Raw genomic sequence first — 57,671 nt, 5'->3', positions numbered from 1 at the left:
ACGCCGGAGGCGGTACGCGCCGTCCAGCGTCTGCGGTCGGCCAACGCGGGCGTGGCCCTGACCCTGCGCACCCTGGACGACGTGCCCCGCCCCCTGCGCGGGCCGCTGCTGGGCGCCACCGGCTGCCGTATGGCCTTCGCCGGGCTGACCCCCTGGGACGGCCAGGACTTCGCGGAGGTCTGGGGCAAGGAGTGGACCGAGGCGCGGGACGTCACCGACCGCCAGATCATCGCCGAGACCCCGGCGGGCAAGGCGCTGCACGTCGTACGGCAGGTCATCACCGGCAAGGCGCCCACGGCCCGCGCGGTCACCGTCCGCCAGGTCGAGCGCGAGCGCTGGTCGGCCTCCGAGCTGGCCCACGGTGTGCCGGCGGGCCACGCGGTCCTCTCCCTGACGACCGTCAAGGGCGAGCACGCGCCGCCGCTGCTGGTGGACCTCAGAGGCGGCGCCGGCCGGGCTTGAACAGGGAGGTACACGCGACCGTACAGTGAGGCAGAATCGACAGAGGTCGTTCGTACGAGACGGCCAAAGGCCCGCTGCCCCCTGTGCACGTCTTCACGTGTTCCCGACCCAAGAGAAGATCTGACGGCCCGATGCCACCGACGCTCGCCTCGCTCGTCCACCATTCCGCGCTCAAACTGACCGTGCGCGCGGGCGAGGACCGCCTCGACGTGCCCGTGCGCTGGGCCCATGTCAGCGAACTCGCCGACCCGGTGCCGTACATGGAGGGCGGGGAACTGCTCCTGATCACCGCCCTGAAGCTGGACGCGGATGATCCGCAGGCGATGCGCCGGTATGTGAAACGCCTGGTGGGGGCAGGTGTGGTGGGTCTCGGCTTCGCCGTCGGGGTCAATTACGACGAGATCCCCAAGGCCCTGGTCGACGCGGCCGAGCAGGAGGACCTGCCACTCCTCGAGGTCCCGCGCCGCACCCCCTTCCTCGCCATCAGCAAGGCCGTCTCCGCGGCGATCGCGGCCGACCAGTACCGGGCGGTGACGGCGGGCTTCGCCGCCCAGCGCGAACTGACCAGGCAGGCTTTGAACGCCGGGCCGGAGGGCCTGCTCGCCGCACTCGCCGCGCAGGTCAACGGGTGGGCGGCGCTGTACGACGCCTCGGGCGCGGTCGTCGCCACGGCACCGGAGTGGGCGGGGCGCCGGGCGGCCCGGCTGACGGCCGAGGTGGAACGGCTGCGGGAGCGCCCGGCGCCGGCCTCCTCGGTGGTGGGCGGCCCGGACAACGAGGACCGGGTGGAGCTGCACTCGCTGGGCACCGGCCGCAGGTCCCGGGCGGCCCTGGCGGTCGGCACCGCGGCCGCCCCGGGCACCGCCGAGCGGTACGCCGTCCACTCGGCCATCGCCCTGCTCACCCTGACGACGGAACGCTCGCGGTCGCTGCACGCGGCCGAGCAGCGGGTGGGCGCGGCGGTGCTGCGCATGCTGCTCGCCGGGCAGCCGGACCACGCCCGGGGGGTCGCCGGGGACCTGTACGGCGGACTTCTCGACGCACCCTTCCGGATGATCGTCGCCGATGCGGGCGCCGAGCCGCTCGCCGGTCTCGCGGAGGCGGTCGAGTCGGCCGCGGCGCGTGCGGGGGAGGCGGTGCTGGTGGTGCCGGAGGGGGAGCGGCTGGTGGTGCTGGCCGCGGACGGGGGCGCGGCGGTGGGCGCGTGCGTGGACCACGCGGCGGCGCGCGAGGCCGCGCGGGCGGAGCAGGACGCCGCCGAGGAGGACGACCTGGTCGTGGGCATGTCCGCCCCGTCCGGCCCGATCGGCGCGGCCGCCGCCTACAAACAGGCCGAACAGGCACTGTCGGTGGCCCGGCGGCGCGGCCGGGTGCTGGTCGAGCACGAGCAACTGGCCGCCGGTTCGGTGCTCCCGCTGCTGGCCGACGACGCGGTGAAGGCGTTCGCGGACGGCCTGCTGCGGGCGCTGTACGAGCACGACGCCACGGGACGCGGCGACCTGGTGGCCTCGCTGCGGGCCTGGCTGTCCCGGCACGGCCAGTGGGACGCGGCCGCCGCCGACCTGGGCGTCCACCGGCATACGCTGAGGTACCGGATGCGCAGGGTCGAGGAGATCCTGGGCCGTTCCCTGGACGACCCGGACGCCAGGATGGAGCTGTGGCTGGCCCTGAAGGCGAGCTCGGCGGACTGACCGCCGCCGGAGAACCGGGAGGACTCCCGAGAACTCGGGGGAGAAGGCCGATGCGCCCCTGACAAAGAGGCGCACCCCCGCTCGCCACCACTACACCCCGGACAAGCGCCGCTGCTCCCTCCCGCGCCTACGGTGGACCTCGGAAGCCAAGAAATCCCCACACGCGGAAGGGCCGGGACTCTCATGACCGCCACCCACGCCTTCTGGCTCGCCGGCCGTCAGGTCACCGGCGAGGACACCTTCGACGTCACCAGCCCCTGGGACGGGCGCCTCGTCGGCAAGGTCGGCGTGCCGACCGACGCGCAGGTCGAGGAAGCCGTCGCCGCCGCGTACGCCGTACGGGACGAGTTCGCCGCCACCCCGGCCCACATACGCGCCGCCGCCCTCGACCACGTCAGCCGGCGCCTCGCCGAGCGCACCGAGGAGATAGCCCAGCTGATCTCCGCCGAGAACGGCAAGCCGATCAAGTGGGCGCGCGGCGAGGTCGGCCGTGCCGTCTCCGTGTTCCGGTTCGCCGCCGAGGAGGCCCGCCGCTTCAACAGCGGCGAGGCCCAGCGGCTCGACACCGACCTCGGCGGCCAGGGCCGGCTCGCGCTGACCCGCCGCTTCCCGAAGGGCGTCGTCCTCGGCATCGCGCCCTTCAACTTCCCGCTCAACCTCTGCGCCCACAAGATCGCCCCGGCCATCGCCGCCGGCGCGCCGATCCTCCTCAAGCCGGCGCCCGCCACCCCGCTGTCCGGCCTGATCATCGGCGACCTGCTCGCCGAGACCGAGGGCCTCCCGGCCGGCTCCTGGTCGATCCTCCCGGTCGCCAACGACAAGATGGCCGCCCTCGTCCAGGACGAGCGCCTCCCGGTCATCTCGTTCACCGGTTCCGAGAAGGTCGGCTACTCGATCATGGACTCGGTGCCCCGCAAGCACTGCACCCTGGAGCTGGGCGGCAACGGCGCGGCCGTCGTCCTCGGCGACTACGCGAGCGACGCCGACCTCGACTGGGCCGCCACCCGCATCGCGACCTTCTCCAACTACCAGGGCGGCCAGTCCTGCATCTCCGTGCAGCGGGTCATCGCCGACGCGTCCGTCTACGACCGGCTGCTCCCGCGCATCGTCGCCGCCGTCGAGGCCCAGGTCACGGGTGACCCCGCCGACGCCAAGACCGACGTCGGCCCGCTGGTCAGCGAGGCCGCCGCGGAGCGCGTCGAGGCATGGGTGAAGGAGGCCGTGGAGGCCGGCGCCACCCTGGTCACCGGCGGTGACCGCGACGGCGCCAGCTTCGCGCCGACCGTCCTCACCGAGGTCCCGGCCGACACCACGATCTCCTGCGAGGAGGTCTTCGGACCCGTCCTCACCGTGCAGAAGGTGTATGGCGAGGACGAGGCCTTCGCCGCCGCCAACGACTCCAAGTACGGCCTCCAGGCGGGCGTCTTCACCCACGACCTGCAGACCGCCTTCCGCGCCCACCGCGCTCTTGAGGTCGGCGGGGTGGTCATCGGTGACGTCCCCTCCTACCGCGCCGACCAGATGCCGTACGGCGGCGCCAAGCAGTCCGGCGTCGGCCGTGAGGGCGTCAAGTTCGCGATGGACGACTACACCTACGAGCGGGTCCTGGTCCTCACCGGCCTCGCCCTCTGACCTGCCAGGACAGCTCACCACGGCCGGAGCCCGCTGTGCGGGGGCTCCGGCCGTTGTGTTGCGCATGGGGTGTGACCTGGGCAGGACATCCGCGCGGGTGAGCACGCCCGGCCGGTGGTGTGTGCCACGAGCGGCCGGGGTACTCGGGTGCACCCACCGTGCGGGGCGCCCCGCAGGAACCCAGGCCGTCACGGCCCGACGGGTGCGGGGCACCCAGCGTCCCACACCCCTCCTGCGAGGCCTCCCATGAGCCGTCTCTTCTCGCCGCTCACCCTCCGCGGCACGACCTTCCCAAACCGGTCCTGGGTGGCTCCCATGTGCCAGTACAGCTCGGTCGACGGCTATCCGCAGGACTGGCATCTGGTCCATCTCGGCTCCCTGGCACGCGGCGGGTCCGGCCTGGTCATGCAGGAGGCCACGGCAGTGGAACCCGAGGGCCGGATCACCCCTTCCGACGCCGGCATCTGGGACGACGGGCAGGCCGCCGCGTACAAGCGGATTACCGACTTCGTCCACGGGCAGGGTGCCATTGCCGGCATCCAGATCTCCCATGCCGGCCGCAAGGCGTCGACGGCACCGCCCTGGGAGGGTGACGTGTACGTCGAACCGGAGGCCGGAGGATGGCAGACGGTCGCACCGTCACCGCTGCCGTTCGGCGACTGGCCGGCCCCGCGGGAACTGGGCGCGGACGACATCCGCGCTCTGGTCCGGGCCTTCGGCGAGGCCGCCGCGCGGGCGCTGTCCGCCGGCTTCGAGGTCCTGGAGATCCACGCCGCGCACGGCTATCTGCTGCACCAGTTCCTGTCACCGTTGTCCAACCACCGCAGCGACGAGTACGGAGGCGATCTCGACGGGCGCAGCCGTTTCCTGGTCCAGGTCACCGACGCCGTACGGGCGCAGTGGCCCGAGGACCGCCCGCTGTTCGTACGCTTCTCGGCCACGGACTGGGCCGACGGCGGCTGGACCCCGGAGGAGACGGTCGAGCTGTCGCGGCACCTGGTGGCCCACGGCGTCGATCTGGTGGACGTCACCAGCGGCGGGCTCGTCCACAACGCCCGAATCGAAGTGGAGCCCGGCTACCAGGTGCCCTTCGCCCGAACCGTCCGCGAGGGCGCGGCCCTGCCCGTCTCCGCGGTCGGCCTGATCACCGCACCGGAGCAGGCCGACCAGATCCTCGTGGACCGTTCGGCCGACGCGATCATGCTCGCACGCGAACTGCTGCGCAACCCGACATGGCCGCTCCGCGCGGCCCGCGTGCTCGGTGACGACGTCCCGTGGCCGAAGCAGTACCAGCGTGGCCGCCCACGTCATCGCTGAGGCCGTCGTCGTCGCCCGAGCAGCCGGGAATTCGGCACAAGACAATGAGGTTTCCTCCGATATGAGCGATCAATGCAACAATGCCGCTTTCCCCGTGCCTCAGGGCGAGTCGATGCGGGCGCTGCTCGCGGCCGACCGTGTCGCCACGCTTCAGCAGATATCCGCCCTTGGCCGTGAGTTCGAAGGGATCGTCGAGGCGAACGCACTGGTGGCCATTGACGACGAGCACGACCCGGAGGGGGCGAGCACGGCCTTCGAGCGGGCGCACGTCACCGCTCTGCTGTCCCAGTCGCGCGAGCATCTGAACGATCTCGATCGCGCCCTGGAACGGCTGGAGAGAGGCGACTACGGGCGCTGCGAGCAATGCGGTGAGCCGATCCCGACGGAGCGCCTCGAAGTTCGCCCGGCGGCGAAAACCTGCGTGCGCTGCGCGTCCGTAGCTCGTTGAAGGGTGCACAGTTGAGGGCGCGACATGTCGTCCTGCCCCAACTCGGCGTGCGGGTGGATGCCGAGTCCCTCCGCCGGTTGCGTCCAGGGAAGAGGTGTACGGGTTCGACCTGACGGTCACTTCATGGGCCCCGTGCCTAGTTCCAGCCGCCAAAGAAGTCGCTGCTGAGCTGCGCGGAGCAGATGTTGTATCCGCCGGCCGCATGCCCCTTCTTCGTCTGTCCATCCACGGTCACCGAGCAGTGGATGTCGCCGCCGCCCTGGAGCTGCGCGGTGACGTCGAAGTACATGGCGTCGTCCGAAAGTTTCAGCGTCTTCGTCATCGGCAGGCCGCGGCCCTGCAAGTTGTCGGTGTCGCTGCCGTAAGTGATGTCCACGCCGGCCGGCGCGGACCCCCACACCTTGAACACGACCTGGCCGGCGGGAGCGTCCACCGTGTCGTCGGCGGCCTTCTTCGGCCTGGCCTTGGCCGGCTTGGCCTTCGCGGTCTTCGTAACGGTCACCGTCGGGGCGGGCTCGGCCTCAGCCTTCGCGGTCTCGGTGACGGTGGCCTGCGGCGCGGGCTTGGCGTCAGCGGTCGTCTTCTGGTCGCTGCCGGAGGAGCCGATGCCGACTCCGATGAAAAACCAACGCTCCGGGTTGGCGCGAGTTCATCATGTTCTGAACTCGGCCGTGGCCTGAGAAGCCCACACGCCGGCGCCCCCGTCCTTGCCGTCTTGGGGCGGGGAGTGGGGGTGCCTTTGTCGCGTCTACGGGCAGGTCTCGCCGAACTTCACCGCGGTGACCGACACCGGCTGCCCGCTGAGCACGGTGCCCGCCTTCGGGGACTGGGTGCACACCTGCCAGTTGGACTCGACGAGCACCCAACGGTCGTCAGGAGAGGCGTCCTTCACGGTGAACGACGTGCTCGGGTCGAGGGCGGCGCGGGCAGCCTTCACCGACTTCCCCTTGAAGTCGGGCAACTTCCCGCCTGCCGTGGACGGCGGCTTCTCATCCTTCGCCGGGCAGGTCTCCTCCAGCTTCACCGCCCCGAAGTCCAGGGTGGTGTCCGTGGTCGCGATCTTGCCTACAGCAATGTTCTGGGAGCAGACCTTCCAGTTCCGGTCGAAGGCCTGCATCCGGTCGCGGCCGAGCGCGTCGTGCGACTTGAGGGCGTAGAAGCCGTCCTTCTGGGCGGTGTCCTGTGCCGACTGGAGGCCCATGCCGACGAAGTTCCGCACCGCCTTGCCGGCGACTTTGGTGTCCTTGGCGTCGTCGGCGGGGCTGCTGGTCGTCTTGGGTGGTGCGGTCGGTGCGGTCGGTGCGGTCGGTGCGGTCGTGGCAGCGGGGCTCTTCCCCGCGTTGCTGTCGGCGGCCGGGTCGCAGGCGGTGACGCTGATGGCTGCCACGCACAGCAGGGCAGCACTGATCATGCGGGATTGCATAGTTTCCCCCGAGTAGTACCTGTTCAGGCCGACACGGTAGACCAGACGTAAAGGAAACGTGAAGCCGTGTCACCCGGTCGTGACACGAACGAGCTACCGTCCCAGCCGCCTCGGCGCCGGCAAGTGACGGGGAACCGTCACACCCTGGAGTGGCCGCGGCCCGGGGCCAAGGCTGCCGTTGGCAACGCCATCACCATCGCCGACGGCGGCTATCCGGGAACGGGGCTGATCGTCCCGCACCGTCGGCCCAAAGGCCGCCGCCCTCTTGTCAATCGGAGCCATTTTCAATGACGTTCGGTCGTGACGCCCGATCGTCGTCCCCTCGAAGGGGCCCGGCACCCATGCCTTCCGGTGCCGGGCCCCTTCCCGGTGCCGGCCGCTCCGGACCCTCAACCGGAGAAGCCGACGTGCGCGAGCCGCAGCGGGCCGCGCAGTCTGAGGTGGACGTCGTGCACACCCTCGGCGACGATGCCGGCGGTGAGCGAGGCGTACGCGTAGGGACCCGGCGTCGGCTCGGCGAGCGTCAGCGCCGCCGACGGCGGGCCGCCGTCCAGGGAGAGTTCCAGTGAGCCGGCGCCCGACACCCGTGCGGTCACCTCCGTCACCCCCCGGCCGAAGTCGCACTTCCGGTAGACGAGTTCACCGGGCCCGTCGCCCTTCGGCGTGACCGCGTCGCCCGCCGTCCTCGTACGGTCCACGATCGCGATCCCCGACTGCTCGTCGAAGTCGGCGGCATCCAGGCCGCGTTCGGAGGTGGCATCACGCGGTGCCGCCTGCTCGCCGTCCAGGACCACCGTCGTACGCAGCCGGATGTCCTCGCTGGACGCGCCGACCAGGAGGTCGTACGGCCCCTGCTCCAGGCGCCGCCGGTTCCGCGCCACGTCCCAGAACGCGAAGGCGGAGAGCGGGACTTCGAAGGTCAGACCGGCCCGCTCGCCGGGGGCGAGGGTGATCCTGCGGTGGGCCAGGAGTTCGCGGCGCGGGCGCACCGACGACGGCTCGACCGCCCGGGAGTAGAGCTGCGCCACCTCGTCCGCCGTCACGTCACCGGTGTTGGTGACCGTGAACGACACGTGGAGCGTCCCCGCCGCCGCCTCGGCGACCAGGCCGGCGTAGGAGAAGGACGCGTACGACAGGCCGTGGCCGAACGGGAAGAGCGGGGTGCCCTCGAAGTAGAGGTACGTCTGCCGGGCGCCCAGCACGTCGTAGTCGAGCAGGTCGGGGAGGTCGGCGTCGGCGGCGTACCAGGTCTGCGGAAGACGGCCGGCGGGGGAGACGTCACCGGCCAGGACACGGGCGAGCGCGGAACCGGCCGCCTGGCCGCCGTGCGCCGTCCACAGGACGGCGGGGAGGCGGGCCACGTCCACCGCGTAGGGGTAGGCCGAGGTCAGGGCCAGGACCGTCCGCGGGTTCGCGGACCGGGCCGCGCGCAGCAGGCGCTCCTGGTGCGGGGGCAGCGCCAGGGTCGTACGGTCCTCGGTCTCGCGGCCGTTGATGTGCGGGTCGTTGCCCGCGACGACCAGGACCGCGTCGGCCGCCGCGGCCGCCCTGGCGACGGCCTCCGTGCCCCGCTCGACGATGATCAACTCGAAGATCGACGCGTTCTCGGCGGCAACCTTCACGCCGTCGGCGGCGACAGAGACGTGGCGACCCGTGCCGAGATGTCGGAGGAGGTGACCGTTCTCGTGGGGTTCCAGGCGGAACGTCTCCTGGACGACCCAGCCGCCGGGCTGGTCGGCGGAGGCACGGACCCGGCCGTCGTCGGCGACCGAGAGATAGCGGCCGTCGGGGGCGCGGAGCGTGAGCACGCCTTCGCCCCAGTCGACGAGGGCGAGTTCGGTACCCGTCGGGTCGGTGGTCAGCGGGGGCAGGTCGGTACGGCCCGCCAGCAGCGCCGGATCCAGGGCGCCCGTCGCGCCGCGCGTCTCGTCGGCGGCCGCGGGGGCGGGCGGTATGTGCAGGAAGGTGCCGTCCGCGAGCCTCAGCCGGACCCGGTCCACGCCCTCCGCGAACTCCACCCGCTCCGCGCCGAACCGTTCGTACAGGCCCTCCAGCGGGGTGGAGCGGTGCAGCAGCGAGCCGCTGTACCAGTCGAGCTTGCACTCGTCGGCGAGCAGGCCGACCACCGCGATCCGGGTGTCGGGCGCGAGCGGCAGCAGGTCGTCGTCGTTCTTGAGGAGGACCACCGCCTGTTCCGCGGCCTCCTGGGCCAGCGCGCGGTGGGCCGGCGTGTCGAAGTCGGACGTGTGCGCGTACGGGTCGTCGTGCGGGTCGAACTCGCCGAGGCGGAAGCGGACCGAGAGCTGGCGGCGCACGGCCGTGTCGATGTCGGCCTCGGTCAACAGGCCCTGCTCCAAGGCCCCGTTGATGCGCGCGACGATCCGCGAACCGTCCGTGCCGTGGTCGGTGAAGCTGTCGACGCCGGCGAGCAGGGCGGCTGCCGTGGCTTCCTCGTGGGTGTCGAAGTAGTGCTCGTGGTCGACCAGGTTGCTGGGCGCGCCGGCGTCCGAGCAGACCAGCAGATCCTCCTCCGTCCAGGTCCGCAACCGCTCGCGCAGATACGGGGAGACGTGGTTGGGGCGGCCGTTGACCAGGTTGTACGCGGGCATCACCCCGGCCACCGCGCCCGCCCGCACGGTCTCCTCGAAGGCGCGCAGGTCGTACTCGTGCAGCACCCGCGGGCGGACCGAGGAGGAGGAAGTGGCGCGGTCCGTCTCGTTGTTGTGGGCGAGCCAGTGCTTGAGGACGGGCGCGGTGCGCCAGTACACCGGGTGGTCGCCGCGCAGGCCGCGGGTGTAGGCGGTGGCGATGGCGGAGGTGAGCTTCGGGTCCTCGGAGTAGCCCTCCTCGTTGCGGCCCCAGAGCGGGTGGCGCAGCAGATTCACCGTCGGCGCCCAGACGTTGAGGCCCACGCGGTCGTCGCGGGCGCGCATCGCCCGGACCTCCTTGGACACCGCCTCCCCGACCCGTCGTACGAGATCGGTGTTCCAGGTCGCGCCGAGGCCGACCGCCTGCGGGAACACCGTCGCCGGGCCCATCCAGGCGACCCCGTGCAGGGCCTCCTGGCCGGTGCGGAAGGCGGCGATGTCCAGGCGTTCCACGGCGGGCGCGAACTGGTGCAGGAAGGAGACCTTCTCGTCCAGGGTGAGCCGCGCCAGCAGGTCGTCGATGCGCTTCGCGAACGGCAGGTGCGGATCGCGGAAAGGCGGCGTAGGCGGCGTTTGAGCGGTCACGTGCGGTTCCCCTTGCGATGGAGCGACGAGGAGCTTTCGAAGCGCTTCGATGCTCATTCGACGCACCGCCGGGTGTCAAGAGACGCTCACCGAAAATTCAAGCGGCACATACGGAGAGGTGAGCCCCCGCACCTCGGAGGAATCTTGGGAGCGACCCTTGTGCGCCCCCGGGTGTTCACTTAACCTCGCAGCAACATCGAAGCGCTTCGACTAGCCGATTCGCCGGTCCGCCCCAGGGACGCACGACGGTGGTCGACCGTGGTCGGGGGATCGCTTCGGCTCAGCCAGTTCCACTCGAGACACCGCAGCCGACGGCCACCGCCGGGTGTCCTGGTGCGCCATGAAGGGTTGACGCAATGACGCCGAACGCCACTTCCGCCCCCTCCGGGCCGAGCCGGAGAAGTTTCCTCGCCTCCACGGCCGTCGCCACCGCAGCGGTGGCGGGCGGGATGCCGCTGCTCGCCGCCTGCGGAGCGTCGGACAGCGGTTCGGGAGGCGGCTCCTCCTCGGGCAAGGACACGAAGAAGCTACTGCCGTCCTACGTCGCCAACAACGTGGTGGCCCCGGACATCCCGGCGAAGAACGGCTCGGCGATCGGTTTCACCGGCAAGCTCGACCTGGCGACCCTGAAGACCTCGGTGCCCAAGAAGCTCGGCAAGGGGGGCAAGGTCACCATCATGTCCCCGTTCTGGGGCTCCCCGCCGAAGGACGACAACGCCTACTACCAGGCGATGAACGACCTGATCGGCGTCGACGTCCAGTGGCAGAACCAGGACGGCAACACCTACGACCAGAAGCTCGGCGCGGTCCTCGCCTCCAGCGACGTACCGGACGTGGTCGTCGTCCCGAACTGGAACATGGGCGGCAAGATACCCACCGCCATCATCAGCAAGTTCGCCGACCTCGGGCCGTATCTGTCGGGTGACAAGGTCAAGGACTACCCGAACCTCGCCGCCATCCCGACCGACGCCTGGCGGCGCTGCATCTTCGGCGGCAAGCTGCGCGGACTGCCGATGCCGTCCTCCTACGTCACCAACATCGTGCCCCTCTACCGCAAGGACGTCTTCGACAAGGAGGGCTACGAGGTCCCGCGCTCGGCCGACGAGTTCCTCTCCCTGGCCAAGGAGATCACCAACGCCAAGGCCAAGCGCTGGGCCTGCATGGACATGAAGTGGACCGCCTGGCAGATGTTCAGCGTCCTCTCCGGCAGCGAGAAGCCGCTCGGCTGGAACCTGGTGGACGGCAAGCTGATCAACCGCATCGAGACGGACGAGTACCTCGAAGCCCTGGAGTGGACCCGCAAGCTCTTCGCCGCCGGTGTCGTGCATCCCGACGCCAAGCTGGGCAAGAACGCCCCCGACCCGGGCCCCAAGTTCGCGGCCGGCGAATTCCTGATCTACGCCCAGGACATCAGCCAGTGGTGGAGCCGCACCGCCGAACAGGCCACCCAGAACCCGGACTACAAGATCTGGGGCATGGACGTCTACGCCCACGACGGCGGCGACCCGCAGGTCTGGGCCGAACAGCCGGCCGGCATCTTCGCCTTCATCAACAAGAAGGCCTCGGAGTCCGTCATCCACGACGTGCTGGCCGTCGCCAACGTCACCGCCGCGCCGTACGGCACCAAGGAGTACATGGCCACCAACTACGGCGTCGAGGGCACCCACTACACCGTCAAGAACGGTGTGCCCACCAAGACCACCCAGGGCAACAACGAGGTCCTCAACGCCTACGTGATGGTCGCCAGCCCCGCCGCCACCATCGCCCACCCCGACTTCCCCGACGTCGCGAAGGCACAGGTCGAGTGGCAGCAGCGGATGGGCTCCTTCACCAGGAAGTCCAGCTTCTTCGGCCAGATGATCACCGAGCCGTCCCGGTACACCAACCTCATGAACGACTTCGAGACGTTGGAGGACGACATCACCCGCGGCCGCAAGAAGATCAGCGACATGCAGCAGGCCGTCTCCGACTGGAAGAGCAAGGGCGGCGACCAGCTGCGCGACTGGTACCAGAAGCTGCTCGACGACACCGGTTCTTCGGCGAGCTGACCAGGCACTGAGGCAAGGAGAACGGCCGTGTCCCACAGCACGGTGCCTCGCAGCAGAGCCGAGGCAGACGACGACAGGGCGGGGAGGACTCCGGTGGCGTCCGACGGCACCACCGGAACCGGGAAGAAGGAGAAGACCGGGAAACCGGGCCTGCGCCTCAGATTCAGACGCGACCGCGCGCTGATCCTGATGACGCTGCCGGCGGTCCTGCTGATCCTGGTCTTCAACTACCTGCCGATCCTCGGCAACATCGTCGCCTTCCAGGACTACGACCCGTACGTCAGCGACAACGGCATCGTCTCCATGCTGCACAGCCCCTGGGTGGGCTTCGAGAACTTCCAGCGGATCTTCGCCGACTCGGCGTTCTGGGACGCGGTGAAGAACACGCTGGTGCTGTTCTCCCTGCAACTCGTGCTGTTCTTCCCGATCCCGATCGCGCTCGCCCTGCTCATCAACAGCGTGGTCCGGCCCCGGGTACGGGCGATCTCCCAGGCGGTCCTGTACCTCCCGCACTTCTTCTCCTGGGTGCTGGTCATCTCCGTCTTCCAGCAGATCTTCGGCGGCGCGGGCGTGCTGTCGCAGCTGCTGAGACAGCACGGCTACGACGGCCTCGACATCATGACCGACCCGTCGACCTTCAAGTTCCTGGTCACGGCGGAGGGCGTCTGGAAGGACGCGGGCTGGGGGATCATCGTCTTCCTGGCCGCGCTCGCCTCCGTGAGCCCCGACCTCTACGAGGCGGCGGCGATGGACGGGGCGGGCCGCTGGCGCCGCATCTGGCATGTCACGCTTCCCGCCCTGCGGCCGGTGATCGCCCTGCTGCTGGTGCTGCGCGTGGGCGACGCCCTGACGGTCGGCTTCGAACAGATCCTCCTCCAACGCGACGCGGTCGGCCCGGGAGCCGCCGAAGTCCTCGACACCTTCGTCTGGTGGAACGGCGTCCGCAACCAGGACTTCGGCTACGCGGCCGCCGCCGGTCTGATCAAGGGCGTGGTCAGCCTCGGCCTGGTCCTCGCCGCGAACAAAGTGGCCCATCTCATGGGCGAGCAGGGGGTGTACAAGAAGTGACCGTCATCGACGAGCCACCCGTACGGGAACCCTCCCGGTGGGCCGCGCCACCCCGTCCGGCATGGGAGGAGGAGCCCGGCCGGGCAGGCGCGGCCGGCAAGGGGCTCGTGCTCGCCCTCGCCTGCCTGGGCATCCTCTTCCCCTTGTGGATCATCATCGTGACCAGCCTCTCCTCGCGGAAGACGATCGACGAGGCCGGCGGACTGGTGATGGTGCCCAAGGGCATCACCTTCATCGCCTACAAAGAGCTGCTGAGCGGCGGCCAGGTCACCCGGGCCACCGTCATCAGCGTCCTGATCACCGTCGTCGGCACGCTGTTCTCGATGGCCGTGTCGGTGCTGTGCGCGTACGGCCTCTCGCGCATCGGCTCCCTGGGCCACCGCTGGTTCCTGATGCTGCTGCTCGCGACGATGTTCTTCAGCGCGGGCCTGATCCCGACGTACCTCCTGGTCCAGTCCCTCGGCCTCACCGACAGCTATCTCGCCCTGATCCTGCCGAGCGCGGTGAGCGTCTTCAACATCCTCGTCCTGCGCGGCTTCTTCATGGGCATCTCGCAGGAGCTGATCGACAGCGCGCACATCGACGGCGCCGGCGACTTCCGGATCCTGTGGCAGATCGTCATGCCGCTGTCGCGTGCGGTGCTCGCCGTGATCACCCTCTTCTACGCGGTCGGGTACTGGAGCGCGTGGTTCAACGCGTCCCTGTACCTCAACGACCAGGAGAAGATGCCGCTGCAGAACGTCATGATCCAGCTGGTCCAGAAGCAGGAAGCCCCGGTGGGGCTGGGACAGGCGATCAAGACGGGTCAGCTGTCGGGGCTGGCGGTGCAGATGGCGGTGATGGTGCTGGCACTGCTGCCGGTGGCGGTGCTTTCGCCTTTCGTCCAGAAGCACTTCAAGAAGGGCATGCTGACGGGGGCGGTGAAGGGGTAGCCGACGGCGCCTTCTGCGGGGGTGGCCGACGGCGCCTTCTGTGGGGGGTGGCCGTGGAGCGTCGGGGACTGCGGGTGATGCGTGGCCGGTCGCGCAGTTCCCCGCGCCCCTGAAGCGGCGCTTCGCCCGCCGTCTCTCCAGCCGTGCCTCCCCCAGAGCCCGATAGGCCTGGGGGGACCCCAGGCGGCACGGGTGGGCGCAGCGGCACCCGGAAAGCGCCGGTAAGCGACACCCCCCACCCCCACTCAGGATCGCCCACCCAACCCACACCGAAGGTTCCCCATGCCCACCCTGAGCCGCAGAACCGTACTCGCCGCCACCGCCACCGCCACCGCCCTCACCACTCTCCCCACCCTCAGCGCCGACGCCCTCGCGGCCGAGCCCCGGCCGCAGGCGTACCGCTGGCGCAACGCGGTCATCGGAGGCACCGGATTCGTCACCGGTGTCCTGTTCCACCCCACCACCCCCGGCCTCGCCTACGCCCGTACCGACATCGGCGGCGCCTACCGCTGGGACACCCGCACCGCCCGCTGGACCCCTCTCACCGACCACCTCGGCTGGGACGACTGGAACCTCCTCGGTGTCGAGGCCCTCGCGGTCGACCCCGCCCACCCCGACCGGCTCTACCTCGCCCTCGGCACCTACGCCCAGTCCTGGGCCGGCAACGGCGCGATCCTCCGCTCCGACGACCGCGGCGCCACCTGGTCCCGTACCGACCTCACCGTCAAACTCGGCGCCAACGAGGACGGCCGGGGGATGGGCGAGCGCCTCCTCGTCGACCCGCGGGACAGCGACACCCTCTGGCTGGGGACGAGGCACGACGGACTGCTCAAGTCCGCCGACCGCGGCGCCACCTGGGCGGCGGCCACCGGCTTCCCCGCCACCCCCTCCGTCTCCGGCCAGGGCGTCTGCCTTCTCGTCGCCGTCGGCCGTGCCGTCTACGCCGGCTGGGCGGACGGTGACGGCGGCGCGACCGCCGTCACCCTGTACCGCACCACCGACGGGACCACCTGGGAGGCCGTCCCCGGGCAGCCCACCGGCACCTCCGCCAAGATCCCGGTGCGCGCCGCGTACGACCGGCACGCGCGCGAGCTGTACGTGACCTACGCCGACGCCCCCGGTCCCAACGGCCAGGCCGACGGCAGTGTGCACAAACTGTCGACCACCACCGGCCGCTGGACCGAGGTCACCCCCGTCCACCCCGGCGGCAGCGACACCTTCGGCTACGGCGGGGTCGCCGTCGACGCCCGTCGGCCCGGTACCGTCGTCGTCTCGACGAACAACCGGTGGGCGGCCGTGGACACCCTCTACCGGACCACCGACGGCGGCCGTACCTGGACGTCCCTGAAGGACACCGCCGTCTTCGACGTCTCGGAGACCCCATTCCTCAAGTGGGGCGGTGACCGGCCCAAGTTCGGGTGGTGGATCCAGGCCGTGGCCATGGATCCGTACGACTCGTCGCACCTCGTCTACGGCACCGGTGCGACCCTCTACGGCACCCGCGACCTCGTCCACTGGTCGCCGTGGATCCGCGGCCTGGAGGAGACGTCCGTACTGCAGCTGGTGTCGCCCCCGGTCGGGGAGGCGCACCTGCTGAGCGGCTCGGGGGACATCGGCGTCCTGTACCACGAGCGGCTCACCGCGTCGCCGTCCCGCGGTATGGCCACGAACCCCGTGTTCGGGTCGGCGACGGGACTCGCGCAGGCCGCGGGCAGGCCGGCGTACGTGGTCCGCACCGGCTGGGGCGACAACGGCAACGGCGCCTTCTCGGACGACGGGGGCCGGACCTGGGCGCCCTTCGCCGCCCAGCCCTCCCTCGCCCACGACGCACCGGGGCCGATCGCCGCCAACGCCGACGGCAGCGCGCTGCTGTGGTCCTTCGTGCACTGGGACGGGACGAAGTACCCCGCCCACCGCTCGGACGACAACGGCGCCACCTGGACCGAGATCCCCTCCTTCCCGAAGGGCGCCACGCCGGTCGCCGACCCGGCCGACCCGACGCTCTTCTACGCATACGACACCGACACAGGAACGCTACAAGCCAGCACTGACAGTGGCCGGACGTTCACGGCGCGTGCCACGGGGCTGCCCGCCGGGGACAGCCAGTTCCAACTGGTCGCGGCCCCCGGCAGATCCGGCGACCTGTGGCTGAGCGTGAAGTGGAACGGGTTGTACCGGTCCACCGACGGGGGTGTGACCTTCACCAAGGTGGCCAGTTGCCGGGCCGCCTACACCCTCGGCTTCGGCAAGGCCGCCGACGGCGCCGGCTACCCGGCGGTCTACCTCGTCGGTTCCACGGAGTCCAGCACGGCCGTCCACCGCTCCGACGACGAGGCCGGGACCTGGGTCCGCATCAACGACGACCGGCACCAGTGGGGCTGGACCGGACAGGCGATCACCGGCGACCCGCGCGTGTACGGCCGGGTCTACCTCGCCACCAACGGGCGTGGCATCCAGTACGGGGAGCCGCTTCGATGACCGGCGAACGGAACCGACCGAGCCTCGCCGACGCCACCCGCGGCCGCATCCTCTTCGGCGGCGACTACAACCCCGAGCAGTGGCCCGAGGAGACCTGGCCGGAGGACGTCCGGCTGATGACGGCGGCCGGCGTCAACTCCGTGACCATGGGCGTCTTCTCCTGGGCGAAGCTCGAACCCCGGCCGGGGGAGCGCGACTTCGGCTGGCTGGACCGGCTCATGGACCTGATGCACGACAACGGCATCGGAGTCGTCCTCGCCACCCCGACCTCCGCGCCGCCGCCGTGGCTGGGCCGGCTGCACCCGGACACCCTGCCCCGGGACGCCGACGGCCGTACCGAGTGGTGGGGCGGCCGCCAGCACTTCTCGCACTCCAGCGCCACCTACCGCCGCTACGCGGCCGCCATCACCGAGGACCTCGCCGCCCGCTACGGCGGCCACCCCGCCCTCACCCTGTGGCACATCAACAACGAGTACTGCACCTTCGACTACGGCGACGAGGCGGCCGCCGCCTTCCGCCGCTGGCTGCGCGAGCGCTACGGCACCCTGGACGCCCTCAACTCGGCCTGGGGCACGGCCTTCTGGAGCCAGGGATACGACACCTGGGACGGCATCCTGCCGCCGCGCCACGCCCATTACATGAAGAACCCCACCCAGGTGCTGGACTTCCGCCGGTTCACCTCCGACATGCTCCTGGAGTGTTACGCGGCCGAACGGGACATCGTCGCCCGGCACACCCCGCACATCCCGGTGACCACCAACTTCATGCCGCTGTGGATCGGCCAGGATGCCTGGCGCTGGGCGGCCGAGGAGGACGTCGTCTCCGTCGACCTCTACCCCGACCCGCGGGATCCACTGGGCGCCCAGCACAGCGCGCTCGTCCACGACCTCACCCGCTCCCAGGCGCGCGGCCCCTGGATGCTCATGGAGCAGGCCGCCGGGCCGGTCAACTGGCGCGGGGTGAACCACCCCAAACCCCGCGGCCTCAACCGTCAGTGGTCCCTGCAGGCCGTCGCCCGGGGCGCGGACGCCGTCTGCTACTTCCAGTGGCGGCAGTCCCGGCAGGGCGCGGAGAAGTTCCACTCCGGGATGGTCAGCCACGCGGGGGAGGAGGGCCGTACCTACCAGGAGGTCAAGCAGCTCGGCGCCGAACTCGCCGCCATCGGCGGCGAGGTGACCGGCACCCACCTCACCTCGGACATCGCCGTCCTCCACGACTGGCACTCCTGGTGGGCCGGCGCCCACGAAGGCCGGCTCTCCGGCGAGGTCGACCTCCCCGACGTCCTGCACGCCTGGCACCGCGCCCTCTGGGAGGCGAACCTCGCCACCGACTTCGCCCACCCCGAACACGACCTGTCCGCCTACAGGTTGGTCATCGTGCCCCAGCTGTACCTCCTCACCGACACCGCTGTCCGCAACCTCCTCGGCTACGTCCGGGGTGGTGGGACCCTGGTCAGCGGCTTCCTGACCGGCATCGCCGACGAGGACGACCGGATCCGCCCCGGCGGCATGGACGCCCGGCTGCGCGAGCTGTTCGGCATCCGCACCCTGCACGAGTGGTGGCCGCTGGACGCGGGGGAGAGCGTCGCGTGCGAGGGCTTCCGCGGCACCCTCTGGTCGGAGGAGATCGAGGCCGCTCCCGGGGTCCCCGAGACCGTGCCGTACCGGGGCGGGGAGCTCGACGGACGACCGGCCGTGCTGCGCAACGGACGCGCCTGGTACGTCTCCACGCTCCCCGAACCGGAGGCACTACGTAAGCTGGTCGGCAGGATCGCCGCGGGGGCGGGGATCCGTCCGGTGCTCGACGGGCTTCCGGCGGGGGTCGAGGCGGTGCGCAGGGGTGAGCTGCTGTTCCTGTTCAACCACGGGCGCGAGGCCGTGCGGGTCCAGGTGCCGGGCACGCACCGCGACCTGCTGACCGGTTCCACGACCACCGGCGAGGTCACCCTCGATCGATACGGAGTGGCGGTGCTCAGGCCATGACCCCGACCGTACCCGTCCACGGCACCTGGGAGCCGGCCCCGGCCGCCCGCTGGGAGGACGCCTTCCTGAGCGGCAACGGCCACCACGGCGCCCTGGTGTTCGGTGAGCCGGACAATGACCGTGTCATCGTCACCCAGCACGCCCTCGTCCGCCCGAACGGCGGCGAACACGCCCGTCCGCCCCACCTGGCCGCCGAACTCGCCTCCCTGCAGGACCGCTTGCTCGCGGGCGACCTCAAGGCCGCCGAGAGCTTCACCGACGGCCGCCCGCTCCAGTGGGTCCAGCCGTTCCATCCGGCCTTCCAGATACGGCTGCGGGGGCCACATGGCCAGGCAGCCGGTTACCGCAGGACCGTCGACTTCACCACCGGCGAGGTCACCGCCGCCACCACCGAGTGGACCAGCAGCCTCTTCGTCTCCCGCGCCGACGACGTGATCGTGCAGCGGGTCACCACGCCCGCTCTCGACATCGCCCTCGATCACCGGCTCCCCGGTGTCCCCTCCGGCCTGGGGATCGGTCACGGCGCTCTCCGCACCCCCGAGGGCGCCCTGCTCAGCCTCCGGGCCCGCTACCCCGACAGCGACCGCGCCTACACCGGTGTCACCCTCGTCGCCGTGACCGGCGGCGCGACCGGACTCGTGCCGCCCGGCGTCCGCGTCACCGGCGCCGACTCCGTCCTCCTCCTCACCCGGGTCCGCCGCCACACCGGCGAACTCGACGTGACCGCCGAGGCGCGCCGACTGCGCGGGCTGCTCGAGGACGCGCCGACGTACGAGACCCTGCTCGCCCGGCACCTCGAACCGCACCGCACCGCCTACACCCGGGTCACCCTCGACCTGGCGGCCGATCCCGCCGAACGAGCGCTGCCCGGCTCGGAGTTGCTCAAGCGCACGCGAAGCGCGGCCCTCCTGGAACGGCTCTTCGCCGCCGGCCGCTACCACCTGCTCTCCTCCTCCGGCCTCAACCCGCCCCGCCTGACCGGACTGTGGACCGGCGAGTGGGACACCGCCTGGTCCGGAGCCTTCACCAACGACGCCAACCTCAACCTCCAGACGGCCTCCGCGCCCGCCGCAGGTCTACCCGAAGTCACCGACGCCCTGGCTGCTCTGATCTGGCGTCAGAGCGACGACTGGCGGGAGAACGCCCGTACGGTCTTCGGTGCCCGGGGCATGGTCGCGCCCGCGCACACCGACGGTGAGTCCGGGCTCTCCTACCACTTCAGCCGGGAGTACCCCCTGCACCTGTGGACGGCCGGCGCCGACTGGCTGCTCAAGCCGCTCGTCGACCACGACGAGATCCGCGGCGCCCGCGATCCGCGTACGGCCGCGCTGCTGGCCCAGGTCGCCGCGTTCTACGAGGACTTCCTCACCCGGACCGACGCTGACGGCCACCTGGTGGTCGTCCCGTCCTACTCGCCCGAGAACCGGCCGGCCAACGGCAGCTGGGGTGCGGTCGACGCGGCGATGGACCTCTCGGCCGCCCGGCACGCCCTGCGTACGGCCGCCGACTACCACCCGGGCCCGGACGCCGACCGCTGGCGCGCCCTCGCCGACCGGCTGCCCCCGCACCGGATCAACGCCGACGGCGCACTCGCCGAGTGGGCGCGGGCCGGCCTCGACGACACCTACGACCACCGCCACCTCAGCCACCTCTACGGCGTCTGGCCGCTCGACGAGATCACGCCCTACGACACCCCGGAACTGGCGGCCGCCGCCCACCGTGCGCTCGAACTGCGCGGAGCCGAGAACGACTCGGCGCACGGACACCTCCACCACGCGCTCGTCGCCGCCCGGCTGCGGGACGGCGAACGGGTCGCCGCCGCCCTCGGCCGGGTCCTGGACGGCGACTTCTTCCACGCCTCCCTGATGAGCGCCCACTACCCGAACCGCGACGTCTACAACGCCGACGCCGCGCACACCCTGCCCGCCGTCCTGATCGAGGCCCTCGTCCAGTCGACCCCGGACCGGCTGGTCCTGCTCCCCGCGCCCCCGACCGCCCTCGGCCGGGGGCGGCTGACCGGGATCCGCACCCGGTTCGGAGCCGAACTCGACCTCTCCTGGACCCCCACCGGCGCGCGAGCCGTCCTGCAGCCGCACCGGACGCTCCGTGTCGACCTGTGGACTTCCTCCGGCCCCCAGCCGCTCGACCTCGTCGCCGGAGAAGACCGCGTCCTCACCCTGGGGACGTGGTAGCCACCCGCACCTCCCCCCACCCATGGAAGGGACACCATGGCATCACGCACGCTCGGCAGGGCCGCCACGGCCCTGATCGCCCCCGCGCTCGCCCTCGGCGCCACCGTCGGCCTCGCCTCGGCGCCCGCCTCGGCCGCCGTCTGGAGCTCCTGCGACCAGTGGGGCAACACCACGCTGAACGGCTACACCCTCTACAACAACATCTGGGGCTCCGGCGCCGGCACCCAGTGCATCTGGGCCAACTCCGGCACCAACTGGGGCGTCACCGCCAACCACCCCAACACCGGCGGAATCAAGTCGTACCCCAACTCCAAGAAGGTGATCAACAAGACGATCACCTCGCTGTCCTCGCTCACCAGCAGCTACAACGTGACCGTGCCCTCGTCCGGCGCGTACAACACGTCGTACGACATCTGGGACACCGGATACGCCAACGAGATCATGCTCTGGGTCAACAAGACCGGGGCCGTCGGCCCGCTCGGCACCTCGCAGGGCACGCTCACCCTGGGCAGCAACACCTGGACCGTCTACAAGGGCAACAACGGCTCGAACAACGTCTATTCGTTCATCCGGAGCTCCAACTCCAGCTCCGGCACGGTCGACGTCCTGCCGATCCTGAAGTGGATCAAGGACACCAAGGGCTGGTTCGGCAACGTGACCATCGGTGACGTGCAGTTCGGCTACGAGATCACCAGCTCGTCCGGTGGCCTGAACTTCACCACCAACAGCCTCACCGTCAGCAGCAGCTGAGCCGGACGGGCCGGTCCCGTGCGCGTCGCGGGGCCGGCCCCACGCGGTCACGCCCGGTCGACCTCCGCGCGCAGCGCGTTGTAGTCGGCGAAGGCCGCGTCGACGTCCGCACGGGTGAGGCCGTAGCGGGCCAGGTCGTAGCTGTGCGCGCGGGTGCCCCTGGGGCGGGCGACGACGGCGGGGAGGCGGGCCGCGTCGGCCTCGGTCCAGCGGGCGCCGACGGCCGCGTAGAGCTTCGGGGCACCCGCCGCCGGGTCGGCGCCCAGCCACGTGTACGGCACGTCCACCAGCGCCTCGCGGGGGATGTGCGCACGGGCGGCCAGGCCGCGGGCGGCCGAGCGGCTGAGCAGCTCCAGCCAGGTGGCGCCGATCCAGTTCAGGTCGACGGGACGGGTGTTGACCGCCATGCCGTGCTCGACCAGGCTGCAGAACGAGGCCACGGCGGTGGCCGGATCACGGTGCGTCCACACGATCGTGGCGTCCGGGAAGACCGCGCGCAGCGCGTCCAGGTTCTCCAGGTGCAGCGGGGACTTCAGCACCCAGCGGCGGCGCGGGCGGCCGTACTGGAGCACCTGGTAGATCTGCTTGAGGTAGCGGTAGTCGGCCACGAAGTCATGGCTCTCGTGCCAGGGCAGGTACTCCGGGACGACGGCCTGGGACAGCGGCATCACCGTGTGCGGCAGCGCGAAGGTGCACTCCTCCGGGCCTTCCGGGCGCAGGTTGTGGATGTGGCGGAAGCCCGGGGCGAAGAGGTTGATCCCGCCGACCAGACGGCGGGCGGTGGTGACCGCCCGCTCCCGTTCCACGGCGTCGGGTTCGAGGCCGGGGGTGAGCAATTCCCAGAGCAACGGGCAGCGGTGGTCCGCGGAGAGGGACAGCACGCTGTGCGTGAGCGTGGTGGCGGTGCGGGGCAGGCCCACCACGAACACCGGCCGGTCGACGGGCTCCCGCTCGATCCCGGGGTGTTCGGCGAGCAGTCGGCGGATCCGGGCCCGGTTGGCGAGGTGGCGGCCGACGTGGCCGCGCGCCGACAGCCAGCCGACGGGGGTGAGGTGCCCGGCGCGGGACCAACATCGCAGCAGGTGACGGAAGCCGTCGGCGAACGGCTCGTCGCCCTCCGCCGGCCCGGCCGCGGCGAGCAGCCGGTCGAAGACCCGGTCCGGGGTGTGGCGGGTACGGGAGGCGGGCCCGAGCAGCAGATTGGCGAGCGTGAGGGAGAGCGGTCCTAAGGACACGGCAACGGGACCCTTCGTGGGGGGACAGGAAGAGGGGATACGTACTACCCCCTTCAACTGCCCCACCACACCGTTGAGTTGAGACATTAACCGGCCGGTGACCGTGGCCTGCCGGAGCTACTCCGTGACCGGCAGCTCCGCCCCGTCCCGCAGGAACAGCGGGATACGATCCAGCGGCGCGTCCACCGTCACCGCCGTACCGCCCTCGTACGACTGACCGGTCCACGCGTCCGTCCACCAGGCGCCCGCCGGCAGATACGCCGTCCGGGCCCTGGCGCCCGCCGTCAGCACCGGTGCCACCAGGAGGTCCCGGCCGAACAGATAGGTGTCGTCGACCGTCCAGGCCGTCCGGTCCTGCGGGAACTCCAGGAACAGCGGCCGCATCACCGGCAGGCCCTCCTCGTGGGCCTCCCGCATGACCTGGAGGACGTAGGGCCTGAGGCGCTCGCGCAACCGCAGGTACTTCTCCAGGATCGCGCCGGCCTCCGCCCCGTACGACCAGACCTCGTTCGGGCCGCCCGTCATGTCCGGACCCAGCGGCATGCCCGGGTCGCGGAAGCCGTGCAGCCGCATCAGCGGGGAGAGGGCGCCGAACTGGAACCAGCGGACCATCACCTCGCGGTAGGCCGGGTCGTCCGGGTCGCCGCCGTGGAAGCCGCCGATGTCCGTGTTCCACCAGGGGATGCCGGACAGGGCGGTGTTGAGGCCGGCCGCGATCTGCCGGCGCAGGGTGGCGAAGTCGGTGCCGATGTCGCCGGACCACAGCGCGGCGCCGTAGCGCTGGCTGCCCGCCCATGCCGAACGGTTGAGGGTGACGACCTCCTCGCCCTGGGCCCGCAGGCCCTCGTAGAAGGTGCGGGAGTTCTCCGCGGGGTAGCTGTTGCCGACCTCCAGGCCCGGTCCCGTCCAGTAACGCAGGTTCTCCTGGAAGCCGGGCTTCAGCTCGGGCTCGCAGGCGTCCAGCCAGAACGCCGTGATGCCGTACGGATCGAGGTAGTTCTCCTTCACCCGGGACCACACGAAGGCGCGGGCGTCGGGGTTGGTGGCGTCGTAGAAGGCGACCTGCACGGTGGACGCCACCTCCTTGTCCGGCCAGTCGGCGTGCGCCATCGGACCGTACTGGGTGCCGATGAAGTAGCCGTGCTGCTCCATCGCCGGGTGGTTCTCGGACAGCGGGGAGACCGAGGGCCACACGCTCACCACCAGCTTGACGCCCAGCTCGGCGAGTTCGCGGACCATCGCGGCCGGGTCGGGCCACTCCTTCGGGTCGAACTTCCAGTCGCCGAGGTGGGTCCAGTGGAAGAAGTCGCAGACGATCGCCGAGAGGGGCAGCCCGCGCCGCTTGTACTCCCGGGCCACGGACAGGAGTTCGTCCTGGGTGCGGTAGCGCAGCTTGCACTGCCAGAAGCCCGCCGCCCACTCCGGCAGCATCGGCGAACGGCCGGTCACCGCACTGTAGTTGCGCTGCCCGTCGGCCGGATCGCCGGCGGTGATCCAGTAGTCGAGCTGGCGGGCCGAGTCGGCCACCCAGCGGGTGCCGTTGCCGGCGAGTTCGACGCGGCCGATGGCGGGGTTGTTCCACAGCAGGGTGTAGCCGCGGCTGGAGACCAGCACCGGGACCGAGACCTCGGCGTTGCGCTGGACCAGGTCCAGGACCAGGCCCTTCTGGTCCAGGCGCCCGTGCTGGTGCTGGCCCAGGCCGTACAGCCGCTCGTCCTCGTGGGCGGCGAACCGCTGCTCCAGCCGGTGGTGGCCGTTGCCCACCGCGGTGTAGAGACGCGAGCCGGGCCACCAGAAGTGGGCGCGCTGCTCGGCCAGGATCTCCGTGAGGTCGTCGGTGCGCAGGAACCGGACCAGGCCATCGGCGGACACCTCGACGGTGAGGCCGCCGACGGTCAGCCGCCCCTCGCCGTCGACGATCTTGACGGTCGACCCGGTGGGCGGCGGCTCGTCGAGCAGGGCGCCCGGCAGACCGTCGAGGACCGGACCGCCGAGCCGGGCACGTACCCGGACCGCGTCCGGCCCCCACGGCTCGATCCGCAGCGTCTCCTGACGGCCGGTCCACTCCAGGGCACCGTCCCGCTCACGGAACGTGCCGACGGTGGGGGAGGACTGCGCGAGGCTCACCTTGGGCGGTGCCCCGGCGGGCGGGATTTCGGCAGGCTGATTCACGAGGCGGGCTCCTGAATGAGTGCAGACATGGGGGTGCCCCGGAACGGCGGGGCACTGCGAAGGGGTCAGGACCCGGCGGGCGCCGGGCCCGTGCTCGCCCTTACCGTCAACTCGGGTGCGATCAGGACGACTTCGTCGCCACCCCGGCCGTCCAGCTTGGCGACCAGGTGCTCCACGGCGTACCGGCCCATCTCCTGCGCGGGGATGGCGACCGACGTCAGCCGTACCGAGGCCTGGACGGCGACCTGGTCCGGGCAGATCCCGACCACCGACACGTCCTCGGGCACGGCCCGGCCCTGCTGGCGCAGCAGCGCGAGCAGCGGCTCCACCGCGGACTCGTTCTGGACGACGAAGCCCGTGGTGCCCGGGCGCTCGTCGAAGATCCGGGCCAGCGTGACGGCCATCGCGTCGTATCCGCCCTCGCACGGCCGGTGCAGCACCCTGAGGCCCAACTCCCAGGCCCGGGACCGGAGTCCGTCGAGGGTGCGCTCGGCGAAGCCGGTGTGCCGCTCGTAGACCGCGGGGGCCTCGCCGATGACAGCGATGTCGTGGTGGCCGAGCTTGGCGAGGTGCTCCACGCACAGCGCCCCGGTCGCCCCGAAGTCGAGATCGACACAGGTCAGTCCGGTGGTGGAGGCGGGCAGTCCGATGAGCACGGAGGGCTGGTCGGTCCCCCGGAGCAGCGGCAGCCGTTCGTCCTCCAGTTCCACGTCCATCAGGATCATCGCGTCGGCCAGCCCGCTGCCGGTGACCCGGCGCACCGCGTCCGGCCCCTCCTCGCCGGTGAGCAGCAGGACGTCGTAGCCGTGCGTGCGGGCCGTGGTGGCCACCGCGATCGCGATCTCCATCATCACCGGCACGTACATGTCCGTACGCAGCGGGATCATGAGCGCGATGATGTTCGACCGGCTGCTGGCCAGGGCACGGGCACCCGCGTTCGGATGGTAGCCCAGCTCCCGGATGCTCTGTTCGACCCGCTGCCGGGTGGTGGTGGAGATGGACCGCTTGCCGCTGAGGACATAGCTCACCGTGCTCGCCGAGACTCCGGCGTGCTGGGCGACCTCGGCGAGGGTGACCATCCAGCTCTCCAAGTTTTGTGAAGCGCTTCGACAGTGCGCATTGCTGACAAGGGTGGGTGAGGGTGGTTCGACAGTAGCTTCAGTGGGGGTGGGTGTCCATAGGCTGTCGAAGCGCTTCGACAGCGAATTGACGGCGCACTCTCGCCGAACCGTCCCCCGGAAGAACCCCCCGATGCAACACCGCGGACCGCGTCGACGGGTCCGGGTGACCCGATCGGACCGCGAGGACTGGTGGGGGCGGCCCGTTTCGGGTACCAACGATCCAGTAGCACTGGTCGGTAACGAACGGTCCTCAACATCCCCTTTCGTGGCGAGGTGAGCCCCAATGTCCGCCCCCACCACCAAGAAACCCACCGTCACCGAGCGCGAGGCCCGTCAGGTGGCGGAGGCCGCCCGGGAACAGGACTGGCGCAAGCCCAGCTTCGCCAAGGAACTGTTCCTCGGGCGCTTCCGGCTCGACCTCATCCACCCGCACCCGCTCCCCGCGGACGAGGACGTGCGCCGCGGCGAGGAGTTCCTCGTCCGGCTCCGCGAGTTCTGCGAGACGAAGATCGACTCGGCCCGCATCGAGCGCGAGGCGCGCATCCCGGACGAGGTGATCGCCGGCCTCAAGGAGATCGGCGCCCTCGGCATGAAGATCGACACCAAGTACGGCGGCCTCGGCCTCACCCAGGTCTACTACAACAAGGCCCTCGCCCTGGTCGGCTCCGCGAACCCGGCGGTCGGCGCGCTGCTCTCCGCCCACCAGTCGATCGGCGTCCCGCAGCCGCTGAAGATCTTCGGCACCCAGGAGCAGAAGGACGCCTTCCTGCCGCGCTGCGCCCGCACCGACATCTCGGCGTTCCTCCTCACCGAGCCGGACGTCGGCTCGGACCCGGCGCGCCTGGCCACCACCGCCGTGCGGGACGGGGACGACTACGTCCTCGACGGGGTGAAGCTCTGGACCACCAACGGCGTGGTCGCCGACCTCCTCGTGGTCATGGCCCGCGTGCCCAGGACCGAGGGCGGCAAGGGCGGTATCACGGCCTTCGTCGTCGAGGCGGACTCGCCGGGCGTCACCGTCGAGAACCGCAACGCCTTCATGGGCCTGCGCGGCCTCGAGAACGGCGTCACCCGCTTCCACCAGGTCCGGGTCCCGGCGGCCAACCGCATCGGCCCCGAGGGCGCGGGTCTGAAGATCGCCCTCACCACCCTCAACACCGGCCGGCTCTCGCTCCCCGCGATGTGCGTGGGCGCGGGCAAGTGGTGTCTCAAGATCGCCCGCGAGTGGTCGGCCGCCCGCGAGCAGTGGGGCAAGCCGGTCGCGCTGCACGAGGCGGTCGGCTCCAAGATCAGCTTCATCGCGGCGACCACCTTCGCCCTGGAGGCGGTCGTCGACCTGTCCTCCCAGATGGCCGACGAGAGCCGTAACGACATCCGCATCGAGGCCGCCCTCGCCAAGCTCTACGGCTCCGAGATGGGCTGTCTGATGGCGGACGAGCTGGTCCAGATCCGCGGCGGCCGCGGCTTCGAGACGGCGGAGTCCCTCGCGGCACGCGGCGAACGCGCCGTCCCCGCCGAACAGCTCCTGCGCGACCTGCGCATCAACCGCATCTTCGAGGGCTCCACGGAGATCATGCACCTGCTGATCGCGCGCGAGGCGGTGGACGCCCACCTGTCGGTCGCGGGCGACCTCATCGACCCCGAGAAGTCCCTCCAGGACAAGGCGAAGGCGGGCGCGAACGCGGGCGTCTTCTACGCCAAGTGGCTGCCGAAGCTGGTCGCGGGTCCGGGCCAGCTCCCGACGTCGTACGCCGACTTCAAACACGGCGTGGACCTCTCCCCGCATCTGCGCTACGTCGAGCGGCACTCCCGCAAGCTCGCCCGGTCCACCTTCTACGCCATGTCCCGCTGGCAGGGCCGGATGGAGACCAAGCAGGGCTTCCTGGGCCGCATCGTGGACATCGGCGCCGAGCTGTTCGCGATGAGCGCGGCCTGCGTCCGCGCCGAACTGCTGCGCAGCCAGGGCGACCACGGCCGCGAGGCGTACCAGCTCGCCGACGCGTTCTGCCGGCAGGCCCGGGTCCGCGTCGACGAGCTGTTCACCCGCCTCTGGTCGAACACCGACGACCTGGACCGCAAGGTCGTCAAGGGCGTTCTCGGCGGCTCCTACGAGTGGCTGGAGCGGGGGATCGTCGACCCGTCGGGCGAGGGCCCGTGGATCGCCGACGCGACCCCCGGACCGTCGCAGCGCGAGAACGTCCGCCGCCCGCTGAAGTAGGTCAGCAGTACTTGTCGCTCGGATCCCGCGTCGTCCAGGAGCAGGAGTCGACCTTGCTGCCGGTCGCCTTGGTCAGCGTCGCCGTGTCGCTGGTGTTGTTCCACACGTAGGCGCCACGGTTCTGGAACTTGTCCGACGCGGTGTCCGTGCCCCGGCCGGTGTGCACCTTCATCGTCTTGTGGGCGCCGATCTTGATGTTCTTGAAGACGTAGCGGTGGTTGGAGGCGTCCTTCAGGACCCAGCCCTTGATCGAGACGGCCGAGCCGCCGGTGTTCTTGATCTGCACCCACTCGCCGTTGAGGCTCCCGTTGGAGCGGTTGTCGCTGCCCGGGCTGTCGAACCACACGTGGTAGATGGTCACGCCGCCGGCGGCCTGCGCCGGGGTGCTGAGCAGGGTGCCGGTGAGCAGCGCGGCGCCCGCGAGCGCGGGCAGGGCAGCACGTATACGCACAGTACGCATGGAGAGATCCCCCCTGGATCCGGATCCGGATGTCTTCCGGTCGGGCCGGTCGTCCACCGGCCAGACAGAAGTGTTATCACATGATCTTCACGTGAACCTCACAAAGGGAATTCCGCTTCATAGGGCGCCAAGGACTGATAAGGCACCCGCGTGAGGGACGCGCTGTCCTCCGGGCCCCCGGTTGCGGCAACAATGGGGGGATGACCGACAGTCCTGCCAGTCCGGCCCCCCTCGCCGACCCGCACCTGGTGTACGACCCGCTCGCGGGCGACGGCCCCAAGGGCGTGGTGATCCTCGGCTCCACCGGATCCATCGGCACCCAGGCCATCGACCTCGTCCTGCGCCACCCCGACCGCTTCCGGGTCACCGCCCTGTCCGCCAACGGCGGCCGGGTCGCCCTCCTCGCCGAGCAGGCGCACCGGCTGCGGGTACGGACCGTCGCCGTCGCCCGCGAGGACGTCGTACCGGCGCTGCGCGAGGCACTGACGGGGCTCTACGGAACCGGTGAACCGCTCCCCGAGATCCTCGCCGGGCCCGACGCGGCCACCCAGGTCGCCGCGTCCGACTGCCACACCGTCCTCAACGGCATCACCGGCTCCATCGGCCTCGCGCCGACCCTCGCCGCCCTGGAGGCGGGCCGCACCCTCGCGCTCGCCAACAAGGAGTCGCTGATCGTCGGGGGCCCCCTGGTCAAGGCGCTGGCCAAGCCCGGCCAGATCATCCCGGTCGACTCCGAACACGCGGCGCTCTTCCAGTCGCTGGCCGCGGGGACGCGGGCCGACGTCCGCAAACTGGTCGTCACGGCGTCCGGGGGGCCCTTCCGGGGGCGCACCAAGGCCGACCTGGCCCGGGTGACCGTCGACGAAGCGCTCGCCCACCCCACCTGGGCGATGGGACCGGTCATCACGATCAACTCCGCCACCCTGGTCAACAAGGGACTGGAAGTCATCGAGGCGCACCTCCTCTACGACATTCCCTTCGATCGGATTGAGGTGGTCGTGCACCCGCAGTCGTATGTCCACTCGATGGTCGAGTTCACGGATGGATCCACGATCGCGCAGGCGACGCCCCCCGACATGCGAGGGCCGATCGCCATCGGTCTCGGCTGGCCCGAACGGGTCCCGGACGCGGCCCCGGCCTTCGACTGGAGCAAGGCCTCCACCTGGGAGTTCTTCCCGCTGGACAACGAGGCCTTCCCCTCCGTGAACCTCGCCCGGCACGTCGGCGAGCTCGCGGGCACCGCCCCGGCGGTGTTCAATGCGGCCAACGAGGAATGCGTCGAGGCGTTCCGGAGCGGTCTGCTGCCCTTCAACGGGATCATGGATACCGTCACCCGGGTCGTCGAGGAACACGGCACTCCTCGTACGGGAACTTCGCTCACCGTGCCGGACGTACTCGAAGCGGAGACCTGGGCACGGGCCCGGGCCCGGGAACTGACAGCACAGACGGCGACCGCGGAGGCGCGTGCATGACAGCCCTGATGATGATCCTCGGCATAGTCGTCTTCGTGATCGGCCTGCTGGTCTCGATCGCCTGGCACGAGCTGGGGCATCTCTCCACCGCCAAGCTCTTCGGCATCCGCGTCCCGCAGTACATGGTCGGCTTCGGCCCGACCGTCTGGTCGCGGCGCAAGGGCGAGACCGAGTACGGCTTCAAGGCCATCCCGGCCGGCGGCTACATCCGCATGATCGGCATGTTCCCGCCGGGCGCCGACGGCCGTATCACCGCGCGCTCCACCTCCCCCTGGCGCAGCATGATCGAGGACGCCCGCTCGGCCGCCTTCGAGGAGCTCCAGCCCGGCGACGAGACCCGCCTCTTCTACACGCGCGCTCCCTGGAAGCGCGTGATCGTGATGTTCGCGGGCCCCTTCATGAACCTGATCCTCGCGGTGGCCCTGTTCCTGACGGTCCTGATGGGCTTCGGTATCAGCCAGCAGACCACCACCGTCAGCTCGGTCTCCCAGTGCGTGATCGCCCAGAGCGAGAACCGCGACACCTGCAAGAAGACCGACGCGGCCTCCCCGGCCGCCGCCGCGGGTCTGAAGGCCGGTGACAAGATCGTCTCCTTCGACGGGGTGCGGACCACCAGCTGGAACCAGCTCTCCGACCTGATCCGCGCCACCCCCGGCAAGGACGTCGTGGTCGTCGTCGACCGCAAGGGCCAGGACGTCACCCTGCACGCGAAGATCGCCAGCAACCAGGTCGCCAAGAAGGACTCCAGCGGTCAGATCGTCCAGGGCCAGTACGTCACCGCCGGCTTCCTCGGCTTCAGCGCCGCCACCGGCATCGTCCGCCAGGACCTCGGCCAGTCGGTGACGTGGATGGGCGACCGGCTCGGCGAGGCCGTCGACTCCATCGCGGGCCTGCCCGGGAAGATCCCGGCCCTGTGGGACGCGGCCTTCGACGGCGCCCCCCGGCAGCCGGACTCCCCGATGGGCGTGGTCGGCGCGGCACGGGTCGGCGGCGAGATCTTCACGCTCGACATCCCGCCCACCCAGCAGCTGGCCATGGCCCTGATGCTGGTGGCCGGATTCAACCTCTCGCTGTTCCTCTTCAACATGCTCCCGCTGCTCCCGCTGGACGGCGGCCACATCGCGGGCGCCCTGTGGGAGTCGCTGCGCCGGAACCTGGCGAAGGTACTGCGCCGCCCGGACCCCGGTCCCTTCGACGTGGCGAAGCTGATGCCGGTGGCCTACGTGGTGGCGGGCGTGTTCATCTGCTTCACGGTTCTCGTGCTCATTGCAGATGTCGTCAATCCGGTCAAAATCAGCTAGCTAACAAGCAATTCCTGTCGCTCTGGCCAGGTCGCGCTCTTCACTCGCCTAACTCTGACGAGTGAAGAGCGCGGCTTTTTTGTGCGACGCGTACGGGGTCCTTCGTACGTTCTTGCTGTTCATGGGTGACCCCAGCGGTGCGGCAACACCCTGGGGTCTGGCCAGTCTGGAAAGGGACTGACATGCAGCAAGGTACTGTGCCGCGCGCAGATGACAAGGCCGCTGAGGCGGAGACCTTGGATGTGGCGGCGTACATGAGGGTCTCCACCGTGGAACAGATGGGGAAGTACGGAATTCCGGCCCAGGCACGTGTCATCCGTGAGTTCGTGGCACAGCATTCTTCGTGGCGTCTGGTGGAGTCTCGTGAGGACATCGGTGCATCAGGCTCGAAGGATTCGCGCCCGGGGCTGAACGCGCTCCTCGATGACATCACTCGAGGGCGGGTGCAACTCGTCCTGGTGCACCACCTCGACCGTCTTGGGCGGACAGAGGGCGCGATCTGGCGTTGTCTGTGGCGGATCGAGGACGCCGGAGCGAGGGTGGAGTGTTGTTCCCAAGTTCTGCTTGAACCCGGTCTCGACAGGTGGCTCACGATCGACCGTCTCGCGCGGGAGGTAGAGGCCGACTACGGGCGCATCGTGAGCCGTACGCAGGCGGGTCGGCAGCTCAAGGCGATCGACGGCGGATGGCCGGGTGGTCCGCCTCCCTACGGCTACAAGATCAACGGGAAAGGTGCCTTCGGCTCGACCCTCGAAGTGGACCCGGATGAAGCAGACGTGGTGAAGCTCCTGGCCGACCTCGTGACCGAGGGCGGGCGTACCCTCGCGGATCTTGCGGCGGAGCTGAACGGTCGTGGAATCCGGACCCGGAACGGCAAGTGCTGGACCGCCGTGAACATTCACAAACGACTGCGAAGCGCGGCATTCGTCGGGGAGGTGGTTTTTCGGCGCCCCGATCGGCAATGGGGCGACCACTCCACCAGGCTCGGTGATGACGGACGTCCCCTGCACGGCGAGCCCGTGGTGATCCCGCTGCCCGCGATTCTCACGCCTGAACGGATGGGTGCCTTTCGAGAGGCGTTGGCCGCGCTGAGTCGACAGCGTAGGAACCCTGTCCGGGAGTACCCGCTCACCGGACGGATCCGAGGGAGATGTGGGCGTCCGTATATCGGGTGCTTCCGCAGCAAGGACAGAACAAGGACCTATCGCTGTTCGGGATGGAACACGGCCGACTCCTGCGGATGTGTCTTTCTGTCCGCTGATCACGTCGAGGAAGAAGTGGCGCGGCACGTCAACGCTCAGTTGGCCGCGATGCCGTTGCACCGAAGGCCGGCGCTGCCCCTTTCCGGTGAGGCGGGGGTGCAGCTGGTTCGGCACCTTGACCGGGTGACATCGCTGGAACGACTCGTTGCCCAGCGCGTGGAGGCACTCGATGAGTTGCGATGCCAGACGCAGAACAGCCGTGTCGTCGCCGCTGCGACGCGGCAGCTCGAATCGGAGCAGAGGGCCTTCGAACGGATCCTGGCCCACGCGCGGGACTGGTTGAGGGAACTGGAAGAGCTGTGCGCCAGGGAGGCCCGGTTTTCGGCTGCTCTGGGGGCGGCCGCTCCGGACATCCGGTCCCTCCCCGCCTCGGAGCTGCGCCGCCTGATCGAGGTGGCCGGGGTGGAGGTGGACATCATGGACGCGGAGTTTCGGTATCGAGAGGGAACGAAGTGCTTGACCGTCCGCTGGCATGAAGGCACAGGGACGCTCGTTCCTCCCGACCCCGCTGACAGCCAGTGGCGCCGCATCGAAGAGCTGCTCCGCTCCAGCTACCGGGCGCATCACTTTCGCTCCCCGATGGATCTGCGAGCGGCCTTCACCGGGATGCTGCACCGTCTACGCACAGGCATCCTCTGGCGTGATCTTCCCGAGCGGTTCGGCGACCCGGAGAAGGTCCGAGCGCGGCAGCGCACCTGGTTGGCGGACGGCGTATGGCGGGAGATCGTGAAGCTCCTGAACGAGGAGGGAGCGGGCACACCGGCCCTGAGCTACGCGTCAGGCCCCAGGCTGGCCATCCGTACCCGGCTCTGAACCCGAGGGCTCTCGAGGCTCTGAGGGTGGCCGAACCTGGTTAACCCCGTGAAAATCTCGTAGCCATACGGCGTTCGAAGCGGCCCGGAACACTGTGTTCCGGGCCGCTTCCATTGAGTGGGTTTACCGGTAGGGGATGTGCTGGCGCCTGGCCCGGTGCCGTAATCTCGGAGTCTGGAACCGGCTTTCGACGGGACCTGGACCTAGATCCACGACTTGGGGTTGCACAGCAGATGACTGCGATTTCTCTCGGCATGCCGTCCGTTCCGACCAAGCTCGCCGAGCGCCGGAAGAGCCGGCAGATCCAGGTCGGCTCCGTGGCTGTCGGCGGAGACGCCCCGGTCTCGGTCCAGTCGATGACCACGACCCGTACGTCGGACATCGGCGCCACCCTCCAGCAGATCGCCGAGCTGACCGCGTCCGGCTGCCAGATCGTGCGCGTCGCCTGCCCCACCCAGGACGACGCCGACGCCCTCGCCACCATCGCCAGGAAGTCCCAGCTCCCCGTCATCGCGGACATCCACTTCCAGCCCAAGTACGTCTTCGCGGCCATCGAGGCCGGCTGCGCCGCGGTCCGGGTCAACCCCGGCAACATCAAGCAGTTCGACGACAAGGTCAAGGAGATCGCGGCGGCCGCGAAGGACCACGGCACCCCGATCCGCATCGGCGTCAACGCCGGCTCCCTGGACCGCCGGCTGCTGCAGAAGTACGGCAAGGCGACCCCCGAGGCCCTGGTCGAGTCGGCCCTGTGGGAGGCGTCCCTCTTCGAGGAGCACGACTTCCGGGACATCAAGATCTCCGTCAAGCACAACGACCCGGTCGTGATGATCGAGGCCTACCGGCAGCTGGCCGCCCAGTGCGACTACCCGCTGCACCTCGGCGTCACGGAGGCCGGGCCGGCCTTCCAGGGCACGATCAAGTCGGCGGTCGCCTTCGGCGCGCTGCTCTCCCAGGGCATCGGCGACACCATCCGGGTCTCCCTGTCGGCTCCTCCGGTCGAGGAGGTCAAGGTCGGCAACCAGATCCTGGAGTCCCTGAACCTCAAGCAGCGCGGCCTGGAGATCGTCTCCTGCCCGTCCTGCGGCCGCGCCCAGGTCGACGTCTACAAGCTGGCCGAGGAGGTCACGGCGGGCCTGACCGGCATGGAGGTCCCGCTGCGCGTCGCCGTCATGGGCTGCGTCGTGAACGGCCCCGGCGAGGCCCGCGAGGCCGACCTCGGCGTCGCCTCCGGCAACGGCAAGGGCCAGATCTTCGTCAAGGGCGAGGTCATCAAGACCGTGCCCGAGTCGAAGATCGTGGAGACCCTCATCGAGGAGGCCATGAAGCTGGCCGAACAGATGGAGGCGGAGGGCGTGGCGTCGGGCGAGCCGTCGATCTCCGTCGCCGAATGACCTGAGCGCCCCGCAAGGGGCGCGGGGACTGCGCGATCACCCCGTACGTCCTGCACCCGCGCCCCCGCAAGGCCCCTGCGAGCTGGTGGGCGCCCCCAAGCAGGGGTCCGGGGCGACAGCCCCCGGCGAGGGGACCGCGGGCGACGGTACGGCAAGGCCGGCGGTCACCCACACGGGGCGGCACCGCCAAGCTTCCGCAGGTACAGTGCGGAGATCAGCAGAACCCCTCAGCGTGAGGCTCCGCACGTGTTGACGCAGACCACCTCTCGGGTGCTCGAACCGAGCGACCTGGACGCCGCGCTCGCCGTACTCGACCGCGAGCCGGTCACGAACGCCTTCGTGACCTCCCGCGTCCAAGTGGCCGGCCTCGATCCCTGGCGCCTGGGCGGCGAGATGTGGGGCTGGTACGAGGACGGCATGCTCACGTCCCTCTGCTACGCCGGCGCCAACCTGGTCCCGATCTGTGCCACCCCGCGCGCGGTCCGCGCGTTCGCCGACCGCGCCCGCCGGGCCGGCCGCCGCTGTTCCTCGATCGTCGGGCCCAGCGAGGCCACCGCCCAGTTGTGGCGCCTCCTCGAACCGCACTGGGGCCCGGCCCGCGAGGTCCGCGCCCACCAGCCCCTGATGGTCACCGAGCGGATGCCCGCCGGCATCGCCCCGGATCCGTACGTCCGCCGCATCCGCAAGGACGAGATGGAGACGATCATGCCGGCGTGCGTGGCGATGTTCACCGAGGAGGTGGGCGTCTCCCCGCTGGCCGGCGACGGCGGCCTCCTCTACCAGGCGCGGGTCGCCGAACTCGTCGGCTCCGGCCGCTCCTTCGCCCGGCTCGACGACAACGGCCGGGTGGTCTTCAAGGCGGAGATCGGCGCGGCGACCTCGGCGGCCTGCCAGATCCAGGGCGTGTGGGTGGCCCCCGAGTACCGGGGCATGGGCCTGGCGGCCCCCGGCATGGCGGCGGTGCTGCGCTACGCGCTGGCCGACGTGGCCCCGGTGGTCAGCCTCTACGTCAACGACTTCAACACGGCGGCGCGAAGGACGTATCTGCGGGTGGGCTTCCAGGAGGTAGGAGCCTTCATGAGCGTGCTGTTCTGACAGTTCGTTTTCGGCAGCCGTCACGAGCTCCTTTCTGACAGCCGTCACGAGCAGCCGACCCGGGGGCGCGCGGAACTGCGCGAGCGACCACAACGCACTCGCACCCGGCCGACAGCGCTCCGTCCCCTGTACCCTCCCCCCATGGACCTCGTGATCGGCCCCCTGGACCTCTCCTCCCACGTGGACGAGGCCCTGGCAGTCCAAGCGATCGCCTTCGGCCTGGGCCCCGACGAGGTAGCCGTACGCCGTCAGATCGTCGTCCGCCACATGCAGTACCCCGGCGCCAGAGCCCTCGGCGCGACCGCCGACGGTCTGCTCGTCGGCTTCGTCTACGGCATGCCGAACAGCCGCACCCACTGGTGGTCCACCGTCGTGGAGCCCTACCTGCGCGCCCAGGGCCACGCCGGCTGGCTCGACGACTCCTTCGTGATCACCGAACTGCATGTGCACCCGCGTCACCAGAACCGCGGCATCGGCCGCCGGCTGATCACCACGATCACCGACGGTACCGACGAGCCCCGCTCGATCCTCTCCGCGATCGACACCGACAGTCCGGCCCGCGGCCTCTACCACTCCCTCGGGTATGTGGATCTCGCCCGCCAGGTCCACTTCCCGAGTGCGCCGAGGCCGTACGCCGTGATGGGCGCCCCCCTGCCGCTGCGCCGCAGGGGTACCGAACGCCCTTAACCGATTTCCACCGGCACAGCGAGCCCGGCTAACCTCCTAGCCATCACCCTTTCCCGGCAGGAGTACGAGAACCATGGCGAACGCACCGGTCCAACGCATGTCCCAGTTGATGGCGAAGACGCTGCGTGACGACCCGGCGGACGCCGAGGTCCTCAGCCACAAGCTCCTCGTCCGCGCCGGCTACGTCCGCCGCACGGCCGCCGGCATCTGGTCCTGGCTGCCGCTCGGCCTGAAGGTGCTGTCCAACATCGAGCGGATCGTCCGCGAGGAGATGGACGCGATCGGCGCCCAGGAGGTGCTGCTTCCGGCCCTTCTGCCCCGGGAGCCGTACGAGGCGACCGGCCGCTGGGACGAGTACGGCCAGGAGCTGTTCCGCCTCCAGGACCGCAAGGGCGGCGACTACCTTCTCGGCCCCACCCACGAGGAGATCTTCACCCTGCTGGTGAAGGACCAGGCGTCCTCCTACAAGGACCTGCCGGTCACCCTCTACCAGATCCAGAACAAGTACCGGGACGAGGCCCGCCCGCGGGCCGGCATCCTGCGCGGCCGCGAGTTCCTGATGAAGGACTCCTACTCCTTCGACCTGGACGACGAAGGCCTCGCCAAGTCGTACGCCCTGCACCGCGAGGCGTACCAGCGGATCTTCGAGCGCCTCGGCCTCGACTACCGCATCGTCGCCGCCACCGCCGGTGCCATGGGCGGCTCGAAGTCGGAGGAGTTCCTGGCGCCGGCCGAGGCCGGCGAGGACACCTTCGCCGACTGCCCGAACTGCGACTTCGCGGCCAACACCGAGGCGATCACGTATGAGCTGAAGGCGGTGGACGCCTCCGGCGTGGCCGCCCTCGAGGAGATCCCGACCCCGGACACCCCGACCATCGAGACCCTCGCCGCCCACCTCGGCGTCCCGGCCTCCGCCACCCTGAAGAACCTCCTGGTGAAGGTCGACGGCGAGATCGTGGCGGTGGGCGTACCGGGCGACCGCGAGGTCGACATGGGCAAGGTCGAGGAGCACTTCGCCCCGGCCGCCGTCGAGCTGGTCACCGAGTCCGACTTCGCCGGTCGGCCCGACCTGGTCCGCGGCTACGTCGGCCCGCAGGGCCTCGGCGAGAAGGTGAAGTACATCGCCGACCCGCGTGTGGCCGCGGGTACCGCCTGGATCACCGGTGCCAACAAGGTGGGCACGCACGCCAGGAACGTCGTGGCGGACCGTGACTTCACCGTCGACGAGTACGTGGATGTCGTCGTCGTGCTGGAGGGCGATCCCTGCCCGAAGTGCGGCACCGGCCTCAAGCTGGACCGCGCCATCGAGATCGGCCACATCTTCCAGCTGGGCCAGAAGTACACCAACGCACTCAAGCTCGATGTCCTCGGCCAGCACGGCAAGCCGGTCCGCGTGACGATGGGCTCCTACGGCATCGGCGTCTCCCGTGCCGTGGCCGCCCTCGCCGAGCAGACCGCCGACGAGCACGGTCTGGTCTGGTCCCGCGAGGTCGCCCCGGCCGACGTGCACGTCGTCGCCGCCGGCAAGGCCCTGCAGACCGAACTCGCCCTGGACGTCTCCGAGAAGCTGCGCGCCGCCGGGCTGCGTGTCCTGGTCGACGACCGGGCCGGGGTCTCGCCGGGTGTGAAGTTCACGGACGCCGAGCTGATCGGAGTGCCGCAGATCCTGGTCGCGGGCCGCCGCTCCGGCGAGGGTGTCCTGGAGCTGAAGGACCGCAAGACGGGCGAGCGCGAGGAGCTGACGGTGGACGAGGCGATCGCCCGCCTCACCGCGAACTGAGCTTCAACTCCCGCCGCGGCGGCCCCTGGTGACACACCGGGGGCCGCCGCGGCTTTTCAGGAACTGCTCAGGCAGTTCTTCCTGGCCGCGGCGGCCGGGGTGTTCGCCCTGGTCGGCACGGAGCGGGCGGACGCCGACACGACGGCGAGCAGCAGCACCGGCACCCAGACACCCCGAAAGGGGCGCGGGGCTGTGTCGATGTGCGGCTCCGCCGCGCGGGCGCGACCAGCCGCGACATCTCGCGGTCCGCGGACAACCGAAGCCGCCCGAACCGTCCGACCTAAAGCCACCCGGCGAATTCAAGCAACAGCTCGGAGTCCTTCGGCCGCCCCACCCGAAGCGCCCGCACACCCGACTCCACGGCCCGGAACAACGTCCACCCCCGCAACCGCTCCTGGTCCACCTCGAGCGACTCCGCGAGCCGCTTGATCCGCCGCCGCGTGATCGTCGCCCCCGACGACGAGGCGATCAGATCCTCCACCCGGTCCCGCACCAGCCGCGCCAGATCGAACGCGCACTCCCCGACCACCGGGTCCGGCCCCACCGCCAGCCACGGCAGCCGCTCCCCGGCCAGCACCTTGCTCTGCCGGAACGTGCCATGCAGCAACCGCCGTTCAGGAGGCGCGGCCAGCAATTCGTCCCGGGCCACGAGCGCCGCGTCCACCAGCGGGGTCACCTCGAGGTCGGCGGACGCCCGCATCGCCGTGGCCTGCCGCCCGGTCCGCTCCGCCACCGTCTCGAAGACGGGCCCGTCCGGCGGCTCCACCCACAGCCGCCGCAACGTCCCCGCCGCCTCCAGTAACGCCTTCGCCTCGGGCAGCGACCGCACCGAGACCTCCGGATGCAGCCGCTCCAGCAGCAGCACCCCGTCGGCCCGGTCCGCGTCCAGCAGCCGTACGGCACCCAGGCCGCCCCAGTGCGCCAGCGCCGCGGCCTCGCTCTCCGGCCGGGCCCGCCGCGGCGCCAGCTTCAGCACCGCCGGTGTCCCGTCCGCCCGTCGCACCAGCAGGACGACGCTGCTGCGGCCGCCGGGTACCTGCACCCGCTCCACGGTCAACTCGCGTAGTGCGACGGCACGTTCCACCGCAGCCGGCAGCTTCTCCAGCCACTCGTCACCGTCCGGCGCCGTCTCACCGAGCGCCCTCACCAGGCGCTGCGGCGGTTCGAAGGCCATACGCGAGTCGTTCCTTTCCTGCTCTGGTGCTCTACGGAGTTGCCGTGACCGAAGGTGTGGCCGAAGGCGAGGCCGGACCGCCGGCCCGGCCCAGCGGCGCGTCCCGTTCGACGAGCCCAGGGAAGGCTACGCTCTGCCCGCTCCACCGCACCGCCCGCACCGCGGCCTCCCGCAGCGCCGCGGCCGCCGACCCGCGCCGCGTGCCGGAGGAGGCCCGGACCAGGTCGGAGTACACGTCGGCCACCCGCTCCTCCAGCTCGGTGGCGAGCCGTAGGGCCGTCACCGCGTCGGTGACGGCGAACGGCAGCGCGTAGGCCGCGCTCGCGGCGACGGGCGCGGCGCCCAGGTCCCGCACCTCACGGGCGAGCGCGTCCCGGCGGGCCCGGTGCGCGTCGTAGGCCGAGCGGGCCTCGGTCAGCCGCTGCGTGCCGATCCGGCCGCCGACGACGCCGTACCCGTAGACCGCCGCGTGCTCGGCCGCCAGTGCCGCCTGGAGCGCCCTCAGCACGCCCGCCTCGGCCTCGTCGCTCACTTCTCACCCTCCGTCAGCAGGTAGGCGTGCGCGGACCCGGACGCCGCCACCCCGGCCAGCAGCCGCGCCAGTTCGCCGGGCACGTCCAGCAGTTCCTTGGCCCGCCGGTCGGCGAGGGCGCGCTCGGCGGCGGCCAGCGAGGCGAGGGCTGACTTCTCGTCGGCCGGAACCTCGGGGGCGGCCGACGCGGCCGCCACGGCCGAGGGGGAGCCCGTCGCGGTGGGCGAGGCCGTGGTCGCCGTCCCCTCCGTGAAGGCCGCAGCGTGGGCCGCCACCTGGGCCCGCAGCGGCCGCAGCCGCTCCGCGAGCCCGGGGTGGGCGGCGAGGACGGCGTCGTACTGCCGGAGCAGCGCCTGGCTGTCCCGGGCCGCACGCGCGCGTGCCCGCGCGGTGACCGACGTGCCGCCGCCGCGGCCGGCGGAGTCGGTGTCGGCGGAACAGCCCGCCAGCACGGCGGCCGAGGCCGCCGAGACGATCAGGCTCCTTCTGCGTACTCCCCAAGGGGTACGCGGCGGCGGGGGGAACGGCACGGCAGACGTCCTCGGGGAGCTGGAAACGAAGAAACGCGAAAGCAATGGGACACGGGACGGACCCGCCCGTGATCACCGTACCCGCGCACCTGTCCGAAGCCACTCATCGGCACCGTCCGTACCCGGGTGGACGGCAACACTCCTCACGACCGGATACCCTTTGACCAGACACGCGACCCAACCCACAACAGCACACGCGGCCGAGGAGTCACCCGGATGAGCACGACCCAGAGCGAGAGGCTGCGAGAGCTCCTGGAACCGCTCGTCACCTCTCAGGGCCTGGATCTCGAAGAGATCGCCGTGGACTCCGTCGGACGCAAGAGGGTGCTGCGCGTGGTCGTCGACTCCGACACCGGGGCCGACCTGGACCAGATCGCCGATGTGAGCCGTGAGCTCTCGGCGAAGCTCGACGAGAGCGACGCGATGGGCGCGGGCGAGTACACCCTCGAGGTCGGCACCCCGGGCGCGGAGCGCCCCCTCACCGAACACCGGCACTACGTGCGTGCCGTGGACCGCCTGGTGAGATTCCAGCTGGCTGAGGGCGGGGAACTGGTCGCGAGAATCCTGGACGTCGACGACGAGGGCCTCGATCTCGAAGTGCCCGGCGTCAAGGGCCGCAAGGCCACCAGCCGCAGACTCGGCTTCGGCGGGATCGAGAAGGCGCGTGTGCAGGTCGAGTTCAACCGCAAGGACAAGAAGGACATGACGGAAGAAGAGGAGGCGTAGCCGTGGACATCGACATGAGTGCCCTGCGGGGCTTGGTTCGGGAGAAGGAGATCTCCTTCGACCTGCTGGTCGAAGCGATCGAGTCGGCCCTCCTCATCGCCTACCACCGCACCGAGGGAAGCCGCCGACACGCGCGCGTGGAGCTCAACCGGGAGACCGGGCATGTGACCGTGTGGGCGAAGGAGGACCCCGAGGACCTGGAGGAGGGGCAGGCACCCCGCGAGTTCGACGACACCCCGTCGGACTTCGGGCGGATCGCCGCCACCACCGCCAAGCAGGTCATCCTGCAGCGGCTCCGGGACGCCGAGGACGACGCCACGCTCGGCGAGTACGCCGGCCGTGAGGGCGACATCGTCACCGGCGTGGTCCAGCAGGGTCGCGACCCGAAGAACGTGCTCGTCGACATCGGCAAGCTGGAGGCCATCCTGCCGGTGCAGGAGCAGGTGCCCGGCGAGACCTATCCGCACGGTATGCGGCTGCGCTCGTACGTCGTCCGGGTGGCCAAGGGCGTCCGCGGACCCTCCGTCACGCTGTCCCGCACCCACCCGGCACTGGTGAAGAAGCTCTTCGCGCTCGAGGTGCCGGAGATCGCCGACGGGTCCGTCGAGATCGCCGCCATCGCCCGCGAGGCCGGTCACCGCACGAAGATCGCGGTCCGCTCCACCCGTTCGGGCCTGAACGCCAAGGGCGCCTGCATCGGCCCCATGGGCGGCCGGGTCCGCAATGTCATGGGCGAGCTGAACGGCGAGAAGATCGACATCGTCGACTGGTCGGACGACCCGGCCGAGATGGTGGCGAACGCGCTGTCGCCGGCCCGGGTCTCCAAGGTGGAGGTCGTGGACCTGGCGGCCCGGTCCGCCCGGGTGACCGTGCCTGACTACCAGCTGTCACTGGCGATCGGCAAAGAGGGGCAGAACGCCCGTCTCGCCGCCCGGCTCACCGGCTGGCGGATCGACATCCGGCCGGATACCGAACAGGTGTCCGAGTAGAGCACTCTTCCCCTCGCCGGGGGTTCACCCGGACGAGGGGAATAGTTCCAAGCCGCAGGTCGCTTGGATTACGACAACAGCCGTTCGATCTTTGCCCCGAAGGGGTGAGGTCGGTGCGGGGAGGTAGACTTAGTAGTGTCTGGCCGGACGCGTGCCCGCGTATGCCCTGAGCGCACCTGTGTGGGGTGCAGGCAGCGAGCGGCCAAGACCGAACTGCTGCGGATCGTGGCGGTCGAGGACGAATGTGTCCCCGATCCTCGCGGTACGCTGCCCGGCCGGGGTGCGTACGTACACCCCGCCCAGGTCTGTCTGGACCAGGCGGTGCGCCGCCGGGCACTCCCGAGGGCGCTCCGCGTCCCGGGTCCGCTGGACGTAAAGGCGTTGCGCCCCTACGTCGAGCAGTAACACCGTAAGAAGCGTCGTACGGAACGTCCGTGCGGCTCTGGTACCCCGCGAGTTGGAAGTAGGTCGAGATTGCGATGAGCACTCGATGAGCACGCGATGAGTACGCCCATGAAGTAGCGACGGTCCGGACACACCCGGACCTAAAAGGAGCGAAGTGGCTAAGGTCCGGGTATACGAACTCGCCAAGGAGTTCGGGGTGGAGAGCAAGGCCGTCATGGCCAAGCTCCAGGAACTCGGTGAATTCGTCCGTTCGGCGTCCTCGACGATCGAGGCGCCCGTTGTACGCAAGCTGACAGACGCCTTCCAGGGCGGTGGCAACGGCAAGTCCGCCGGCAAGCCCGCCCCGCGCAAGGCTGCCCCCAGGCCCGCCGCGCCCTCTCCGGCGCAGGCGGCACGCCCGGGTGGTGCCCCCAAGCCGGGCGCGCCGCGTCCGGCCGCCCCGCAGCCGTCGGCCCCTGCGGCGCCCGCCCCCGCGGCCTCGGCCTCGGCGGCGCCCTCGGCTCCGGCTCCGGTCACCCCCGCGCCGGCCGCCTCCGGCCCGCGCCCGGGCCCGAAGCCCGCTCCGCGTCCGGCCCCGGCCGCGCCCGAGTTCACCGCCCCGCCGGCCCCTCCGGCCGCCCCGGCACAGAGCCCGGCCGCCGCACAGGGCCAGCGTCCCGGTGGCGCTCCCCGTCCGGGTCAGGGCGCCCCGCGCCCCGGCGGTCGTCCCGCCCCCGGTCAGGGACAGGGCCAGGCCCGTCCCGGTCAGGGCGGCCAGCGTCCCGGTGAGCGCGCCCCCCGTCCGGGCGGTGCCCGTCCGGCCGGTCCGCGTCCGGGCAACAACCCCTTCACCTCCGGTGGCTCCACCGGCATGGCCCGCCCGCAGGCCCCGCGCCCGCAGGGCGGCGCGCGTCCCGGCCCCGGCGGTCCCGGCGGTGCTCCCCGTCCCCAGGCGCCCGGCGCCCAGGGCGGCGGCCCGCGTCCCCAGGCTCCCGGCGGTTCCCGTCCGAGCCCGTCCGGCATGCCCCGTCCGCAGGGCGGTCCGCGTCCCGGCGGCGGTTCCGCGGGTCCGCGTCCGAACCCCGGCATGATGCCGCAGCGTCCCGCTGCCGGCCCGCGTCCCGGCCCCGGTGGCGGCGGTCGCGGTCCCGCCGGTGCGGGTCGTCCCGGCGGCGGCGCCGGTCGTCCCGGTGGCGGCGGCGGCTTCGCCGGTCGTCCCGGCGGCGGCGGTGGCGGCGCCCGTCCGGGCGGTGGCGGCGGCTTCGCCGGTCGTCCCGGCGGTCCCGGCGGCGGTGGCGGCGGCTTCGGCGGCGGTCCCGGCGGTGGCGGCGGCGGTCGTCCCGGCTTCGGCGGGCGTCCGGGCGGTCCCGGCGGCCGTGGTGGCACGCAGGGCGCCTTCGGCCGTCCCGGCGGTCCGGCGCGTCGCGGTCGCAAGTCGAAGCGGCAGAGGCGCCAGGAGTACGAGGCCATGCAGGCCCCGAGCGTCGGCGGCGTGATGCTGCCGCGCGGCAACGGCGAGACCATCCGTCTCTCCCGCGGCGCGTCGCTCACCGACTTCGCGGAGAAGATCAACGCCAACCCGGCGTCCCTCGTCGCGGTCATGATGAACCTCGGCGAGATGGTCACGGCCACGCAGTCCGTCTCCGACGCGACCCTCGAGGTCCTCGCCGGCGAGATGAACTACACGGTCCAGATCGTCAGCCCCGAGGAGGAGGACCGCGAGCTGCTCGAGTCCTTCGACATCGAGTTCGGCGAGGACGAGGGCGACGAGGACGACCTGGTGGTCCGTCCGCCGGTCGTCACCGTCATGGGTCACGTCGACCACGGTAAGACCCGGCTCCTCGACGCCATCCGCAAGACGAACGTCATCGCGGGCGAGGCCGGCGGCATCACCCAGCACATCGGTGCCTACCAGGTCTCCACCGAGGTCAACGACGAAGAGCGCAAGATCACCTTCATCGACACCCCGGGTCACGAGGCGTTCACCGCCATGCGTGCCCGTGGTGCGAAGTCGACCGACATCGCGATCCTGGTCGTCGCGGCCAACGACGGCGTCATGCCGCAGACGGTCGAGGCGCTCAACCACGCCAAGGCGGCCGACGTCCCGATCGTCGTCGCGGTCAACAAGATCGACGTCGAGGGCGCCGACCCGACCAAGGTGCGCGGTCAGCTCACCGAGTACGGGCTGGTGGCCGAGGAGTACGGCGGCGACACGATGTTCGTCGACATCTCCGCCAAGCAGGGTCTGCACATCGACTCCCTGCTGGAGGCCGTGATCCTGACGGCCGACGCCTCGCTCGACCTGCGGGCCAACCCGAACCAGGACGCGCAGGGCATCTCGATCGAGTCCCGCCTCGACCGCGGCCGTGGTGCCGTGGCGACGGTCCTCGTCCAGCGAGGCACCCTGCGGGTCGGCGACACGATGGTCGTGGGCGACGCCTACGGTCGCGTCCGCGCCATGCTCGACGACAACGGCAACAACGTCGCCGAGGCCGGACCGGCGACGCCGGTCCAGGTCCTGGGTCTGACCAACGTCCCGGGTGCCGGCGACAACTTCCTGGTGGTCGACGAGGACCGTACGGCCCGTCAGATCGCCGAGAAGCGTGCCGCCCGTGAGCGCAACGCGGCCTTCGCCAAGCGCACGCGCCGTGTCTCCCTCGAGGACCTGGACAAGGTGCTCAAGGCCGGCGAGGTCCAGCAGCTCAACCTCATCATCAAGGGTGACGCTTCTGGTTCCGTCGAGGCGCTCGAGTCGTCCCTGCTCCAGCTGGACGTCGGCGAAGAGGTCGACATCCGCGTCCTGCACCGCGGCGTCGGTGCGGTCACGGAGTCGGACATCGACCTGGCGATGGGCTCGGACGCCATCGTGATCGGCTTCAACGTCCGCGCGGCAGGCCGTGCGGCGCAGATGGCCGAGCGCGAGGGCGTGGACGTCCGGTACTACTCGGTCATCTACCAGGCGATCGAGGAGATCGAGGCGGCCCTCAAGGGCATGCTCAAGCCGGAGTACGAAGAGGTCGAGCTCGGTACGGCGGAGATCCGCGAGGTCTTCAAGTCGTCCAAGCTGGGCAACATCGCGGGTGTTCTCATCCGCTCCGGCGAGGTCAAGCGCAACACCAAGGCGCGCCTGGTCCGTGACGGCAAGGTCATCGCGGAGAACCTCAACATCGACGGTCTGCGCCGCTTCAAGGACGACGTCACCGAGATTCGGGAAGGCTTCGAGGGCGGTATCAACCTCGGAAACTTCAACGACATCAAGATCGACGACGTCATCGCGACGTACGAGATGCGCGAGAAGCCGCGGGTGTAACCCGACGGTTGGTGCTGGCCGACGGGACTTCGGTTCCGTCGGCCAGCGCTTTTCCCGGCCGCCTGCGGCCGGGAAAGTCGGTCGAGCCCCCGCCGGGGACGGGGTACCGTTCCTGACAGGGCCATCGATCCCGTACCGGCGGGTGAACCGGATACATACATGTACGTGGGGACTCTGTCCTTCGACCTCCTCCTCGGCGACATCCATTCGCTGAAGGAGAAGCGCTCCGTCGTCCGCCCGATCGTCGCCGAACTCCAGCGGAAGTTCGCCGTGAGCGCGGCCGAGGTGGACCACCTGGACCTTCACCGCAGGGCCGGCATCGGCCTCGCCATGGTCTCCGGCGACGCCGCGCACCTGACCGACGTGCTCGACCGGTGCGAACGGCTGGTCGCCGCCCGCCCCGAGGTGGAGCTGCTGTCCGTCCGACGGCGCATCCACGGCGACGACGACTAGACCTGAGAACGACACAGAAGAAAGAACGGGAGACGGACCAGTGGCCGACAACGCGCGTGCCAAGAGGCTGGCGGACCTCATCCGAGAGGTGGTGGCCCAGAAGCTGCAGCGCGGGATCAAGGACCCGCGGCTCGGCACCCACGTCACCATCACGGACACCCGGGTCACGGGTGACCTCCGGGAGGCGACCGTCTTCTACACGGTGTACGGCGACGACGAGGAGCGGGCAGCGGCCGCGGCGGGCCTGGAGAGCGCCAAGGGCGTGCTCCGCTCGGCGGTCGGCGCCGCGGCGGGCGTGAAGTTCACGCCGACCCTGACCTTCGTCGCGGACGCCCTTCCGGACACCGCGAAGACCATCGAGGACCTGCTCGACAAGGCACGGGCCTCGGACGCGAAGGTCCGCGAGGTCTCCGCGGGCGCCGCCTTCGCAGGTGAAGCGGACCCGTACAGGAAGCCGGGTTCCGACGACGAGGCGGACATCGCCGCCGACGCCGACGAGACGGACGACGCCACCGAATGACCAGCAAGCCCACCCCGCCCGACGGCCTTGTCATCGTCGACAAGCCGTCGGGCTTCACCTCGCACGACGTCGTCGCCAAGATGCGGGGGATCGCCCGCACCCGGCGCGTCGGGCACGCCGGCACCCTCGACCCGATGGCCACCGGCGTCCTCGTCCTCGGCATCGAGCGGGCGACCAAGCTCCTCGGGCATCTCGCCCTCACCGAGAAGGAGTACCTGGGGACCGTCCGCCTGGGGCAGAACACCCTCACCGACGACGCCGAGGGCGAGATCACCTCGTCCACCGACGCCTCCGGGGTCACCCGCGAGGCCGTCGACACCGGCATCGCCAAGCTGACCGGCCGCATCATGCAGGTGCCGTCCAAGGTCAGCGCCATCAAGATCGACGGTGTCCGGTTGTACAAGCGCGCCCGGGAGGGCGAGGACTTCGAGATCCCGGCCCGGCCGGTGACCGTCTCGTCGTTCACGGTCTACGACGTCCGGGACGCCGTCGCCGAGGACGGCACCCCCGTGCTCGACCTGGTCGTCTCGGTGGTCTGCTCCTCCGGCACCTACATCCGTGCCCTCGCCCGCGACCTGGGCGCCGACCTGGGCGTCGGCGGCCACCTCACGGCGCTGCGCCGGACGCGCGTCGGACCGTACAAGCTGGACTCCGCACGCACCCTCGACCAGCTCCAGCAGGAGCTGACCGTGATGCCGGTCGCCGAGGCGGCCGCGGCCGCGTTCCCGCGCTGGGACGTCGACGCCAGACGGGCCGGTCTGCTCACCAACGGGGTGCGGATCGACATGCCCGAGCAGTACGCGGGCGTCGGTCCCGTCGCCGTGTTCGACCCCCAGGGGCGCTTCCTCGTGCTCGTCGAGGAGCAGAAGGGCAAGGCCAAGAGCCTCGCCGTGTTCGGCTGAACCGTCCGGTGTGCCCGTGGAGCGGCGACCACGGGGTCTGGCGCCGCCGCCGCTCCACGGTCCCCCCTCGGTTCCCCCACCCCTAGGGTGTATCCACCTGTCCCGGGCTATTCACCCGACCGAGCAGGCGCTCGGAGTGAACCGGGGGAGCGGAGGGGGGCGCGTTCGCCACCCGCTCTGTCCCGCTGATCATTTCGCGCCTACCGTCGAGCTCAAGGGCCCAAGGGCACGGATGTACGGGCGGGGAGGTTCGATCATGGCCGGACGGGGCCCGCGGACCGGGAGCGGTCGCCGCACGGCGGACGGTACCCGGGAGGCACGACAGGACACCTGGCCGGAGCCCGACGACCGGCTGGTCCGGGTCCGCGACCTCGCCGGGCGCCCGCGGGGCACCGGCTTCCTCGCCGACCACCACGGCACCCTGGTCACCAGCCACGAGGCCGTCGACGGGCTGGCCCGGATCGTGCTGCACGCGGCCGGCGACCGCACCTGCGTGGTCGACTCGGACGCGGTCACCCCGCTGCCCGCCCACGACCTGGCCCTGATCCGCACCGAAGGCCTCTGCGTGGACCCGCTGCCGATCACGGTACGGGAGCGGATCCCGGCCGGAACCTACGTCCGGATCGCCGCCGACCGCTGGCGCGAGGCCCGGGTACTGACCGCGACCCAGGTGACGTACACCGCCACCGACCGCTTCCATCTCCTGCACGACGCCCTGGAGTTGGCGATGGGCACGGCCGGCCGGGACGCGCTGCGCCTGGGCGGCGGGGCGGCCGGCGGCCCGGTCCTCGATGCGGAGACCGGCGCGGTCCTCGGCGTGCTGGGCACCGCCCTCCAGTCCGGCCAGCGGGACGTGGGCTTCGCCGTCTCGCTCCACCACCCCGACAGCGCCCCTCTGGCCGACCTCCTCACCCGCAACGCCGCGACGGTCCCCGCCTACGGCACCGACCTCAACCTCGCAGGCATCCTGGAACTGACAGCCACATCGGTGGGTCAGGACGGCCCCCCGGGCGCCCTGGCCGGTTACGTGGGCCGTTCCACTCCTCGCATGTCGGCGCCGGGCACTGGAGCGCCCCACAGGGGCGCGGGGAACGGCGCGACAAGCCCCCACACCCCCGCGGACGAACACACCGACCCCATCCAGCCCGTCGAGCGAGCGGCAACCTCGGAACAACTGTCGGCCTTCGCCGAGGACACCGGCACCGACAAGACCAACGGGACCGTCCTGGCCCTCGTCGGCGCCCCCGGAACCGGCCGCACCACCGAACTCGCCGCCCTCGCCGCCCGCCGCAACCGCGGACCGCACCCCGCCCCCACCCTCTGGCTCCGCGGCGCCGACCTCAAGGACGCCGACGACTCCGTCGCCGACGCGGCCCGCCGCGCCCTGGAGCGCGCGGTCCGGATCGTCGCCGCCTCCCGCTCCCAACTCCCCGGCGACCTGGGCGAACTGACCGTGGAGCGGCTGGCCCGGCTCGCCACCCGGGCCGGACGTCCGCTCCTCCTCCTGCTGGACGGCCCGGAGGAGATGCCACCGTTCCTCGCCCACCGGCTCTCCGCCTGGACCGCGGGCACCGCCGCATGGCTGCGCGACACCGGCGCCCGGCTCCTCGTCGCCTGCCGCGAGGAGTACTGGGAGCGGGCCGGCGCCGAGTTCCCGCCCGACCTGCTGCACCGGGGCACCGGCAACCCCTCCTGCGTCCGGCTGACCGACCTCACCCCCGACGAGGCCCGCCGCGCCCGCTCCCGCTACGGCGTGCCCGACGGCGCCCTCACCGACCGCGACGCCCGCCACCCCCTCACCCTGCGCCTGCTCTCCGAGGTCCGCGCAGCCCTCCCGGACGCCCCCGCCGACGGCCCGATCGACCGGCACGACGTCTTCGCCGCCTACCTGGACCTGCTGTGCCTGCGCATCGCGGTCCGGCTGGCCGCCGAGAACGGCCTGCGCGGTACGGCCGTACGACGGCTCGCCGCCCGTGTCTCCGGCCAGGTGCACGAGGCCGCCCGGCGCAGCCTCGGGCCCGGCCAGGGCGAGCTGGACCGCGAGTCGTTCGAGGCGGTGTTCCCCTGGGGGCCCGTCCCCGCGCACCTCGGCGGCGGCTCCGGCTGGGCCTCCGCCGTGCTCACCGAGGGCCTGCTGGTCCCGGCGGGCGGCGGCTACCGCTTCGCCCACGAGGAACTCGCCGACTGGATCCAGGGCATGCACCTGGACCTGGACGAGGCCCTGCACGCCCTCGTCCACCGCCCCCGGACCGCCCGGAGCGCCCACCCCCTGCCCGTGCCGCACCACCGGGTCGGACCGGTCGTCCAGGCGCTGCTGCTCCTCGACCGCCAGTACGGGCCGGCCCAACTCGCCCCGCGGCTCAACGACCTGGCGCACGCCCTCGACCTCGACCCCGGCTCCTGGTGGGCCGCCCGGCTGCTCGCCCAGACCCTGCTGCGGCTGCCCGACGCCACGCCGTACACGGGAGTGCTGCGGCTGCTCGCCGACCGGGTCGTGGGCCGGCAGCGCACCGCGGCCACCGAGTTCGGGCCGGATTTCTGGACCGCGCTCACCCTGCCCGACACCGAACGCTTCGATCTGCTGCGGAGACTGGTGCGCGCCGACGAGCCGCTCCCGGAGACCGCGGGCCTCGGCCGCTTCGGGGCCCGGCCGACGGGGGAGACCCCCGAGGGCACGGCCCCGCGCTACCTGGACGCCGTCGCCCGGCTGCTCGCCGCCGACCCCGCCGCCGTACAGCCGTATCTCACCCGGTGGTTCGACGACGAGCGGCCGTTGCCCGCGATGCCGCATGCCACCGTGGCGACCGCGGCCCAGGCGCTGCTGCACACCCACCGGCACCGGGCACTGGACGATCTGACCGAGGTGCTGGTCGACGCCGCGCACCGGCGGGGCGACGAACTGCTCGCCGTGCTCGCCGAGGACGAGCCGTCCGCGGTGTGCCGGGCCGTCGACCGCTGGGCGCACGACGAGCGCCCGGCCCGCCGGGTGGCCGCCGTGGCCCACGGGCTGCGCGCCGCCCCGCACGTCCGCAGCGAGCCCGACCGTGAACTGCTCCGCTACGCCGCGCTCGCCCTGCTCGCCCGCCCCGCCGACTGCACCCTGCACGGCGGCGCCCTCGCGCTGCTGGTCCGGGATCCGCGGACCCGGGCCCGCCATCTCCCGCAGGCGCTCGGGCACTTCGCCACCGGCGACCCGCAGCTCGCGCCGAGCGCCCTGGTCCCCGCCCTGGCCACCCACCCCGACGACGTCCTGGAGGCCTTCCGCAGCAGGCTGCGCGGGCCCGGCGCCGGACAGGTGCTGCGCGCCCTCGCCGACGTCACCGCACCGGCCCTCGCCCACCGGATCAACGAGCTGGTCCTCGAGGCCGTCGAGCTGCGTCCGGAGACCGCCGGGCAGGTGGCCGGGTTCGTCGAGCGCCGCCTCGACCAGGGTCCTGGGGCCCGTGCCGTCCTGCTGCCGCTGGTCACCGGGCTGCTCGACGACGGCCCCGAGCCGGTCCGGGCGGCTCTGGCCACCGTCCTGGGCGCGGCCGGCACCCCCGTCTCGCGCCCGCTGCGCCGGGAACTGCTGGAGTTCCTGCTCGCTCACGAGCGGGACCCCGGCGTCCTGGACGCGCTGCTGCACGCGGCCGCCGTACAGCGCGAGGACGACGGCGACCAGATGCGCGAGCTGGTCAGGCGCACCGGTCTGCTGCTGGTCCGCACCCCGGACGGGGCGACCCGGTTCGACCGCGGACTGGTCGACCTGGGCCGGCACGTGCCCGGATTCGCCGCCCTGATGGCCCGCTGGCTCACCGACACCCCGGAGGAATGGGCCGCCGTGGTGGGGCCCAGCACCCGGCGGATGCTGGGCAACCTGGCCGGTGTCCGGGTGCCCGCGTGAGGCGCCGGACACGTGCGCCAGGTCACAGCGACCGTGCCGGTGTGAGACGGGTCCGGCAAACATGGCACCCTTAGACCTGCGTAAGACGGACAACGGACACAGGTTCGAGGAGCGGTCACAGTGCAGCGCTGGCGTGGCTTGGAGGACATCCCCGAGGACTGGGGGCGCAGCGTCGTCACCATCGGTTCTTATGACGGGGTGCACCGCGGTCACCAGCTGATCATCCGGCATGCCGTGGACCGCGCCCGTGAGCTGGGCATTCCCGCGGTCGTCGTCACCTTCGACCCGCACCCCAGCGAGGTCGTCCGCCCCGGCAGCCACCCGCCGCTGCTCGCCCCGCACCACACCCGCGCCGAGCTGATGGCGGAGCTGGGCGTGGACGCGGTGCTGATCCTGCCCTTCACCACCGAGTTCTCGCGGCTGTCCCCGGCCGAGTTCGTGGTCAAGGTGCTGGTGGACAAGCTGCGCGCCAAGGCCGTCGTCGAGGGCCCCAACTTCCGCTTCGGCCACAAGGCCGCGGGCAATGTCGATTTCCTCGCCGAGCAGGGCAAGGTCTACGACTTCGAGGTCGAGGTCGTCGACCTGTACGTGCGCGGCGAGGCGGGCGGCGGCGAGCCGTTCTCCTCGACCCTGACCCGGCGCCTGGTCGCCGAGGGTGACATGGCGGGTGCCCGGGAGATCCTGGGACGCCCGCACCGGGTGGAGGGCGTGGTCGTACGCGGCGCCCAGCGCGGCCGTGAGCTGGGCTTCCCGACGGCCAACGTCGAAACGCTGCCGCACACCGCGATCCCGGCCGACGGCGTCTACGCCGGCTTTCTGCACGCCCAGGGCGAGGTGATGCCGGCCGCGATCTCCGTCGGCACCAACCCGCAGTTCGACGGCACCGAGCGCACGGTGGAGGCGTACGCCATCGACCGCGTCGGCCTCGACCTGTACGGACTGCACGTCGCCGTCGACTTCCTGGCCTTCGTCCGCGGCCAGGCCAAGTTCGACTCGCTCGACGCGCTGCTGGAGCAGATGGCCGAGGACGTCAAGAAGTGCCGTGAGCTGGTGGCGGCCGAGGACGCCTGACCAGGGCCTCAACCAGGGGTTCGGTTCTACGCCGAAGGGCGGCCGGTGCGGTGAGGCACCGGCCGCCCTTCGGCGTTTCGGCTACTGCTGCGGAGGCTGCGGCGGCTCCTGGGGGTGCGGCGGCTGGGGCTGGCCCTGCTGCGGCTGCTGCGGGAAGCCGTAGCCGCCGGGCGGGGCCGGGGGAGCGGGGGGCTGGGCGCCGGGCTGCGGATAGCCGTAGCCCGGCTGCGGCTGCTGCTGCGCCTGCGGGGGATACGGCTGGCCCGGCTGCTGCGGATGGGGCTGGGCCCCGGGCTGGGGCCGGCCGTAGAGCTCCTGCTGCGGAGGCTGTCCCGGCTGCTGCGGATAAGGCTGCTGCGGGTACGGCTGTCCCGGCGCGTACGGCTGCTGCTGGCCCGGGGCCTGCGGCGGGGCGTACTGCTGGGCGGGCAGCGGCTGGGCGGCCAGCGGCTGGCCCGGCATCGGCGGGGCGGCGACCGGCGGCGGGTTGCCGTCGCTGGTCCACAGGCCGTGCATCTGCTGGTGGCGTACGAAGTCCTCCGCGACCATCGCCGCGAGGTTGAAGTACGCCTCGCGCACCTTCGGCCGCATCATGTCGAGGTCCACCTCGGCACCGGCGGACAGGTGCTCGTCGAAGGGCACGACCACGACACCCCGGCAGCGCGTCTCGAAGTGCTGCACGATGTCCTCGACCTTGATCATCTTGCCGGTCTCGCGGACTCCGGAGATCACCGTGATCGACCTCGACACCAGGTCGGCGTACCCGTGCGCGGACAGCCAATCCAGGGTCGTACTGGCGCTGCTCGCCCCGTCCACCGACGGCGTCGAGATGATGATCAGCTGGTCGGCGAGGTCCAGCACCCCGCGCATGGCGCTGTAGAGCAGACCGGTACCCGAGTCGGTGAGGATGATCGGGTACTGCCTGCCCAGGACGTCGATCGCGCGCCGGTAGTCCTCGTCGTTGAACGTGGTCGAGACGGCCGGGTCGACGTCGTTGGCGATGATCTCCAGGCCGGACGCGGCCTGGGAGGTGAACCGCCGGATGTCCATGTAGGAGTTGAGGTACGGGATCGCCTGGACCAGGTCACGGATCGTGGCGCCGGTCTCCCGGCGCACCCGGCGGCCGAGCGTGCCGGCGTCCGGGTTGGCGTCGATGGCCAGGATCTTGTCCTGGCGCTCGGTGGCGAGGGTGGAGCCGAGCGCGGTCGTCGTGGTCGTCTTGCCGACACCGCCCTTGAGGCTGATCACCGCTATCCGGTAGCAGGACAGCACCGGCGTACGGATCAGGTCCAGCTTCCGCTGCCGCTCGGCCTCCTCCTTCTTGCCGCCGAGCTTGAACCGCGAGGGTGCGGCACCGGGCCGACCGCTCTTCGCCTTCTGCTTCTTGTTGTTGAGCAGCCGGTCGGAGGACAGCTCCACGGCCGCGGTGTAACCCAGCGGCGCCGCACCGGGGTTGGTCATCTGCCGCTGGTCGTGCTGCATGGGCTGCGGCCAGGCGGCACCGACCCGCGGGTCGACCGGGGGCTGGGGGGCCTGCGGCGCCTGCTGCTCCGGGTACGGGGCCGGAGCGGGCGGCTGGGCGGGCTGGGCGGCGCGCGGGTCCTGGGAGGCCTGCGGCTGCGCGCCGGGCTGCGGGAAGCCGTAAGCGCCGGGCGGGGCCTGGGGCGCCGGGGGCTGCGCGGCCGGCTGCGGGAAGCCGTAACCGGCAGGCGCGGGCGCCTGGGGCACGGGAGCGCCGGGATAGCCGTAACCGCCTGGTGCGTCGGGCTGCTGCGGCTGTTCGGCCGGGGGAACGGGGGGCTGGGCGGCGGGCTGCGGGAAGCCGTAACCGGCCTGCGCCTGCGCCTGCGGCGGCACGGGGGCGCCCGGCTGCTGGGCCGGCGGCTGGTGCCAGGCGGCGGGCGCGGGCTGCGGTGCCTGCGGCGGCTGGAACGCCGGCTGCTGCCCGGGCCCGCCCGCGGGACCCTGCGTGGACGCCTGCGGTGCCTGCGGCTGACCGGGCGTCGGCTCCGACGGTGCCGACTGGGCCGGCCAGTGGGCGGCCGGTGCGGGGGCCGCGGGCTGGTAGGACGGCGGCAGCGGCGGCACCACGGCCGGCGGCGTCGGGGGCGTGGGCGGCGTAGGCGGGGGAGTCCAGGCGGTGGGCGGCGCGGCGACCTCGGGAGCCGGGGGCGCGTCCTGCGGCGCGGGCGCGGTGGTTACGGCGTCCTGGGGCGCCGGCATGGCGGCTACGGCGTCCTGCGGCGTGGCGTGTGCGTCCTCGGGCTCGGCGGTGTCCTCGGGGGCCACGGTGTCGGCGGCATCGTCGGACGCGGAGTGCGCCTCGCCCTCGGCACCGTCGTACTCGCCGACGTCATCGGCGTCATCGGTGTCGGCGAACGCGTCCTCGGGCTCGTCCTCCTCGGTGTCGTCCACCGGGGCGGCCTCCTGGGCGGGTTCGCCGGTCTCGGCGGTACCGCCGGAGTCGGCGTCGTCGAGGGGGGCCTCGTCCTCGGTGCCGTTCTCGTCGCCGTCGACGTGCGGCGAGCCGTCCGAGGCCCTGGCGCCGGAGTCGACCAGCAGCGCGATGACATCGGCCGCCGACCGCTCCTCCTCGTCGGCGCCGTCCTCGGCCCGGACCTCGTCCTCGTCCTCGGCGCGGCTCTGTTCGGCCGCCGCGTCCTTGGCCGCGGCTGCCTGCTCGGCGGCCTCGGCGATGTCCCGCTTCAGCGCGCCGGCGGAGAACCGCATCGTCGCCCCGCTCTCCAGGTCACCGTTGTCCGGCTCGGGCTCTGGCGCCGGTTCCTCGGCGGCGGGCCGCTGCGGTTCGAAACCGACCGGCAGCTTCGGCACGGCGGCCGCGCTGTCCGCGGGCGGTGCGGCAGGGGTGAACGGCGCGGCGACCGGGGCCGGCGGAGCGGCCGGCGCCCCTGCGTCCGCGCTCGGGGCAGGCGGCGTGAAGGGCGCTCCCGGTGTGGCGGTGGGCGCCGGAGTGGACGGCGCTCCCGGAGTCGAGGCGGGCGCGGGAGTGGACGGCGCTCCCGGAGTCGAGGCGGGCGCGGGAGTGAACGGTGCTCCCGGAGTCGAGGCGGGCGCGGGAGTGAACGGTGCCCCGGGTGTTGCCGTCGGCGGCGGGGTGAAGGGCGCTCCCGGAGTTGACGCGGGCGCGGGAGTGAACGGAGCTCCGGGCGTTGACGTGGGCGGCGGCGTGAACGGTGCCCCGGGCGCGGCGGCAGGCGCGGACGCCGGCGGCGTACCCGGCGCGGAACCGGTCGGCGGCGTGAAGGGCGCGCCCGGTGTGGCGGTGGGTGCCGGCGTGAAGGGCGCGCCCGGCGTGGCGGTGGCCGGAGGGGTGAAGGGCGCGCCCGGCGTCGCGGCGGGCGGCGGGGTGAACGGTGCCCCGGGCGTTGCCGTCGGCGGCGGGGTGAAGGGCGCTCCCGGAGCCGACGTCGGCGCGGGAGTGAACGGACCACCGGGACCCGGCCTTCCGCCCCCCTGCTGGGCATGCGGCGGGGGAGTCAGTCCGGGGATCGGCGCCCCCGGCGGGAACGGCGAACGGGGCTGCGCGGCAGGCGTCGTACCGGAGGCGGACCCCGGAGCCCCTGCCCCGCCGGGCGCACCGGACCGGTCGCCGGACCCCGGCCCGCCGGCGCCCTCGGTGCCGTCGCCCGCTCCCGGGCCGCCCGCCGCGTTCTGCGTGTACCAGGCGGGCGGCGCGTAGTCGATCGTGAACTCGCCCGTCATCTCGTTGAGTGACTCCGCGTCGGGCTGGTCTTCGCCGGGTGTGGCCCAGCCCCCGCGGATCCCGTCCCGATCGCTGCTCACAGTTCCTCCTGGTGTGGTCGAGCACCCTCATGCCGTGCCGGCGCGACGACCATGTCGTGTCGTTCTCAGCATCCGTATTCGTTTGAGGTAGTCCGATCCACCGGCTCTCCCCCTCGGGGGCACCGACGTCTTGTTCACGGTCCTGACGTCGCGCCCCCCTCCCAGCCTAATCACCGGGAGCCGAACCTCGGCAGGCCCGTCCGTCTCAATACGGACGTCCGCCTGGTCACACCCTGCCCTGAACTCCTGTGCAGAGCTTTCGTATTGCCCCACCATCGATGAATAAAACGGGCAAGAACCGTCAGTTCGGGCACCAGTTGACCGCGCGAGGGGCGGGGAGTGCGAGATGTGCGCGGCAAAAGCCGCAGTCTCCCCGGAAGTTCCGTCGTACGCGGAGCGCGAAGCAGAGAAGAAAAGGGAAGAAAGGGGGCGTTCGGGTTCGGCGTCCCGACCTGCGCACCGGCAATCCGCGCCGGGCCTGCAAGAGCTCTGTCCGTCTCCAGGACGGCTGTACGGCCCCCGGCGCGGCGACCGTTACTTCTCCGCAGGCTTCTTCGGCCACCTGGAGAACGGCGAGGGCGTGGTCGTCGGGCGTCGGCAGCGCCCGGAAGAGCTGAGCCCGGTTGTGGGGGGGGGAGGATTATTGTCCCTTCCCCACCCCACCGCCGGTGTCTCGGTTGACCGGCCGCCGTTTTTTTCTTTTTCTTTCCTGTTGAACTCCCACCCCCGC

42 protein-coding genes and 2 pseudogenes (1 of these 44 running past the window's edge) are annotated in these 57,671 nt (G+C 71.5%); 32 read left to right on the top strand and 12 right to left on the bottom strand.

From position 1 onward, the window contains the following. The 5 genes from ACZ4N4_RS35380 to ACZ4N4_RS35360 form a co-directional block, all read left to right on the top strand. A protein-coding gene (locus ACZ4N4_RS35380) for an ATP-binding protein (RefSeq protein ID WP_467596585.1) crosses the window boundary here: on the top strand, positions 1-462 show its final stretch. The gene continues 1,728 nt to the left of window position 1, outside the view; only the last 462 of its 2,190 coding nucleotides appear in the window; its start codon lies beyond the left edge, outside the window; the stop codon is at positions 460-462. A gap of 131 nt (positions 463-593) precedes the next feature. After that, positions 594-2,153, top strand: coding sequence for a PucR family transcriptional regulator (locus ACZ4N4_RS35375; protein WP_453576120.1), 1,560 nt, complete (start codon positions 594-596; stop codon positions 2,151-2,153). A 183-nt stretch (positions 2,154-2,336) separates the two neighbouring features. After that, positions 2,337-3,785, top strand: a complete 1,449-nt coding sequence (locus ACZ4N4_RS35370) for an aldehyde dehydrogenase family protein (RefSeq protein ID WP_467596582.1) — start codon at positions 2,337-2,339, stop codon at positions 3,783-3,785. Between the two features lie 246 nt (positions 3,786-4,031). Beyond that, entirely contained in the window at positions 4,032-5,102 is a 1,071-nt protein-coding gene (locus ACZ4N4_RS35365) for an NADH:flavin oxidoreductase/NADH oxidase (RefSeq protein WP_467596579.1), read from the top strand. A gap of 61 nt (positions 5,103-5,163) precedes the next feature. Then, complete coding sequence (locus tag ACZ4N4_RS35360) at positions 5,164-5,550, top strand: TraR/DksA family transcriptional regulator (protein ID WP_467597045.1); 387 nt, start codon at positions 5,164-5,166, stop codon at positions 5,548-5,550. 136 nt (positions 5,551-5,686) lie between these two features. Here ACZ4N4_RS35360 and ACZ4N4_RS35355 read toward each other — a convergent pair whose 3' ends face one another. Beyond that, the gene (locus ACZ4N4_RS35355) at positions 5,687-6,052 is read right to left on the bottom strand and encodes an MmpS family transport accessory protein (protein WP_467596576.1); all 366 of its coding nucleotides are present in this window, start codon (positions 6,050-6,052) and stop codon (positions 5,687-5,689) included. 246 nt (positions 6,053-6,298) lie between these two features. Next, a complete protein-coding gene (locus tag ACZ4N4_RS35350) occupies positions 6,299-6,961 on the bottom strand; it encodes a PASTA domain-containing protein (protein WP_467596574.1) in 663 nt (220 codons plus the stop codon). Positions 6,962-7,090: 129 nt separating this feature from the next. On the opposite strand from ACZ4N4_RS35350, the pseudogene ACZ4N4_RS35345 reads away from it, so the two are divergent. After that, positions 7,091-7,261, top strand: a pseudogene (locus ACZ4N4_RS35345) (IS5/IS1182 family transposase); the annotation flags it as partial. Between the two features lie 101 nt (positions 7,262-7,362). Here the strand turns inward: ACZ4N4_RS35345 and ACZ4N4_RS35340 are convergent. Continuing rightward, entirely contained in the window at positions 7,363-10,206 is a 2,844-nt protein-coding gene (locus ACZ4N4_RS35340; RefSeq protein WP_467596571.1) for a glycoside hydrolase family 3 C-terminal domain-containing protein, read from the bottom strand. 356 nt (positions 10,207-10,562) lie between these two features. Between ACZ4N4_RS35340 and ACZ4N4_RS35335 the strand changes: the two genes are divergently transcribed. From ACZ4N4_RS35335 to ACZ4N4_RS35305, 7 genes are all read left to right on the top strand, one after another. Continuing rightward, entirely contained in the window at positions 10,563-12,254 is a 1,692-nt protein-coding gene (locus tag ACZ4N4_RS35335; protein WP_467596568.1) for an extracellular solute-binding protein, read from the top strand. Between the two features lie 27 nt (positions 12,255-12,281). Next, on the top strand, positions 12,282-13,322 hold the full coding sequence (locus tag ACZ4N4_RS35330; protein WP_450766751.1) for an ABC transporter permease: 1,041 nt from the start codon (positions 12,282-12,284) through the stop codon (positions 13,320-13,322). Then, positions 13,319-14,254, top strand: a complete 936-nt coding sequence (locus ACZ4N4_RS35325; protein WP_467596565.1) for a carbohydrate ABC transporter permease — start codon at positions 13,319-13,321, stop codon at positions 14,252-14,254. Before ACZ4N4_RS35330 ends, ACZ4N4_RS35325 begins: the two co-directional genes overlap by 4 nt. Positions 14,255-14,536: 282 nt before the next feature. Next, positions 14,537-16,732, top strand: coding sequence for a 1,4-beta-glucanase (locus ACZ4N4_RS35320; protein WP_467596563.1), 2,196 nt, complete (start codon positions 14,537-14,539; stop codon positions 16,730-16,732). Beyond that, positions 16,729-18,714 (top strand): beta-galactosidase, encoded by a 1,986-nt coding sequence (locus ACZ4N4_RS35315; protein ID WP_467596560.1) that lies wholly within the window; start codon positions 16,729-16,731, stop codon positions 18,712-18,714. Before ACZ4N4_RS35320 ends, ACZ4N4_RS35315 begins: the two co-directional genes overlap by 4 nt. Then, positions 18,711-20,906: a glycosyl hydrolase family 95 catalytic domain-containing protein gene (locus ACZ4N4_RS35310; RefSeq protein ID WP_467596558.1), complete on the top strand. Its 2,196-nt coding sequence runs from the start codon at positions 18,711-18,713 to the stop codon at positions 20,904-20,906. Before ACZ4N4_RS35315 ends, ACZ4N4_RS35310 begins: the two co-directional genes overlap by 4 nt. Before the next feature lie 36 nt (positions 20,907-20,942). After that, positions 20,943-21,656: a glycoside hydrolase family 12 protein gene (locus ACZ4N4_RS35305; protein WP_467596555.1), complete on the top strand. Its 714-nt coding sequence runs from the start codon at positions 20,943-20,945 to the stop codon at positions 21,654-21,656. 47 nt (positions 21,657-21,703) lie between these two features. On the opposite strand, the gene ACZ4N4_RS35300 is transcribed toward ACZ4N4_RS35305, so the two are convergent. The 3 genes from ACZ4N4_RS35300 to ACZ4N4_RS35290 form a co-directional block, all read right to left on the bottom strand. Further along, positions 21,704-22,891, bottom strand: a complete 1,188-nt coding sequence (locus tag ACZ4N4_RS35300) for a sulfotransferase family protein (protein ID WP_453576094.1) — start codon at positions 22,889-22,891, stop codon at positions 21,704-21,706. Between the two features lie 117 nt (positions 22,892-23,008). Beyond that, positions 23,009-25,063, bottom strand: a complete 2,055-nt coding sequence (locus ACZ4N4_RS35295) for a glycoside hydrolase family 31 protein (RefSeq protein ID WP_467596553.1) — start codon at positions 25,061-25,063, stop codon at positions 23,009-23,011. Positions 25,064-25,128: 65 nt separating this feature from the next. Beyond that, positions 25,129-26,142, bottom strand: coding sequence for a LacI family DNA-binding transcriptional regulator (locus ACZ4N4_RS35290; RefSeq protein WP_467596550.1), 1,014 nt, complete (start codon positions 26,140-26,142; stop codon positions 25,129-25,131). A 325-nt stretch (positions 26,143-26,467) separates the two neighbouring features. Between ACZ4N4_RS35290 and ACZ4N4_RS35285 the strand changes: the two genes are divergently transcribed. Beyond that, on the top strand, positions 26,468-28,402 hold the full coding sequence (locus tag ACZ4N4_RS35285; RefSeq protein ID WP_467596547.1) for an acyl-CoA dehydrogenase family protein: 1,935 nt from the start codon (positions 26,468-26,470) through the stop codon (positions 28,400-28,402). Between the two features lies 1 nt (position 28,403). On the opposite strand, the gene ACZ4N4_RS35280 is transcribed toward ACZ4N4_RS35285, so the two are convergent. Then, positions 28,404-28,862 carry a lamin tail domain-containing protein gene (locus ACZ4N4_RS35280; protein ID WP_467596544.1) on the bottom strand — a complete coding sequence of 153 codons (459 nt, stop codon included), beginning with the start codon at positions 28,860-28,862 and terminating at the stop codon, positions 28,404-28,406. A 200-nt stretch (positions 28,863-29,062) separates the two neighbouring features. Here ACZ4N4_RS35280 and dxr point away from each other — a divergent pair, with 200 nt between their 5' ends. From dxr to ACZ4N4_RS35245, 7 genes are all read left to right on the top strand, one after another. Beyond that, entirely contained in the window at positions 29,063-30,334 is a 1,272-nt protein-coding gene (gene dxr, locus ACZ4N4_RS35275; protein WP_467596541.1) for a 1-deoxy-D-xylulose-5-phosphate reductoisomerase, read from the top strand. Between the two features lie 8 nt (positions 30,335-30,342). Further along, positions 30,343-31,635, top strand: coding sequence for a M50 family metallopeptidase (locus ACZ4N4_RS35270; RefSeq protein WP_467597042.1), 1,293 nt, complete (start codon positions 30,343-30,345; stop codon positions 31,633-31,635). A gap of 182 nt (positions 31,636-31,817) precedes the next feature. Then, positions 31,818-33,710, top strand: a complete 1,893-nt coding sequence (locus ACZ4N4_RS35265) for a recombinase family protein (RefSeq protein ID WP_467596538.1) — start codon at positions 31,818-31,820, stop codon at positions 33,708-33,710. Positions 33,711-33,943: 233 nt separating this feature from the next. Beyond that, positions 33,944-35,101, top strand: coding sequence for a flavodoxin-dependent (E)-4-hydroxy-3-methylbut-2-enyl-diphosphate synthase (gene ispG, locus ACZ4N4_RS35260; RefSeq protein WP_467596535.1), 1,158 nt, complete (start codon positions 33,944-33,946; stop codon positions 35,099-35,101). Positions 35,102-35,347: 246 nt separating this feature from the next. Continuing rightward, a complete protein-coding gene (locus ACZ4N4_RS35255) occupies positions 35,348-36,196 on the top strand; it encodes a GNAT family N-acetyltransferase (protein ID WP_467596532.1) in 849 nt (282 codons plus the stop codon). A gap of 141 nt (positions 36,197-36,337) precedes the next feature. After that, positions 36,338-36,883 (top strand): GNAT family N-acetyltransferase, encoded by a 546-nt coding sequence (locus ACZ4N4_RS35250; protein ID WP_467596529.1) that lies wholly within the window; start codon positions 36,338-36,340, stop codon positions 36,881-36,883. A 73-nt stretch (positions 36,884-36,956) separates the two neighbouring features. Next, a complete protein-coding gene (locus tag ACZ4N4_RS35245; protein ID WP_467596527.1) occupies positions 36,957-38,663 on the top strand; it encodes a proline--tRNA ligase in 1,707 nt (568 codons plus the stop codon). A 280-nt stretch (positions 38,664-38,943) separates the two neighbouring features. Here ACZ4N4_RS35245 and ACZ4N4_RS35240 read toward each other — a convergent pair whose 3' ends face one another. The 3 genes from ACZ4N4_RS35240 to ACZ4N4_RS35230 are packed head-to-tail and all read right to left on the bottom strand — an operon-like array spanning position 38,944 to position 40,899. Next, positions 38,944-39,837, bottom strand: a complete 894-nt coding sequence (locus ACZ4N4_RS35240) for an aminoglycoside phosphotransferase family protein (RefSeq protein WP_453576068.1) — start codon at positions 39,835-39,837, stop codon at positions 38,944-38,946. A 31-nt stretch (positions 39,838-39,868) separates the two neighbouring features. Then, a complete protein-coding gene (locus ACZ4N4_RS35235; RefSeq protein ID WP_467596524.1) occupies positions 39,869-40,369 on the bottom strand; it encodes a ferritin-like domain-containing protein in 501 nt (166 codons plus the stop codon). Beyond that, the gene (locus ACZ4N4_RS35230) at positions 40,366-40,899 is read right to left on the bottom strand and encodes a hypothetical protein (RefSeq protein WP_453576064.1); all 534 of its coding nucleotides are present in this window, start codon (positions 40,897-40,899) and stop codon (positions 40,366-40,368) included. The genes ACZ4N4_RS35235 and ACZ4N4_RS35230 overlap by 4 nt, the downstream gene beginning before the upstream one ends. A gap of 216 nt (positions 40,900-41,115) precedes the next feature. Between ACZ4N4_RS35230 and rimP the strand changes: the two genes are divergently transcribed. From rimP to ACZ4N4_RS35185, 9 genes are all read left to right on the top strand, one after another. Then, complete coding sequence (gene rimP / locus ACZ4N4_RS35225) at positions 41,116-41,625, top strand: ribosome maturation factor RimP (protein ID WP_467596521.1); 510 nt, start codon at positions 41,116-41,118, stop codon at positions 41,623-41,625. Positions 41,626-41,627: 2 nt separating this feature from the next. Then, the gene (gene nusA, locus ACZ4N4_RS35220; RefSeq protein WP_360497183.1) at positions 41,628-42,614 is read left to right on the top strand and encodes a transcription termination factor NusA; all 987 of its coding nucleotides are present in this window, start codon (positions 41,628-41,630) and stop codon (positions 42,612-42,614) included. A 135-nt stretch (positions 42,615-42,749) separates the two neighbouring features. Beyond that, entirely contained in the window at positions 42,750-43,019 is a 270-nt protein-coding gene (locus ACZ4N4_RS35215) for a YlxR family protein (RefSeq protein ID WP_384486657.1), read from the top strand. 154 nt (positions 43,020-43,173) lie between these two features. Then, positions 43,174-46,308 (top strand): translation initiation factor IF-2, encoded by a 3,135-nt coding sequence (infB, locus tag ACZ4N4_RS35210; protein WP_467596517.1) that lies wholly within the window; start codon positions 43,174-43,176, stop codon positions 46,306-46,308. 159 nt (positions 46,309-46,467) lie between these two features. After that, on the top strand, positions 46,468-46,761 hold the full coding sequence (locus tag ACZ4N4_RS35205; RefSeq protein WP_467596515.1) for a DUF503 domain-containing protein: 294 nt from the start codon (positions 46,468-46,470) through the stop codon (positions 46,759-46,761). Positions 46,762-46,801: 40 nt separating this feature from the next. Continuing rightward, positions 46,802-47,281: a 30S ribosome-binding factor RbfA gene (rbfA, locus tag ACZ4N4_RS35200; protein ID WP_453576054.1), complete on the top strand. Its 480-nt coding sequence runs from the start codon at positions 46,802-46,804 to the stop codon at positions 47,279-47,281. Beyond that, entirely contained in the window at positions 47,278-48,183 is a 906-nt protein-coding gene (truB, locus tag ACZ4N4_RS35195; RefSeq protein WP_467596512.1) for a tRNA pseudouridine(55) synthase TruB, read from the top strand. The genes rbfA and truB overlap by 4 nt, the downstream gene beginning before the upstream one ends. A 256-nt stretch (positions 48,184-48,439) precedes the next feature. After that, positions 48,440-52,066 carry a trypsin-like peptidase domain-containing protein gene (locus tag ACZ4N4_RS35190; RefSeq protein WP_467596510.1) on the top strand — a complete coding sequence of 1,209 codons (3,627 nt, stop codon included), beginning with the start codon at positions 48,440-48,442 and terminating at the stop codon, positions 52,064-52,066. Positions 52,067-52,186: 120 nt separating this feature from the next. Continuing rightward, positions 52,187-53,137 carry a bifunctional riboflavin kinase/FAD synthetase gene (locus ACZ4N4_RS35185; protein WP_467596507.1) on the top strand — a complete coding sequence of 317 codons (951 nt, stop codon included), beginning with the start codon at positions 52,187-52,189 and terminating at the stop codon, positions 53,135-53,137. Positions 53,138-53,218: 81 nt separating this feature from the next. Here the strand turns inward: ACZ4N4_RS35185 and ACZ4N4_RS35180 are convergent, their stop codons facing one another. Then, on the bottom strand, positions 53,219-55,969 hold the full coding sequence (locus ACZ4N4_RS35180) for a MinD/ParA family ATP-binding protein (protein WP_467597039.1): 2,751 nt from the start codon (positions 55,967-55,969) through the stop codon (positions 53,219-53,221). Between the two features lie 34 nt (positions 55,970-56,003). Between ACZ4N4_RS35180 and ACZ4N4_RS35175 the strand changes: the two genes are divergently transcribed. Then, complete coding sequence (locus tag ACZ4N4_RS35175) at positions 56,004-56,837, top strand: hypothetical protein (protein WP_467597072.1); 834 nt, start codon at positions 56,004-56,006, stop codon at positions 56,835-56,837. A gap of 23 nt (positions 56,838-56,860) precedes the next feature. Here ACZ4N4_RS35175 and ACZ4N4_RS35170 read toward each other — a convergent pair. Next, positions 56,861-56,941, bottom strand: a pseudogene (locus tag ACZ4N4_RS35170) (SCO5717 family growth-regulating ATPase); the annotation flags it as partial. 346 nt (positions 56,942-57,287) lie between these two features. Between ACZ4N4_RS35170 and ACZ4N4_RS35165 the strand changes: the two are divergent. Then, on the top strand, positions 57,288-57,671 hold a 384-nt coding region (locus tag ACZ4N4_RS35165), incomplete at its 3' end, for a hypothetical protein (RefSeq protein WP_467596505.1).

It is taken from the genome of Streptomyces sp. NPDC026538, from assembly GCF_055567535.1.
This window is presented reverse-complemented; position numbering and strand designations above follow the sequence as displayed.

Excerpts from the sequence above, each read along its gene's own strand:
- truB (WP_467596512.1), top strand. The coding sequence starts at position 47,278 with ATGACCAGCAAGCCCACCCCGCCCGACGGCCTTGTCATCGTCGACAAG.
- ACZ4N4_RS35360 (WP_467597045.1), top strand. The coding sequence starts at position 5,164 with ATGAGCGATCAATGCAACAATGCCGCTTTCCCCGTGCCTCAGGGCGAG.
- dxr (WP_467596541.1), top strand. The coding sequence starts at position 29,063 with ATGACCGACAGTCCTGCCAGTCCGGCCCCCCTCGCCGACCCGCACCTG.
- ispG (WP_467596535.1), top strand. The coding sequence starts at position 33,944 with ATGACTGCGATTTCTCTCGGCATGCCGTCCGTTCCGACCAAGCTCGCC.
- ACZ4N4_RS35370 (WP_467596582.1), top strand. The coding sequence starts at position 2,337 with ATGACCGCCACCCACGCCTTCTGGCTCGCCGGCCGTCAGGTCACCGGC.
- ACZ4N4_RS35205 (WP_467596515.1), top strand. The coding sequence starts at position 46,468 with ATGTACGTGGGGACTCTGTCCTTCGACCTCCTCCTCGGCGACATCCAT.
- ACZ4N4_RS35280 (WP_467596544.1), bottom strand. The coding sequence starts at position 28,862 with ATGCGTACTGTGCGTATACGTGCTGCCCTGCCCGCGCTCGCGGGCGCC.
- ACZ4N4_RS35305 (WP_467596555.1), top strand. The coding sequence starts at position 20,943 with ATGGCATCACGCACGCTCGGCAGGGCCGCCACGGCCCTGATCGCCCCC.
- ACZ4N4_RS35240 (WP_453576068.1), bottom strand. The coding sequence starts at position 39,837 with ATGGCCTTCGAACCGCCGCAGCGCCTGGTGAGGGCGCTCGGTGAGACG.
- ACZ4N4_RS35350 (WP_467596574.1), bottom strand. The coding sequence starts at position 6,961 with ATGATCAGTGCTGCCCTGCTGTGCGTGGCAGCCATCAGCGTCACCGCC.
- ACZ4N4_RS35265 (WP_467596538.1), top strand. The coding sequence starts at position 31,818 with ATGCAGCAAGGTACTGTGCCGCGCGCAGATGACAAGGCCGCTGAGGCG.
- ACZ4N4_RS35315 (WP_467596560.1), top strand. The coding sequence starts at position 16,729 with ATGACCGGCGAACGGAACCGACCGAGCCTCGCCGACGCCACCCGCGGC.
- ACZ4N4_RS35375 (WP_453576120.1), top strand. The coding sequence starts at position 594 with ATGCCACCGACGCTCGCCTCGCTCGTCCACCATTCCGCGCTCAAACTG.
- ACZ4N4_RS35320 (WP_467596563.1), top strand. The coding sequence starts at position 14,537 with ATGCCCACCCTGAGCCGCAGAACCGTACTCGCCGCCACCGCCACCGCC.
- ACZ4N4_RS35245 (WP_467596527.1), top strand. The coding sequence starts at position 36,957 with ATGGCGAACGCACCGGTCCAACGCATGTCCCAGTTGATGGCGAAGACG.
- ACZ4N4_RS35285 (WP_467596547.1), top strand. The coding sequence starts at position 26,468 with ATGTCCGCCCCCACCACCAAGAAACCCACCGTCACCGAGCGCGAGGCC.
- ACZ4N4_RS35290 (WP_467596550.1), bottom strand. The coding sequence starts at position 26,142 with ATGGTCACCCTCGCCGAGGTCGCCCAGCACGCCGGAGTCTCGGCGAGC.
- ACZ4N4_RS35270 (WP_467597042.1), top strand. The coding sequence starts at position 30,343 with ATGATGATCCTCGGCATAGTCGTCTTCGTGATCGGCCTGCTGGTCTCG.
- ACZ4N4_RS35250 (WP_467596529.1), top strand. The coding sequence starts at position 36,338 with ATGGACCTCGTGATCGGCCCCCTGGACCTCTCCTCCCACGTGGACGAG.
- ACZ4N4_RS35365 (WP_467596579.1), top strand. The coding sequence starts at position 4,032 with ATGAGCCGTCTCTTCTCGCCGCTCACCCTCCGCGGCACGACCTTCCCA.
- ACZ4N4_RS35190 (WP_467596510.1), top strand. The coding sequence starts at position 48,440 with ATGGCCGGACGGGGCCCGCGGACCGGGAGCGGTCGCCGCACGGCGGAC.
- ACZ4N4_RS35335 (WP_467596568.1), top strand. The coding sequence starts at position 10,563 with ATGACGCCGAACGCCACTTCCGCCCCCTCCGGGCCGAGCCGGAGAAGT.
- rimP (WP_467596521.1), top strand. The coding sequence starts at position 41,116 with ATGAGCACGACCCAGAGCGAGAGGCTGCGAGAGCTCCTGGAACCGCTC.
- ACZ4N4_RS35310 (WP_467596558.1), top strand. The coding sequence starts at position 18,711 with ATGACCCCGACCGTACCCGTCCACGGCACCTGGGAGCCGGCCCCGGCC.